At 57.1% G+C, this 57,671-nt stretch carries 51 protein-coding genes, 2 pseudogenes and 1 riboswitch (1 of these 54 only partly in view); of the genes and pseudogenes, 41 read left to right on the forward strand and 12 right to left on the reverse strand.

What is annotated here, in order from left to right; all coding sequences use genetic code 11:
• The first annotated feature begins 228 nt into the window (after positions 1-228).
• The 13 genes from metE (at position 229) to G1C97_RS04275 (ending at position 16,500) form a co-directional block, all read left to right on the forward strand.
• Positions 229-2,529: a 5-methyltetrahydropteroyltriglutamate--homocysteine S-methyltransferase gene (metE, locus tag G1C97_RS04215; RefSeq protein ID WP_169240692.1), complete on the forward strand. Its 2,301-nt coding sequence runs from the start codon at positions 229-231 to the stop codon at positions 2,527-2,529.
• Between the two features lie 210 nt (positions 2,530-2,739).
• Positions 2,740-3,585 carry a methylenetetrahydrofolate reductase [NAD(P)H] gene (gene metF / locus G1C97_RS04220; RefSeq protein WP_169240693.1) on the forward strand — a complete coding sequence of 282 codons (846 nt, stop codon included), beginning with the start codon at positions 2,740-2,742 and terminating at the stop codon, positions 3,583-3,585.
• Positions 3,586-3,623: 38 nt separating this feature from the next.
• A complete protein-coding gene (locus G1C97_RS04225; protein ID WP_169240694.1) occupies positions 3,624-6,860 on the forward strand; it encodes a bifunctional [glutamine synthetase] adenylyltransferase/[glutamine synthetase]-adenylyl-L-tyrosine phosphorylase in 3,237 nt (1,078 codons plus the stop codon).
• Positions 6,861-7,173: 313 nt separating this feature from the next.
• Positions 7,174-8,136 carry an aspartate carbamoyltransferase gene (gene pyrB, locus G1C97_RS04230; protein WP_169240695.1) on the forward strand — a complete coding sequence of 321 codons (963 nt, stop codon included), beginning with the start codon at positions 7,174-7,176 and terminating at the stop codon, positions 8,134-8,136.
• Positions 8,136-8,555 (forward strand): aspartate carbamoyltransferase regulatory subunit, encoded by a 420-nt coding sequence (locus G1C97_RS04235; protein WP_169240696.1) that lies wholly within the window; start codon positions 8,136-8,138, stop codon positions 8,553-8,555. The genes pyrB and G1C97_RS04235 overlap by 1 nt, the downstream gene beginning before the upstream one ends.
• Positions 8,552-10,072 (forward strand): dihydroorotase, encoded by a 1,521-nt coding sequence (locus tag G1C97_RS04240; protein ID WP_169240697.1) that lies wholly within the window; start codon positions 8,552-8,554, stop codon positions 10,070-10,072. The genes G1C97_RS04235 and G1C97_RS04240 overlap by 4 nt, the downstream gene beginning before the upstream one ends.
• A 78-nt stretch (positions 10,073-10,150) precedes the next feature.
• Positions 10,151-11,125 (forward strand): orotidine-5'-phosphate decarboxylase, encoded by a 975-nt coding sequence (gene pyrF / locus G1C97_RS04245; RefSeq protein WP_169240698.1) that lies wholly within the window; start codon positions 10,151-10,153, stop codon positions 11,123-11,125.
• Between the two features lie 69 nt (positions 11,126-11,194).
• Entirely contained in the window at positions 11,195-12,019 is an 825-nt protein-coding gene (locus G1C97_RS04250; RefSeq protein ID WP_169240699.1) for a dihydroorotate dehydrogenase electron transfer subunit, read from the forward strand.
• Positions 12,007-12,999 (forward strand): dihydroorotate dehydrogenase, encoded by a 993-nt coding sequence (locus G1C97_RS04255; protein ID WP_205832521.1) that lies wholly within the window; start codon positions 12,007-12,009, stop codon positions 12,997-12,999. The genes G1C97_RS04250 and G1C97_RS04255 overlap by 13 nt, the downstream gene beginning before the upstream one ends.
• Positions 13,000-13,004: 5 nt before the next feature.
• Positions 13,005-13,700 (forward strand): orotate phosphoribosyltransferase, encoded by a 696-nt coding sequence (pyrE, locus tag G1C97_RS04260; protein WP_169240701.1) that lies wholly within the window; start codon positions 13,005-13,007, stop codon positions 13,698-13,700.
• Positions 13,701-13,815: 115 nt separating this feature from the next.
• Positions 13,816-14,958, forward strand: coding sequence for a DUF2974 domain-containing protein (locus G1C97_RS04265; protein WP_169240702.1), 1,143 nt, complete (start codon positions 13,816-13,818; stop codon positions 14,956-14,958).
• Positions 14,959-15,076: 118 nt separating this feature from the next.
• Complete coding sequence (locus tag G1C97_RS04270) at positions 15,077-15,751, forward strand: hypothetical protein (protein WP_169240703.1); 675 nt, start codon at positions 15,077-15,079, stop codon at positions 15,749-15,751.
• The gene (locus G1C97_RS04275) at positions 15,748-16,500 is read left to right on the forward strand and encodes a hypothetical protein (RefSeq protein WP_169240704.1); all 753 of its coding nucleotides are present in this window, start codon (positions 15,748-15,750) and stop codon (positions 16,498-16,500) included. The genes G1C97_RS04270 and G1C97_RS04275 overlap by 4 nt, the downstream gene beginning before the upstream one ends.
• Before the next feature lie 62 nt (positions 16,501-16,562).
• Here the strand turns inward: G1C97_RS04275 and G1C97_RS04280 are convergent, their stop codons facing one another.
• Genes G1C97_RS04280 through G1C97_RS04290 form a run of 3 tightly spaced genes read right to left on the reverse strand, consistent with a single transcriptional unit; the run spans position 16,563 to position 20,121 of the window.
• Positions 16,563-17,486: a LysR family transcriptional regulator gene (locus G1C97_RS04280; RefSeq protein WP_169240705.1), complete on the reverse strand. Its 924-nt coding sequence runs from the start codon at positions 17,484-17,486 to the stop codon at positions 16,563-16,565.
• Between the two features lie 40 nt (positions 17,487-17,526).
• Entirely contained in the window at positions 17,527-18,156 is a 630-nt protein-coding gene (locus G1C97_RS04285) for an HAD family hydrolase (RefSeq protein ID WP_169240706.1), read from the reverse strand.
• 54 nt (positions 18,157-18,210) lie between these two features.
• Complete coding sequence (locus tag G1C97_RS04290) at positions 18,211-20,121, reverse strand: bifunctional ADP-dependent NAD(P)H-hydrate dehydratase/NAD(P)H-hydrate epimerase (RefSeq protein ID WP_169240707.1); 1,911 nt, start codon at positions 20,119-20,121, stop codon at positions 18,211-18,213.
• Between the two features lie 202 nt (positions 20,122-20,323).
• Here G1C97_RS04290 and G1C97_RS04295 point away from each other — a divergent pair, with 202 nt between their 5' ends.
• Together G1C97_RS04295 and G1C97_RS04300 are read left to right on the forward strand one after the other, a co-directional pair.
• The gene (locus tag G1C97_RS04295) at positions 20,324-21,925 is read left to right on the forward strand and encodes an ABC-F family ATP-binding cassette domain-containing protein (protein ID WP_169240708.1); all 1,602 of its coding nucleotides are present in this window, start codon (positions 20,324-20,326) and stop codon (positions 21,923-21,925) included.
• An 11-nt stretch (positions 21,926-21,936) separates the two neighbouring features.
• Positions 21,937-22,644 carry an SDR family NAD(P)-dependent oxidoreductase gene (locus tag G1C97_RS04300; RefSeq protein WP_169240709.1) on the forward strand — a complete coding sequence of 236 codons (708 nt, stop codon included), beginning with the start codon at positions 21,937-21,939 and terminating at the stop codon, positions 22,642-22,644.
• Between the two features lie 73 nt (positions 22,645-22,717).
• Here G1C97_RS04300 and G1C97_RS04305 read toward each other — a convergent pair whose 3' ends face one another.
• The 6 genes from G1C97_RS04305 to G1C97_RS04330 form a co-directional block, all read right to left on the reverse strand.
• Entirely contained in the window at positions 22,718-23,359 is a 642-nt protein-coding gene (locus tag G1C97_RS04305) for a hypothetical protein (RefSeq protein WP_169240710.1), read from the reverse strand.
• Positions 23,360-23,375: 16 nt separating this feature from the next.
• Positions 23,376-24,911 carry an ABC transporter ATP-binding protein gene (locus G1C97_RS04310; RefSeq protein ID WP_169240711.1) on the reverse strand — a complete coding sequence of 512 codons (1,536 nt, stop codon included), beginning with the start codon at positions 24,909-24,911 and terminating at the stop codon, positions 23,376-23,378.
• On the reverse strand, positions 24,911-25,630 hold the full coding sequence (locus tag G1C97_RS04315) for an energy-coupling factor transporter transmembrane component T (RefSeq protein WP_169240893.1): 720 nt from the start codon (positions 25,628-25,630) through the stop codon (positions 24,911-24,913). Before G1C97_RS04315 ends, G1C97_RS04310 begins: the two co-directional genes overlap by 1 nt.
• Positions 25,631-25,704: 74 nt before the next feature.
• Positions 25,705-26,367, reverse strand: a complete 663-nt coding sequence (locus G1C97_RS04320; protein WP_169240712.1) for an MptD family putative ECF transporter S component — start codon at positions 26,365-26,367, stop codon at positions 25,705-25,707.
• 73 nt (positions 26,368-26,440) lie between these two features.
• Positions 26,441-27,886, reverse strand: coding sequence for a sensor histidine kinase (locus G1C97_RS04325; protein WP_169240713.1), 1,446 nt, complete (start codon positions 27,884-27,886; stop codon positions 26,441-26,443).
• Positions 27,883-28,554, reverse strand: a complete 672-nt coding sequence (locus G1C97_RS04330) for a response regulator transcription factor (RefSeq protein ID WP_169240714.1) — start codon at positions 28,552-28,554, stop codon at positions 27,883-27,885. Before G1C97_RS04330 ends, G1C97_RS04325 begins: the two co-directional genes overlap by 4 nt.
• A gap of 159 nt (positions 28,555-28,713) precedes the next feature.
• Between G1C97_RS04330 and G1C97_RS04335 the strand changes: the two genes are divergently transcribed.
• The 17 genes and pseudogenes from G1C97_RS04335 to G1C97_RS04415 all read left to right on the forward strand — a co-directional run bounded on the left by G1C97_RS04335 (position 28,714) and on the right by G1C97_RS04415 (position 45,954).
• Complete coding sequence (locus G1C97_RS04335) at positions 28,714-29,562, forward strand: hypothetical protein (RefSeq protein WP_169240715.1); 849 nt, start codon at positions 28,714-28,716, stop codon at positions 29,560-29,562.
• A gap of 97 nt (positions 29,563-29,659) precedes the next feature.
• A complete protein-coding gene (locus G1C97_RS04340; protein WP_169240716.1) occupies positions 29,660-30,499 on the forward strand; it encodes a hypothetical protein in 840 nt (279 codons plus the stop codon).
• A 13-nt stretch (positions 30,500-30,512) separates the two neighbouring features.
• The gene (locus G1C97_RS04345; protein ID WP_169240717.1) at positions 30,513-31,628 is read left to right on the forward strand and encodes a peptidoglycan-binding protein; all 1,116 of its coding nucleotides are present in this window, start codon (positions 30,513-30,515) and stop codon (positions 31,626-31,628) included.
• On the forward strand, positions 31,625-32,305 hold the full coding sequence (locus tag G1C97_RS04350) for an ABC transporter ATP-binding protein (protein WP_169240718.1): 681 nt from the start codon (positions 31,625-31,627) through the stop codon (positions 32,303-32,305). The genes G1C97_RS04345 and G1C97_RS04350 overlap by 4 nt, the downstream gene beginning before the upstream one ends.
• A gap of 10 nt (positions 32,306-32,315) precedes the next feature.
• Positions 32,316-33,515 carry an ABC transporter permease gene (locus tag G1C97_RS04355; RefSeq protein WP_169240719.1) on the forward strand — a complete coding sequence of 400 codons (1,200 nt, stop codon included), beginning with the start codon at positions 32,316-32,318 and terminating at the stop codon, positions 33,513-33,515.
• 60 nt (positions 33,516-33,575) lie between these two features.
• A complete protein-coding gene (locus G1C97_RS04360; RefSeq protein ID WP_169240720.1) occupies positions 33,576-35,114 on the forward strand; it encodes a DUF3375 domain-containing protein in 1,539 nt (512 codons plus the stop codon).
• Positions 35,111-35,737, forward strand: a pseudogene (locus tag G1C97_RS04365) (DUF4194 domain-containing protein); the annotation flags it as partial. The gene G1C97_RS04360 and the pseudogene G1C97_RS04365, both read left to right, overlap by 4 nt.
• 203 nt (positions 35,738-35,940) lie before the next feature.
• On the forward strand, positions 35,941-39,468 hold the full coding sequence (locus tag G1C97_RS04370; protein ID WP_169240722.1) for an ATP-binding protein: 3,528 nt from the start codon (positions 35,941-35,943) through the stop codon (positions 39,466-39,468).
• A gap of 129 nt (positions 39,469-39,597) precedes the next feature.
• Positions 39,598-39,660: riboswitch (guanidine-III (ykkC-III) riboswitch) on the forward strand.
• 30 nt (positions 39,661-39,690) lie between these two features.
• On the forward strand, positions 39,691-40,005 hold the full coding sequence (locus tag G1C97_RS04375; RefSeq protein ID WP_169240723.1) for a DMT family transporter: 315 nt from the start codon (positions 39,691-39,693) through the stop codon (positions 40,003-40,005).
• Between the two features lie 235 nt (positions 40,006-40,240).
• Complete coding sequence (locus G1C97_RS04380; protein ID WP_169240724.1) at positions 40,241-40,492, forward strand: hypothetical protein; 252 nt, start codon at positions 40,241-40,243, stop codon at positions 40,490-40,492.
• 164 nt (positions 40,493-40,656) lie between these two features.
• A complete protein-coding gene (locus G1C97_RS04385; RefSeq protein ID WP_169240725.1) occupies positions 40,657-41,058 on the forward strand; it encodes a VOC family protein in 402 nt (133 codons plus the stop codon).
• Positions 41,059-41,146: 88 nt separating this feature from the next.
• Positions 41,147-42,484: a response regulator gene (locus G1C97_RS04390; protein ID WP_169240726.1), complete on the forward strand. Its 1,338-nt coding sequence runs from the start codon at positions 41,147-41,149 to the stop codon at positions 42,482-42,484.
• Between the two features lie 410 nt (positions 42,485-42,894).
• Entirely contained in the window at positions 42,895-43,191 is a 297-nt protein-coding gene (locus tag G1C97_RS04395) for an SdpI family protein (RefSeq protein WP_169240727.1), read from the forward strand.
• Positions 43,192-43,215: 24 nt separating this feature from the next.
• Positions 43,216-43,704 (forward strand): annotated as a pseudogene (locus G1C97_RS04400) (GNAT family N-acetyltransferase).
• A 466-nt stretch (positions 43,705-44,170) separates the two neighbouring features.
• Positions 44,171-44,698 (forward strand): GNAT family N-acetyltransferase, encoded by a 528-nt coding sequence (locus tag G1C97_RS04405; RefSeq protein ID WP_169240894.1) that lies wholly within the window; start codon positions 44,171-44,173, stop codon positions 44,696-44,698.
• Entirely contained in the window at positions 44,691-45,167 is a 477-nt protein-coding gene (locus G1C97_RS04410) for an ASCH domain-containing protein (protein ID WP_169240728.1), read from the forward strand. The genes G1C97_RS04405 and G1C97_RS04410 overlap by 8 nt, the downstream gene beginning before the upstream one ends.
• Positions 45,168-45,315: 148 nt before the next feature.
• The gene (locus G1C97_RS04415; RefSeq protein ID WP_169240729.1) at positions 45,316-45,954 is read left to right on the forward strand and encodes a Type 1 glutamine amidotransferase-like domain-containing protein; all 639 of its coding nucleotides are present in this window, start codon (positions 45,316-45,318) and stop codon (positions 45,952-45,954) included.
• Positions 45,955-45,980: 26 nt separating this feature from the next.
• Here G1C97_RS04415 and G1C97_RS04420 read toward each other — a convergent pair whose 3' ends face one another.
• From G1C97_RS04420 to G1C97_RS04425, 3 genes are all read right to left on the reverse strand, one after another.
• Entirely contained in the window at positions 45,981-47,297 is a 1,317-nt protein-coding gene (locus G1C97_RS04420) for an MFS transporter (RefSeq protein WP_169240730.1), read from the reverse strand.
• A gap of 380 nt (positions 47,298-47,677) precedes the next feature.
• Positions 47,678-47,806, reverse strand: coding sequence for a hypothetical protein (locus G1C97_RS12395; protein WP_277348145.1), 129 nt, complete (start codon positions 47,804-47,806; stop codon positions 47,678-47,680).
• Positions 47,807-48,068: 262 nt separating this feature from the next.
• Positions 48,069-49,028 carry an aldo/keto reductase gene (locus tag G1C97_RS04425; protein ID WP_169240731.1) on the reverse strand — a complete coding sequence of 320 codons (960 nt, stop codon included), beginning with the start codon at positions 49,026-49,028 and terminating at the stop codon, positions 48,069-48,071.
• A 278-nt stretch (positions 49,029-49,306) separates the two neighbouring features.
• Here G1C97_RS04425 and G1C97_RS04430 point away from each other — a divergent pair, with 278 nt between their 5' ends.
• From G1C97_RS04430 to G1C97_RS04470, 9 genes are all read left to right on the forward strand, one after another.
• The gene (locus G1C97_RS04430) at positions 49,307-50,002 is read left to right on the forward strand and encodes an SOS response-associated peptidase (RefSeq protein ID WP_169240732.1); all 696 of its coding nucleotides are present in this window, start codon (positions 49,307-49,309) and stop codon (positions 50,000-50,002) included.
• 328 nt (positions 50,003-50,330) lie between these two features.
• Positions 50,331-51,182, forward strand: coding sequence for a deoxyribonuclease IV (locus tag G1C97_RS04435; RefSeq protein WP_169240733.1), 852 nt, complete (start codon positions 50,331-50,333; stop codon positions 51,180-51,182).
• 163 nt (positions 51,183-51,345) lie between these two features.
• Positions 51,346-53,433: a bifunctional indole-3-glycerol phosphate synthase/tryptophan synthase subunit beta gene (locus G1C97_RS04440; RefSeq protein WP_169240734.1), complete on the forward strand. Its 2,088-nt coding sequence runs from the start codon at positions 51,346-51,348 to the stop codon at positions 53,431-53,433.
• Positions 53,434-53,466: 33 nt separating this feature from the next.
• Positions 53,467-54,336, forward strand: a complete 870-nt coding sequence (gene trpA, locus G1C97_RS04445) for a tryptophan synthase subunit alpha (protein ID WP_169240735.1) — start codon at positions 53,467-53,469, stop codon at positions 54,334-54,336.
• An 85-nt stretch (positions 54,337-54,421) separates the two neighbouring features.
• A complete protein-coding gene (gene lgt / locus G1C97_RS04450) occupies positions 54,422-55,354 on the forward strand; it encodes a prolipoprotein diacylglyceryl transferase (protein WP_169240736.1) in 933 nt (310 codons plus the stop codon).
• Between the two features lie 63 nt (positions 55,355-55,417).
• Positions 55,418-56,083 (forward strand): ribulose-phosphate 3-epimerase, encoded by a 666-nt coding sequence (gene rpe / locus G1C97_RS04455; RefSeq protein WP_100495721.1) that lies wholly within the window; start codon positions 55,418-55,420, stop codon positions 56,081-56,083.
• An 89-nt stretch (positions 56,084-56,172) separates the two neighbouring features.
• On the forward strand, positions 56,173-56,436 hold the full coding sequence (locus tag G1C97_RS04460) for a phosphoribosyl-ATP diphosphatase (protein ID WP_100495722.1): 264 nt from the start codon (positions 56,173-56,175) through the stop codon (positions 56,434-56,436).
• Positions 56,437-56,541: 105 nt separating this feature from the next.
• Entirely contained in the window at positions 56,542-57,393 is an 852-nt protein-coding gene (hisG, locus tag G1C97_RS04465; RefSeq protein ID WP_100495723.1) for an ATP phosphoribosyltransferase, read from the forward strand.
• A gap of 15 nt (positions 57,394-57,408) precedes the next feature.
• A protein-coding gene (locus G1C97_RS04470; RefSeq protein WP_169240737.1) for a CDP-alcohol phosphatidyltransferase family protein crosses the window boundary here: on the forward strand, positions 57,409-57,671 show its start. Its footprint extends 358 nt past the window's final position; the window shows 263 of its 621 coding nt (coding positions 1-263); it begins with the start codon at positions 57,409-57,411; its stop codon lies off the right edge, out of view.

Below are 57,671 nucleotides of genomic sequence, written 5' to 3' on the forward strand. Positions count from 1 at the left end.
ATCCCACTGCGAATATGTACCGCTTGAAGACGCTCAGTGTTACATATTCGTGAAGGTGAGGTATGAGAACAGGGCAGAACGCCAGAGAACGCCAGTGTGTAATAACGACAAGGTAATGAGGAGCGATATAAATTTCCCCTATAACGACACTCAAAGCGTTCTTATGGGCCTGAAACGCCGATGTTTTGATACCCTGATCGGGTTACGAACGCATACATTGGAGGATTTATGTCCACTCTGACTTCCGTCTCCGGCTTCCCCCGCATCGGGCAGAACCGCGAACTGAAGAAGATCATCGAAGGCTACTGGAAGGGTGCCAACGATCTCGCTGCTGTTAAGTCCACCGCTGCTGAACTGCGCGCCAAGCATTGGAAGCTGCAGCAGGCCGCCGGCATTGACCTGATTCCCAGCAACGACTTCAGCTACTACGATCAGATGCTGGACACCGCAATTCTCCTGAACGTGATCCCGAAGCGTTACGAGCGTCTTGCCTTCGAGAATCAGGAAGACACGCTTTTCGCCATGGCCCGTGGCTATCAGGGCGAGAAGGGCGACGTGACCGCCTTGCCGATGAAAAAGTGGTTCACCACCAATTATCACTATTTGGTGCCTGAGGTCGAACCCGGCGAGGAGATCAAGCTCAACTCCACCAAACCGTTCGATGAATTCAACGAGGCCAAGGCCCTTGGCATTCTCACCAAGCCGGTACTCATAGGCCCGTACACCTTCCTGAAGCTCGCCCGCACCGATCAGGCTACCGAACTTGAATACGACAAGGGCCTTGTCAACGCCGTTGCCGCAGTCTACGCCGAAGTGCTTACCAAGTTCAACGAGCTCGGTGCCGAATGGCTTCAGCTCGACGAGCCGTACCTTGTGCTCGACAAGGAGCCGGGCGACGTGGAGCTCTTCAAGACCCTCTACACCAAGATTCTGGCCGCCAAGGCCGGTGTCAAGGTACTGCTCAACACTTACTTCGGCCACATCGCCGACGTGTACGAGACCGTGAACCTGCTCGGCTTCGACGGCATCGGTCTGGACCTCAACGAAGGTCGCGAGGAGAACTTTGAAGCCGTGGCCAAGTACGGCGTGGCCTCGAACACCACCATCTTCGCCGGCGTGATCAATGGCCGTAACATCTGGCGCAACAACTACGCCACCTCCCTGGGCCTCGTAGACGCCCTGAAGCAGGTTACGCCGAACGTCGCCATCTCTACCGCATCTTCTCTGCTGCACGTACCGTTTAGCACCGAATGCGAGACCGGCATTCCGGTTGACGACCTCAAGCACTTCGCCTTCGCCGTCGAGAAGCTCGGCGAGCTCAAGGAAGTCGCCGTTCTCGCTGACGCCACTGAGGATGAGAAGAAGGCCTCTGCCGCCCTCGCCGCCAACCAGGCTCTGTTCGACGGCACTCGTGTGGCCACCGACCCGGCCGTCGCCGATCGTGTGAATGGACTGTCCGCTGACGATTACGTACGTCAGCCCGCCCGCGAAGAGCGCCAGAAGTTGCAGCGTGAGGCTCTTGGCCTGCCGTTGCTGCCCACCACCACCATCGGCTCCTTCCCGCAAACCAAGGAGGTGCGCGCCGAGCGTGCCAAGCTGCGTAAGGGCGAAATCACCAAGGAAGCCTATGACGAGTTCATCAAGGCACAGATTGACGCCTGCATCAAGCATCAGGAAGAAATCGGCCTGGACGTGCTGGTTCACGGCGAATTCGAGCGCAACGACATGGTCGAATACTTCGGCCAGAACCTTAATGGCTTCCTGTTCACCAAGAACGCTTGGGTGCAGTCCTACGGCACCCGTTGCGTCAAGCCTCCGATCGTCTGGGGTGACGTTTCTCGCGCCAAGCCGATTACCGTTGAGTGGTCCGCATACGCCCAGTCCCGCACCGACCATGTGATGAAGGGCATGCTCACCGGCCCGGTGACCATTTTGAACTGGTCCTGGCCGCGTGAGGACATCACCCACGAAGAGCAGACCAAGCAGTTGGCCCTCGCCATTCGCGACGAAGTGCTTGACCTCGAAGCCGCCGGTATCAAGGTCATTCAGATTGATGAGGCCGCTCTGCGCGAAAAGCTTCCGCTTCGTAAGTCCGATTGGCATGTGAAGTATCTCGACTGGGCAGTACCGGCCTTCCGTCTGGTGCACTCCGCGGTGAAGCCAACCACCCAGATTCACACCCACATGTGCTACTCCGAGTTCAACGACATCATCCGCGATATCGATGCGATGGATGCGGACGTGATCTCCTTCGAAGCCTCCCGTGGTGATCTGGTCGTGCTCGACGCCATCCACGACGCACACTTCGAAACCGAGGCCGGCCCGGGCGTCTACGATATCCACTCTCCGCGCATCCCCTCCGAGCAGGAGATCGAGGAACGCATCTACGAGATCCTCAAGAAGATGGATGTCGAAAAGGTGTGGATCAATCCGGACTGCGGCCTGAAGACTCGTGGTAACGCCGAGACTTGGCCGAGCTTGGAGCATCTGGTGGCCGCAGCCAAGGCTGTGCGCGCCAAGCTGGGCTGAATCTAAAGGAGAGAGTTCCAGCGTGGGAGGCTGGGCGATATGTATGACATCCGACACGATCAAGGCCGTTCGGCCAAACCTACGGTCGGGAGCCATGCATATTGCCCAGCCTCTATTGCGTGATTCCGCCACGAAAGCGGAACTTGATTTGGAATGATACCGTCGTGCCCACCACCATGCCATGACGGTGATCGAAAAGGGAAAAACAATATGCATACCCCGATGTTTTCGCTGGAGGTGTTCCCTCCGAAGCGCAACGCGCCTGTCGGCACCATTTATGACACGCTTGACGGTCTGGAAGGCTTGAATCCGGATTTCATTTCCGTGACATATGGCCATGGCACGCACACCGATCGTACCGCCACCGCTCGCATCGCCCACACCATACGCAATGAATACGGTATTCCGGCTGTTGCTCACCTGACCGCTCTCTACTCCGACAAAGCGAAAGTCGATGAGGCGCTGGATATGTTCGAGCAGGCTGGAGTCGAAGCCGTGCTCGCCTTGCGCGGTGATTACATCGAGGGGGAGGAGACGGTCGGCGTTTTCGAACATGCCAGCGACCTCGTTGCGTATATCCGCGAACGGAAACCTGAGCTGAAGGTGTTCGGTGCCTGTTATCCGGAAGGACATTATCAGGCGGAATCCTTGGATCAGGACATCGAATATCTCAAGGTTAAGGTGGATGCCGGTGTCACTCATCTGATCTCCCAGCTGTTCTACGACAACGATGATTTCTACAGGTTCATTGACAAGGCGCGTGCCGCAGGAATCGACGTGCCGATTGAAGCGGGCATCATGCCGGTGCGGGGGGCGAAATCCGTGCGACGTATGGCTGAACGAAATGCTTCACGTATTCCGGAGCATCTCGCCGTCATGCTTGACAAATGGGAGGGCGACGGCGAAGCATTGCGGGCGGCCGGAATCGCGTACGCCTCCCAACAGATCGCAGATCTGGTGGCGCATGGAGTGGATGGCATTCACTTGTATTCGATGAATCATCCTGCCAGCACGCGGCGCATCTGGCATAACGTGCAGCCGTTATTCGGAGAATAAGAGCGCAATCCTGCCGCCCGGCGGTATAGTGGAATTCCATGGAACCGAAGACGATGTTCAAACCCAGTGCCATGGACCTCATCCGAGCCGGGCTGCAGGATCTCGACAGGTCCCGCTCTCTATTTGACCAGCTCAAAGTTGACGGCATTCCCGATAACCGTCTTGTGCAACTGCTGAGCGTTCTTGCTCACGCTTGCGATCCGGATGTGGCTCTGAGCAATTTTGTGGACATCGTCAACGCCATGCAGTCCAGCGGCCGTGACCTTGATTCCATTCTGCAGGATGTATCCGCGCTGAAGCGTTTGATTACCGTGCTCGGTGTTTCCGATGCCATGGGCAAATTCATGAGATTCAAACCCGAGCTGGTGGAAGCCGCGGCAATCGATCATTGCGATAGTCATTTGTTCAATCACGCTCAGCGGCGTTCCCGTCTGTTGCAGGCGGTCGGTGCCGATCCGGATGAAACGGCATGCCCTGTGGCATCCAAACCGCTTGCCGAGGCGGCTACTGCGCTTCGCGCCAGCTACCGCAAACAATTGGCAGCGATCATCGCTCAGGATGCGGTGGCTGATGATCCGGCTGCCATACAGCCGACCATCAGCCACGAGCTTTCGGATTTGGCAGATGCGGCGCTTGAAGGCGCGTTGGCCATTGCCAGGCATGAAGTGGCAGACAGCGAACATGTACGCTTCACTGTCATCGGCATGGGAAAGCTCGGCGCGCAGGAATTGAACTATGTCTCCGATGTGGATCTCATTTATGTGGTCGAACCGGCAGACAAGGAGATCGATCATCAGACGCTTATCCGCGTGGGAACCAAGATGGGCACCATGCTGCAACGCGTTTGTCAGTCCGCCATTATGGGAGTGGCTGAGCAGCCTTTATGGCAGATCGACGGAGGATTACGCCCCGAAGGCAAAGACGGACAACTGGTTCGTGTACTTGACTCGCACAAGACCTACTACGAGCAATGGGCGGAGAACTGGGAATTCCAGGCTTTGCTCAAAGCGCGACCGGTGGCCGGTGATCCCGACCTCGGCAAGGCATACATGGATATGACCCGTCCGTTCGTCTGGTCCGCTTCCAAGCGCAAGAATTTCGTGTACGACTGCCAGAAGATGCGTCAGCGCGTGGAGAATCTCATTCCTGCACCGCTGAAGGATCGTGAGATCAAGCTCGGCCGCGGTGGACTGCGAGACGTGGAGTTCACCGTACAGATGCTGCAGCTGGTCCACGGGCGCACCGATGAGACGTTGCGTACCAGTAACACGCTCGACTCCCTGCAGCGGCTTTCCGAAGGCGGCTACATTTCCCGCAAGCAAGCTGTACGCATGTCTCAGGATTACCGATTCGAACGTGTACTCGAACATCGTCAGCAGATATGGTCGTTGAAACGTACTCATCTGTTTCCTGATCTCGGCCGTGCCTCTGTGGGCGGACTGGAGAAAAAGCGTGACATCGATGTAGACGAGCTCAATCAGAATCAGGAGCTGCGTCGTCTTGCCCGCACTTTCGGTCTTCACCCGGAGGAACTCGTCGAGAAATATGATGACGTACGCCGTGAGGTACGTCACCTTCATCTCGATATCTATTACCGTCCCATGCTGCCGGTCAACGCCCAGTTGGAAAACGACCAGATTTCGCTCAGCGTAGAAGCCGCACAGGAACGATTCTCCTCAATCGGTTTCGGCGATCCTCAAGCCGCTGTCCGGCATGTTCAGGCACTTACCGCCGGTGTCGGCCGTGCCGCGAAAATCAACCGCATTATCCTGCCTGCAGTACTGCAGTGGCTTGGAGAGGGACAGAACCCAGACATGGGTCTGCTCAACTGGCGCAAACTGGAAGAGAACTTCGGCACCGAATCCGGTTATCTCGGCTTCCTGAGAGATTCCACGTCCGCGGCACAGCGTTTGTGTCATGTGCTGTCCAACTCTCGTTTTCTCGGCGATGCTCTGAACAAATCGGTCGAATCGATCAGTTGGCTGGGCGATGACGACAACCTGAAAGCCCGCACCCGCGAGGCCCTTGATGTGCAAACGCATTCCGCACTGGAACGTTTCTGCGGCAGCATCAATGAATTCGCCACATCCGTGCGCGCCATGCGTCGCCATGAGATCGAACGCATCGGCTTGTCGTGGGTGAGTGGCGTCATCACTGATGATGCAAGCCTTAAAGCCATGACCGACGTATACGATGCCATTATTGACGCATCGCTGATCTGGTCCATTCGTCATCAGCTCGCTCAATTCGGAGTGGAACAGGCGCCGGCGAGCATTGCCGTCATTGCCATGGGACGATACGGCGGACGAGAAGTCAACTTCAGTTCCGATGCGGATGCCATTCTTATTTATCGGCCAGCTGATGGCGCTGATGATGGTGAGGCCAACGCTTTTGCCAAGAAAGTTGTCGAAGATTTGCGCAACATTCTTCAGGGGCCCACCACTATTGAACCAAAAATCGAACTCGATCTGGACCTTCGGCCGGAAGGCAAGAACGGTCCGATTATCCGCTCATACGCCTCATGCGAGGAATACTACGGTTCATGGGCGTCGACGTGGGAGCATCAGGCCCTGTTGCGCGCCCGATACGCGGCCGGCGACGCCGAGCTGGGCCGTGATTTCCTCATCAACATCGCTGACCCGTTGCGTTACCCAACCCAGGAGCTGAGCGACGCCGAGCTGCAAAGCATTCGCAAGCTCAAAGCTCGTATGGAAGCTGAACGACTGCCGCGAGGCGTACGCCGAGAACGTCATCTCAAGCTCGGCAAGGGTGGACTTTCCGACGTGGAATGGACCGTGCAGCTGCTGCAACTTCAGCACGCCGGCAACATCAAGGATCTGCGTGTCAACGGCACGTTGGAAGCATTGCAGGTACTGGAAGACAAGAAGCTCATCAGCGTCATCGACGCTATTCAGCTGCGTAAAGCGTGGACCACCTGCACGGCTGCCCGCAACGGCAACTACCTGTGGTCCGGTCGCGCCAATCAGGCGGATATTCTGCCCGATGACATGTATTCGCTCGGCGGCATCGCCGTCTACCTCGGGTATGGTGCACACCGTGGCCAGCATTTCGAAAACGATCTGCTTGGTGTGATGCGTAAATGCCGTGACGTATGCCAGCGGCTGTTCTACGGTCTGACTGAAGAAGACAATTCTGTTGCTTCAACGGTTGCCGGTCGCCCGGGAACATCTGGTGTGCCGCAAAAGTCCGCAAAGCCGCGCATGCATGTTATCGCTCCGCGTCTGACCGCCAACCGACGTCGCGCCCAACGCTGAAACCTGATGGCGTACGTTTTCCCAGACTAATTTGGACATCATCTGGAGAAACGTACGCTAAGAAAGTGTCAGTGTACGTTTCTCCAGATGACGGTAAATAAAGTCTGGATTACCGTACGTTGAGCAAGCAGCAGTAAGCATTATTGCGGAATGAGTCATCGGTATAGTCAGCGATGAGTAAAGACGCGTTTTTTAGGGTGAACACTCGGTGAACACGGCTGTCCGAAAAATGGCGTAAGTTAGATAAGGTCACATAAAGGGTGGCCACCTGTAACCACGAGCGAAAAGGTGAGCCTTGTCTAAAGAAACACCCATGGTCGGCAAAAGCGTTGTGACGCTTGACGACTTGTCTACCAATCAGATTCTCGAAATGTTGCATAAGGCCGAGTACATCGATGCCCATCGCAAGGAAGTTTCCCATACCTGCGAAGGCCGCGTGCTCGCCACCTTGTTCTACGAGCCTTCCACCCGCACCCGTCTGAGCTTCGAAACCGCAATGCTGCGTCTCGGCGGCAAGGTCATCGGTTTCGCCGGCGCACAGCTGGCTTCCGTGACCAAGGGTGAAACGATTTCCGACACCCTGAAAACCGTGTCGAACTACGTGGACGTGGTTGCCATCCGCCACCCGAAGGAAGGTGCCGCTCTAGTGGCCTCCCGTGCCGCATCCGTGCCGGTGATCAACGCCGGCGACGGTGGTCACATGCACCCTACGCAGACGCTGGCCGATCTCGCCACGCTGCAGTCCCGCTTCGGCCGCATCACCGACCTGACCGTGGGCCTGTGTGGTGACTTGACGTTCGGCCGTACCGTGCACTCCCTGATCGAAACCCTCTGCCGTTTCGGCAACGTGCGTTTCATCTTGATCAGCCCGGACGAGCTCAAGACCCCGCAATACGTCATCGACCGCATCAATGCCACGCCAACCTGCTCTTACGTGGAGGTGCGCGATCTGGCCTCCGTGATCGGCGATCTCGACGTACTGTATATGACCCGCGTGCAGAAAGAGCGCTTCTTCAACGAAGACGACTACCTGCGCTTGCGTGACACCTACATCCTCGACGAGGAGAAGCTTTCCCTCGCCAAGCCGCATATGGCCGTGTTGCACCCGCTGCCGCGCGTCAACGAAATCGCCGTGGAAGTAGACGACGATCCGCGTGCAGCCTACTTCGAGCAGGTCAAGAACGGCATGCTCATGCGCATGGCTCTCGAAAGCTCCGTGGTGGGCGATGACCTGCCCGGCTATGAACCGCTCAACCCCAAGGAGGTGCAAGCCTGATGGAAGTCACCAGCATCGTCAACGGCATCATCATCGATCACGTGCCGGCCGGCACCTCGCTGAAGGTACTGGAATACCTGAAGATCGACCCATCCAAAACCAAGCTCGCGCTGATCATGAACACCACATCCAAGCGCTTCGGTTCCAAGGACATCATCAAAATCGAAGACGACAAGGACATTGATCTTGACGTGCTCGGTTTCGTAGCGCGTCAGGCTACTGTAGATGTGGTACGTGGCGGGCGAATCGTGGAAAAGAAGCAGCCGCACCTACCCGAGCACGTTGTCGGCGTGATCAAATGCGTGAACCCGCGTTGCGTCACCACCAGCGAGCATGACATCAAGCAGATGTTCCATTTGGTGCATTCCGATCGCCTTGAATACCGCTGCGATTACTGTGACGAGGAAGCCAAACTGTGAGCATCACCCTACGCAACATCAAGGTCTGGAACACCGGTGAGATCATCGATTTGGTAGTTCCAGGCCTTGCCGACGCCTACTTCGCTGATACCGACACCGTGCACGATGGTGCCGATATCGATGCCACGGGACTGACCGTGGCCCCCGGCTTCGCAGACCCGCATGTGCACTTCCGCGATCCCGGCCAGACTTATAAGGAATCGATGGTTTCCGGTTGCCGTGCCTCCGCTTCCGGAGGCTACACGAACGTGCTCATCATGCCGAATACGCTGCCCGCACTCGATGGTCAGCTGGTGACCGATGCCGATGCTGCCGCCGATAAGCCAGGCGCACGCGAAGTGCGCGAAGCCGGCTTCAGCAACGTCATCGATTTCCTTCAGAACTACGACACCGCCCACGGCGTGAAGCTCCCGGTTCGCTACGACCTCTGCGTCTGCGCATCCAAGGATCGCGCCGGCAAGGAAGCAACCGACACCGCTGATTGGCTCAAATACGTGCCCGGATTCGATGATGATGCCAAGACTCCGGCCATGAACGAACATCCGGTCACTGCCATCAGCGATGACGGTGCCGCGGTGCCTGAGCCGATTCTGGATCAGGTGTTGGCCAACGCCAAGGCTTCCGATCTGTATCTGATTGAGCACTGCGAGCATCACGATACCGGTGCCGTCAATGAAGGTCCGGTTTCTCATCAGCTTGGCGTTCCCGGCATCCCGGAAGATACCGAATTGAAGATCGTGGCTCGCGATATCGAGGCCGCACGCCGAACCGGTATCCATGTGCATTTCCAGCATGTGAGCACCGCGATTTCGTTCGAGGCGATTCGCAAGGCCAAGGCCGAAGGACTGCCGATCACCTGCGAAACCGCACCGCATTATCTGGCACTGAGCGATGAAGCGCTGCTCGAATACGGCACGTTGGCCAAGATGAACCCGCCGCTGCGTTCCGAAGCCGATCGCAAGGCCACCATCGCAGCCATCGCCGATGGCACAGTCGACTTGCTGGCCACCGATCACGCACCGCACACGATGGACGAGAAGGCGTTGGGCTTCCTCGAAGCACCCAACGGCATCATCGGTTTGGAATGCGCGTATGGCGTATGTCACAAGGTATTGGTGGATGGTGGTCACATCTCGGATGAGCGACTGATCGAGCTCATGTCCGTAGCGCCGGAAGCGCTGATGGGCCATGAGGCCACGGATATCGCCGCACTCGTGGAGGACTGGGCCGAGCCGGCACCCACTGGTGACGATCCGGAAGGTGTGATCGCTGAGGAACGTGAGGCAGGGGAGGCCGTCACGGCTCAGCGCGAAGGCGTGAACCGTCTGCTGGACTTGAGCCGCGTGGATGATGCCGGGCACGTCGATCTTGCCATCTTGAACACCGACGAGGAATGGACCGTGGATCCGGATCAGTTCCACTCCGCAGCACGCAACACCCCATTCGGCGGATGGAAAGTCACCGGACGCCCGCTCGCCACCATCATTGGCTCCCAATTCATGTTCAGCCGATTGTAAAGAACAGGCCCCCTCTGATGACGAGGGGGCTGTCATGCGAAGCATGACTGGAGGAGAGACTCAACAGAAAGGACTTCGATGGATCGTCTGATCGAAGCAATCAACAACGTGCAGAACCCGTCCGTCGTGGGCCTGGATCCCACCGAAGCGTTGGTGCCGCCGCAAGTGGTGGCCAGCTTCGCCGATGAAGTGCGTGACTCGGTGGATTCCCCGGAGGAGCTGCCTGCTGCTCAGCTGGCGGTCGCCTACTTCGAATTCAACCGCACCATCATCGATGCGGTGGCCGATATCGTGCCGGCAGTCAAGCCGCAGATCGCCATGTACGAGGCACTCGGCCCGGCCGGCGTCGATGTCTACACGATGACCTGCGAATACGCGGCCCAGCAGGGTCTGTATGTGCTTGGTGACGTGAAGCGTGGCGACATCGGTTCCACGGCCGCCGCCTATGCCCATCACCTGAACGGTGTGGCAGCCGCTTCGGCCGATGGCGCGGCTTTCGACCCATGGCATGAGGATGCCGTGACCGTGAACCCGTATCTCGGCACGGATGGCATCACGCCGTTTGTTCAGGCCGCCACCGAAGCCGACAAGGACATCTTCGTGCTGGTGCGCACCTCCAACCCGTCCTCCAGCGAGCTGCAGATGCTTGATCTGGCGGACGGCAAGAAGGTCTATGAGCACGTGGCCGATCTTGTAGAAGGCTGGGGCTCCGAAACCATCGGCGAACACGGTTATTCCCGTGTCGGCGCCGTGGTCGGTGCCACGCATCCGGAGGAGGGGCGCGCATTGCGCGCCCGTATGCCGCACACGTTCTTCCTGGTGCCGGGCTACGGCGCTCAGGGCGGTACCGCACAGGATGTCGCCGGTATGTTTGACGCCGATGGCAGTGGCGCACTGGTCAATTCTTCCCGTGGCATTATCGGTGCATGGAAGAAGAGCGGCAAGTATTCCGAATCCATGAGCGCCGATGAAGCGCTGGATTTGGTTGCCGAAAGTGCCCGCCAAGCCGCGCTCGATATGCGCGACGCTCTGCGCATCGCCGTCTACCGTTAGTGAAAGATCCCCTCGCTCAGTTCCGCTGGCAGCTTCCCTCAACGGGGAAACCAAAAAACAAGGAATCTCATGACTACCTTCACTCCAACGCATGATGTGGTGGCTGAAGCCACCGCAGCGGGATTCTTCCCACCGCGTCACACCGTGGAAGTCACGGCTGTGCGCGAACTGACCGACCATGTGGTGCGCTTGACCTTCCATGACGCGTTCATCGCATCCCATGCCAAACCAGCCCAGTTCGTGAACCTGTTCACGCACGACGATTTCATGCTGATGCCTCGCCCATTTGGCGTCAGCGAAGTCGAAGGCGATGAGGTCAGTGTGATCTTCGCCGTCATCGGTCACGGCACCGAGCAACTCGCGCAGCTCGAAGTCGGCGACACGGTGGACGTCCTTGGTCCGCTTGGCCGAGGCTTCAATCTGAAACAGGACGCCAACTATATTCTCGTTGGTGGCGGCCTCGGTGTACCGCCGTTGCTATACGCGGCACAGAAGATCGCTGACATGGCCGGTTCCGTGGCGACCTCCGTAATTGGTTACCGTGACGCCCACTTCGGTGAGGAATTCGTGTCCCGTTACACCGACCGTTCCTTCAGCATCGACAATGCCCAGGGCAACGTGGTGGACCTGTTGGACCAGCTGGAGCAGTCCGGCGACCTCTATGTTACCGATCATGCGCCGATCATTCTCTCCTGTGGTCCGCTACCGATGATGAAGGCGGTTGCCCAGTGGGCAGCTGAGCGCGATATGCCGGCACAGCTCAGCATGGAACAGCGCATGGGCTGCGGCTACGGCACTTGTGTGCTCTGCACTGTGGACACCGTGGACGGACGTCTCAAGGTGTGCTCTGATGGCCCGGTATTCACCCGCGAACAACTCGGATGGGGGAAGTGACGATGAGCACCATCACAGCAACGACTGCCGCACGTCCAACCGACAATCACATCAACATCTACGAGCCGCACGAGTGGAAGCACTCGACCCAGGTGGCAGGTGTCACATGGAAGAACCCGGTCGGCACCGCTTCCGGAACCTTCCAATATGCTGCCGTCCGCTGGTTCTATGATGTCAGCCAGCTTGGCGCAGTGTCCACCAAAGGATGCTCGCCGATTCCGTGGGAAGGCAATCCGTCCCCGCGCACCGCGGAAGGTCCGGCATCGAACCTTAACGCCGTTGGTCTGCAGAATCCCGGCGTGGACCACTATCTTGAGGATGACCTGCCCAAGTTGAAGAAGGCCGGCGCACTGGTGGTAGCCAATGTGGCGGGCCATTGCGATGACGATTACATGCAGGTGGTCGCCAAACTCGCCGACTCCGCAGCGGATATGCTCGAAATCAACGTCAGCTGTCCGAACGTGACCCACGGCGGCATGAGCGTCGGCACCGATCCGGTAGCTCTGGCCGCCCTGATGGACAAGCTGCGTCCGATGACCGACAAGCCGATGATCGTCAAGCTCACGCCGAACGTCACCAACATCACCGTGCCGGCTCGCGCAGCCGCGGAACATGGTGCCGATGCGCTGAGCATGATCAACACCGTGCTCGGCATGAGGCTCAATATTCGCACTGGTGAACCGATCATCGCCAACAAAACCGGCGGTGTATCCGGTCCGGCCGTGCTGCCCATCGGCATTGCTGCCGTGTACCGCGTACGTACCGCATTGCCGGAGATTCCGATCATCGGCATTGGCGGCATCGACTCCGGTGAAAAGGCGTTGGAATACCTGTATGCCGGCGCGAACGCCGTGGAAGTGGGAGCGGCGGCGCTCTTCGACCCGGTGGCACCATTGCGCATCGCCCGCGAATTGGATGACCTGTTGGACGAGCGTCCCGAGCTCGCTGCTAAACTGGCCGCAGGCAAAACTTGGAGGTAAATGCTATGGCAGAAACGCTTGCACATCGTTTTACGGAATTCCTGCTGGAATCCAACGCATTGAAGTTCGGCGACTTCACGCTGAAGTCCGGCCGCCAGAGCCCGTACTTCATCAACGCCGGTGCCTTCGATAACGGCAAGAAGATCGCTACTCTGGGTGCTTTTTACGCTGAGAAGATCAGCCAGGCCATCGTGCACAACACGATTCCGCGCGACATCGACACCGTGTTCGGCCCGGCATACAAGGGTATTCCGCTGGCCGTCTCCACCGCCATCGCACTGACCGCAGGCCACAACATGACCGTCGGCTACACCTTCGACCGCAAGGAGAAAAAGGATCACGGCGACGGCGGTTGGATGGTAGGCACCCCGCTTACCGACGGCATGAAGGTGCTGCTTGTGGACGATGTGATGACCGCCGGTACCGCAGTGCGCGAGGTCATTCCGAAGCTCAAGGCCGAAGCCGACGTCGAAGTCGTGGGTCTGGTGCTTTCCGTGGATCGCATGGAGAAGACCAAGGATTCTGATCTGTCCGCCGTCAAGGCTGTGGAGCAGGAGTTCGGCTTCCCGGTGCTTGCCATCGCCAACGTGCGCGAGATCTTTGACGCCGCCGCCAAGATGAAGAAGGCCGACGGCACTCCGTTGCTTGACCACGACATCAAGCAGCGCGCCGAAGCCTACCTCGAACAGTACGGCGCGTGATCGCGCAGTACGGCAGTATTCATCAAAGTACTCATCAAAGCGGGCGATATGCCCGCTTTTTTGTTAGCCATTGCCCTTACTACAATCGAAAATGAGCGGGTTTCAAGGAGTTGACATGGGCAACATCACGGACGATTTACGGAAGTATTTTGATACGTTTGCCGCTTTGCCGTTCAACGAGACGGACAGTTTGTCGTTGTCACAGCTGGCGTATGCGCGTATGCCGGACAACGTGCCGCGATATCAGATGAGTTCACGGATATCAGCCGAAGCAACGGAGCGATCATCTATGCTGATGGTTTCCATCCGCGATTTGCTTCGCGCCGAATGCTACGACGCCATGTTCGGCAAAGTATGGTCGCCGCAGATGAACGTGGATCTGCTGCGCACGATGTGCGAAAACCCACGCTGGCGAAATTTGCGCGTCGGCGAATATGTGGATGAATTCGACCCGGAAACCACCAAGCAATTCTCAGCATGCGCATTCGCTCTCGGTGATGCAGCCAATACTCTGTATGTGGCGTTCCGTGGAACCGACAGCTCCATCATCGGGTGGAAAGAGGATTTCACCATGGCCTTCCGCAGGCCGGTCGCGTCCCAAAAAGCCGCAACGGAATACATCACCAATGTGGCGCAGCGCTGGAATGGTCCGATCATGGTTGGCGGCCATTCCAAAGGCGGCAATCTCGCGGTATATGCAGCCGCCTGCGTACCAGTTGAAATCCAAGATCGTATTGTCGCGGTCTTCTCCCACGATGGCCCTGGTTTTGATGATGATTTCTTTGTCTTATCCGGTTTCAAACGCATCGAATCCAAGGTGCACAAGTCAGTGCCTGGTTCCTCGATCATCGGTATGTTGTTCGAGTCCCGCGAGCAATTGAGCGATGGATACACGGTAGTCAATAGCGACGGCATCGGCATCATGCAACACTTCGCCTTACACTGGCAAGTCGATCATGGTCAGTTCGTCCAAGCGGAAGGACTCACGTCTAGTGCGCAATACTTGTCGCGCACAATCAACGGTTGGATGGCAAAGTTTGATGATGATCATCGCCGTAAGTTTATCGAAAACCTGTTTGCCATATTCGAAGCCGGTGGATACCGGACGTTCGGTGAATTGACTTCGCACTTGACGCAATCATTGCCACTTATGTTGGCTGCCGCCCGCAATATTGATGCGCAAGATCGTGATGTGATGATCGAAGTGATCCGGGGATTCGCGGCGACCGCTGCCAGCGCGGTTCTGCCCGCACAGTAGCGGTTCGTCATCGGTGCAGACTATGAGTACCGAAAATGAATTTTCGTTGACTTTCCCTTAGTGAAAACCAATATTTCAGTACAGTGGAAGCATGAAGGAAGGTTCACGATTTCGGCGGATGCTTGGGCTGGTTATCGCAGCTCTGGTGGTTGCAGCAACCACGTTTGCCGTGACATTCGCAGTGGGGCGCGTCACCAAAGATCCCACCACCGATCAGACCTACTTGGCGTTGGCGGCGAAAACCAAGGAAGTCGAAGCAAATACTGCTGAGAATCGCAAGGAAACCAAGCGTTTGACCGAGCAGCGCGACGATTTGCGCGAACAGGTTGCCGAGCAGCGAAAACATGCCGCTGAAGACAAGAAGCTATACCGACAGTATGTCGGCGATGCTGCTGCCGGCAAAACCGCGATTACGGTGGAGTCCATTAGCCCTGACGTCGATCCGTTTTATACGTATATCGGGGGAGAAGGACTCGATAAGTACTACTATCCCAAATTCACCGTCAAGAACACTTCCGGGCATGTGATTTTCAATGCCAACGTGGATTACAACGTGATCGGTACAGATGGCAAGATACTTGTCTCCGATGAAAACGCATATGTTTCCAATGTGGTCGTATATCCAGGCAAAACCGTGGTGCTTGAAGGCATGCTGAAGGATGCGGGGTTTTCCGGGGCAACCATACGGCCGACATCTTTTTCGGCAACAGTTCCCGATCCGAAATACGACGACGCCACCACTACCGACAAAGGACAGTTTGGAAATGATGTGAAGACGGTGGTGATTCCATGAGCCGCGGTTCGGATGAAAAGAAGCCATTTGTCGATACCTTGTTTGATCGACTTGATAAATCAGTGACTGAGTTGAAACATGTGTCGCATAACGGAACAATTGCGTTGTTATGGGAAACATGGCGAAAACCTGTGATCGCAGTGCTGTGTCTTGTGTTTTTAGCCGCTATAGGGGCTGCCGGCTGGTATGCAGGCGGTCATTCGGTGGTGGTGCAGGAGAGCCCGCGGTATCTCAATGAAGCCGAAAACCTGAAATGGGCGAATAGTGATTTTGAAGAGTCGAAGCAAGACATTGCCAATAGGCAGTCGCAAATGAAGCAGGCTTCAACGCAGCTTGACCAAATCAAGACGGAGCGTGCGCAAATGAGCCAACTGCTCAAGGAGATACGGCAGGTTGCACAGCCCCAAGATAGCCCATCCATAACCGTCAATGCCATTGGCGACGTATCTTCATCCATCACATATTCTACGATTCCGTTTACCGTGCACAACAATACGCAAAATGTACTGACGAATTATCAGGTGTATTACGAAGCGTTGGATTCCAACGGAAACATATTGGACGCAGGATATGCATTGCCGGAGAGCGGGGCCACATGCGAGCCGAACTCGGACTGTGCCATCAGCTCTTTGAACATGTTCAATCCTGCCGGTTCAACAATAGTGCCGATATACTGGACTGCGAATACCGCCAATAATGATTGGCATGACGGCTACTACGGTACCGATGTAATCCGTAAACAGTTCTAAAAACAATTGTGGCTCCCGCCGGGGAGCCACAAACAGTTACCGGTTATACGGTTATGTGATGCTTACTCAATGAGCTTGTAGCCGTGATCGGCCACAACGGACTTGAGTTTAGTCAAGTAGGTTTCAGCGGCCTTGGAAAGCTTCGCGCGCTCGTTGGTGATCCAGCCGACCAACATCGTCTCATCGGAATCCAACGGGACCGTGACGATTTTCTCGTTATTGAGGTCGCCGTTGTCAATGCCGGTGCACACCGTGTAGCCGTTGAGACCGATGATGAAGTTCAGGATCGTGGCGCGGTCGGTCACATTGATCTGCTTGGGGGAGTATTCCGGCCAGACCGCCTCCTCGTAGAAGTAGAACGAGCCTTCCTCGCCCTGCTCGTACTGGATGAACGGGTAAGGCTTCAGATCTTCCATCGTAATGAGCTTCTTGGCGGCCAGCGGGTTGTTGCGCGAGATGAACACGTGCAACGGAGCGCGGAATAACGGGTGGAATTCCAGATGCTTTTCGCGCAGCAGCTTGCCGATGACGTCCTTGTTGAAATCGGACAAATACAGGATACCGATTTCGGACTGCATGTTGGCAACCTGGTTGATGATGTCGCGCGTACGGGTTTCACGGATGGTGAACTCGTATTCGTCGGACTTGATGGAGTTGATCATCTCGACGAATGCTTCGACGGCGAACATGTAGTGCTGGGTGGAGACCTGGCACAGCTGCTTGCGTGGCTTGGCGTGCTTGTAACGCTCTTCCAGAAGATCGGCCTGATCGAGCACCTGACGTGCGTAGGTCAGGAATTCGGCGCCGTCCACGGTCAGGGCGATGCCCTGGGAGGAGCGGGTGAAGATTTCAATGCCGAGCTCGTTCTCCAGTTCCTTCACGGAGGAGCTCAGGGCGGGCTGAGAGACATAGAGGGCGTGGGACGCCTCGTTCATCGAACCGCATTCGACGATTTTGACAATGTATTTGAGCTGCAGCAGAGTCATAAGCGGTATTTATACCATTAGGGATGGTCGGGAATTGAGGTTATAGCCGCACGCCAAGTTGGGCAAGTGAATCGCGGGCAGCGATAGCACCTTCAAACAGTATGCCGTGGATGCCGACCTCACTGGCACCGACCACATTCTTCGCGGTATCGTCAAAGAAGACGCACTGTTCGGCTTTCAGACCGAAACGCTTCAGTGCAAGCTCATAGATATCCGCGTTAGGCTTGTGCATTTTCTCTACGCCGGATACCACAGTGTCTTCCAGCAATTGTTCCAGACGGGGGAACTTCGCAAACGCCAAGTGGAAGGTCTCGTGGGACCAGTTCGTCAGGCCCCATACACCATAACCATGGACCTTCAGATCGGCGAGCAACTCGACCATGCCCGGCAGTGTGCGGGGCAAAGCATCCGCATAATGGTCGATGTAATACTTGAATATCTGTGCGATGTCCTCACCTTGCTCGCGTACCACGTCTGGATAGATGTCGGCGAAATCCTCGCCTGCATCCATACGGTCCTCATAGCGGAAGAAACCACATGGGTCGTCATCGGCACAGATACGGGCGACCACGTCGTCTGGGAATCTGCCTTCCAGACAGGCGCGGGTGTTCCAATCCAGCAATACGCCGCAGAAGTCGAAAATAACATCGGTGATGGGGGAGTTGGCCATAGTGCTCCTCGATATAAACAATCTATTCGAGTTTAGTGTACTTCGTACTGTCGGCTAAGCAACTATGTCCGCAATGGCGTCAGGGATCGCACGAATCACGTCACTGGCCACAATGGGGTGTCCCGGCGTCAGGAAACGTTGCCGCCGGCTGTGCCCAACCAGCTCCGGCGTCTGCCAACCTTGTTGTTCGGATTCCGATGCGATCGCCGCCGCCGCGCCATGCAAGTATGCGGCCGAAGCCACGGTTTCCGCTGTGGTGATCTCGTCATTCTGCTGGGCAATCAGCGCACCGATGATGCCGGCCAGCACATCTCCCGCCCCTGCCGTGGCAAGCCATGCGGGAGCACTGCCGGAAACGTAAATATGGTCCTCGTCCACCACGATGGTTACCGCGCCTTTGAGCAGTATGGTTGCGCCGGTTAACTCATGTGCGCGTTGAGCACATGCCAATGGATTCGACTGCACGTCCTGCGCGGTCAGCAGCAGAGGCTCGTTGCCTGACGCATGTTGTGGGTGCCGTTCATGATCGGCGACAAGATCGTCTGCTTCTTTGGCCACGACACTGTTGGAAGCAGTCGAGGAGCTGTCGAATGACGAAACGACATCGTCGGATGAAATGCTTACGGAATCCTCAATTGCGTCACCGGCGTTTTCCGATCGTCCATCGCTCTCGTAACGGTTCAGCAGTGCAGCCATTTCTCCGGCATGCGGTGTGATTACCACCTGACCCGGGACATGGGGCGGTAGCAGATCCAAGGCGCCCGCATCCACCACAATCGGGGGCATGTCATAGACGGCGGAATCTGTCTCGTCTCCGTGCAACGCATAATGCTTCAGCAACGCAGCGATCGTCTCGCGTTGTGCATCGGCGTCCGAGCCGGCGGTGCCGGCAGAGGGCACGCCAGAGCCTACTACCCAAGACTGCACGCGTCCTTTGCCGATCACCGCTTCAGGCAATGCAGTCAGTACCATGTTCTGTGCGCGCTCAGGACCGAGATACCGGACCATACCGGTGTTCGTGCGGGCGGCAGAGCGTGCGGTGAGCACCGCCGCGCCAGGATAACGCTGAGATCCGGTTATAAGTCCTACGACGCCTCGTGAATATTTGCTGTCCTCGATATGTGGCAGACGCACCACATCCGACGCGAAGGCGTTGTCCACTACCTCTATAGATGGCTCCACATCATCGATGCTGAAGCCAAAATCGACCAGTTCGATGCGTCCGCATACGAATGTCGCCGGCGGCAATACGGCACATGGCTTCATCGCACCGAAAGTCACCGTCAGCGTAGCCGGCAGATATGGGCCAGGCAACGAACCATCGTTCACTCCTACGCCTGAAGGTGTGTCTACCGCAACCACCAATGGGAAGTCCCTGGGCGACTCACGTCCTGGAAGCGCCGGCTCATCCGGCACCTCACCATCGAGCCCTAATGCCGCCGCCAAAGCGGCCGGAATACCGCGCAGCGCCCCTTGAATGCCGATACCGGTCATCGCATCAATGATGAGATGCGACTTTGAAGCCAACGTGACGGCAGCCTGCAATCGCTCACCGGCTTCGCCAGCAGAGAAACCTGTCGCACAGCCAGGGATTTCGGCGGCCGGATCGAGCACCAGCACCTTACCTCCGGCGCGGACGAATTCGGCAAACCCAGCCTCATGCAATGACTTGCCCACTGCCACGGCTGTGACAGCGGCACCCTCCTGGGCCAGTGCGGCCGCGGCGAACAGTCCGTCGCCGCCGTTGTCTCCGGCACCGGCAAGCAACACGATCGATGAATCTTCCAACGCCAAATCTTCGTCGTCGAGAAGGCCGGCGGCGCTATGAGCCACGGCTTGGGCGGCCATACGCATCAATGGCACGCCTTTGTCCAACAGTGGACGTTCCATGGCTCTTACGGCTTCAGCATCATAGGCGCTGTGCAACAGTAGTTCGCGACGATCGGCGTCATCGGCGTATTCCATAGCAGTCCCCCTCGCATAACAGCATTTTCCATCACTGATTTTAGTGGCTTGTCGGCCGTGAACCGCCAATGTCGTACGCGATGGGCATGAGACCTACCTCATATGTTCAGGGAATATCCTTAAGTTCTTCACGCCTTCCGCTACCATGGTCTGTTGGTTTATCGCAAGTTCAACGGATCACAAGGAAAGCGACGGGTGAGGTATGGCGATTGATGCACAGGGTCTGGAGATTCAGATCGGCGCGCGGACGTTGCTGCATCCCACCGATTTTCATGTGGCCAAAGGCGACAAGATTGGTCTGGTGGGCCGTAACGGTGCCGGCAAGACCACGCTCACGCGCGTGATCACCGGTGACATGTTACCCACGGCCGGCAAGGTTCGCGTATCCGGCAAACTCGGCTACCTGCCGCAGGACACACATGCCTCCGACCCGACGCAGACTGCGCTTGACCGCATGATGAGCGCGCGTGACATCGCCACCATCATCAACCGCATCCGCAAGGCCGAGAAGGAGATGACCGACCCTGATCCGGACGTGATGAGCAAAGCTATGACCCGCTACGACAAGGCCATGCAGGACTTCGAGAAAGCCGGAGGCTACGCGGCCCAGTCCGAGGCGACCGCGATGGCGGCCTCGTTGGGCCTTCCCCAGGAGGTCATGGAACAGCAGCTTGGCACGCTGTCCGGCGGCCAGCGCCGACGCATCGAATTGGCACGTATCCTCTTCTCCGACGCTGACACGCTCATCCTCGACGAGCCCACCAACCACTTGGATGCCGACTCCATCGAATGGCTGCGTGGATACCTGAAGAAGTACGAGGGCGGCTTCCTGGTAATCTCCCACTCCACCGAACTGCTTGACGAAACCGTGAACAAGGTCTGGCATCTGGACGCGCAGCTTGGCCAGATCGACATGTACTCGCTGAGCTGGAAAGGCTACCTGCATCAGCGCGTGGTAGACGAGGAGCGCCGGCGCCGCGAGCGCGAAGTGGCTGAAAAGAAAGCCGAACGCCTGATGAAGCAAGGCATTCGCCTACATGCAAAGGCCACCAAGGCCGTGGCTGCTCAGAACATGATGCGTCGCGCCGAAAAGCTGCTGTCCGAAACTTCGGAGGCACAGAAGAAGGAGAAGGTGGCGGATATTCGCTTCCCGGAGCCTGCGCCCTGCGGCAAGACGCCGATCATGGCCAAGGACATCTCCAAGGCATACGGCTCCAACATCGTGTTCGCTGGAGTGAATCTGGCCATCGACAAAGGCTCGCGCGTGGTGATTCTGGGATACAACGGTGCCGGTAAGACCACGACGCTGCGTCTGCTGGCACATATCGAGGAGCCGGACACCGGTTCCGTGGACTACGGTCACGGTTGCAAGATCGGCTACTTCGCCCAGGAGCACGATACGCTGGACCTGAATGCCACTGTTCTGGAGAATCTGCAGCATGTGGCTCCCGAACTGGACGATACGCATGCTCGTTCGATTCTTGGTTCGTTCCTGTTCTCCGGCGATGACGCGATGAAGCCGGCCCGTGTACTCTCCGGCGGTGAGAAGACCCGTCTTGCCTTGGCCACGTTGGTGACTTCGCGCGCCAACGTGCTGTTGCTCGACGAGCCCACCAACAACCTCGACCCTGCTTCGCGCGAGGAGATCTTGAAGGCCATCGCCAAGTATGAGGGTGCCATCGTGCTCGTCACCCACGATGAGGGCGCAGTTGAAGCCCTGAACCCGGAGCGCGTGCTGCTCATGCCGGATGGTGACGAGGATTTGTGGAACGACTCCTACCTAGAATTGGTTGCTGAGGAGTAAAGGAGATAATCATGGCCACTGCAACAGGACAGAAAATCGCCATTGTTACCGGTAGCGCGCTGGGACTCGGCTATGAGTTCGCCAGCCAGTTGATCGAAGCCGGTTGGCTGGTGGCCGGCGTTGATTTCAATGCTGAGCGTCAGGCCGAATTGACCGCACAATGGCCGGCGGAATCATACCGCGCTTACGTGGGCGACATCACCGACGAGGACTTTGTGCGCAAGTCCGTTGCCGAGATCGCTTCTTTCGGCCATATCGACCTGCTCATCAACAACGCAGGCCAGCCGTCCTTCAAGGTGCCCACCGCCTACGAGGCGGCCGACGTAGACAAGTGCCTCAAGGGTCTGAAAGGTATGATCCTGTGGACTGTCGAAACTTTGAAGGCTTGCGATGAACAGAATGTCAAAATCGCGCAGATCATGAGCACTGCCGCCACCCGAGGCAACGCGAACGAAAGCGTGTACTGCGCCACCAAGTGGGGCGAGAAGGGCTACACCAAGAGTCTGCAGGCCGCGTACAAGGGCACGAGCGTTAAGGTGGTTGCCGTCTACCCGGGTGGCATCGATACCGCGTTCTATCGCGACAGCCATGATTATGTGTCCGAAGAAAAGCAGCACACGTTCATGCAGCCTGGTCCTCTGGCCGAGGTGATTCTGTTCAACCTCATCAACGAGGCAAACCTCACCGTCACCGACATCGAAATCAACCGCAACAGCTGAGATTTTGTGACTGAGACGCGCAGTTACTGCCTATTCTGACGGTCAGAGAGGCAGTAACTGCGCGTACGATGACTCAATCCAGATGATGTAGCGCACGAATAATCCGGCAGCGGTCTTCCGCCGTGCCTTCATCCGCGCACATCGTCGCATACCAGCGCGGATTGCGCAGGGCCTCTGTACCGGAACCGTCAGCCTCAACGAGTGTATGCAGGTCATTGGCATACTGGAAGTGCAGATGACTGAGCAGCCCGTCCTTTGAGAATGCAGTACGCGAAGGCAACGGAGTAATGGCCAACAGCCAACGGAATGGGCTATCTTCCGCGTGTGGATCATCGGTCATGAACACGTAAGTTGGCGAACCTTCCAAGCCATGTGCAATCACATGGTCGATGCGATAATCATAGGCGTCGAGATTGGTGTTGTCTTCCGCATACCAAGTGATGCGCACATTGGTATTCGTGTTTTCCGGCTCGCCGACAGTCCAATACCCAATATGAATGATGTTCTCCGGACTAGTGGTAGTGCAGGCCATCGCCCAGAACTTACGAATACCGTTAGCTGCCATCGGTGCCATCTTCGGATTGGCGAGCACAGCCTGCTCGGCCTCATCCCATGTGTTGCGAATAGTTTCATCCTCAGCATCAATGTAGTGCTCAAAGCTTTCCCAATCGCCTAGCCAATCGGTTAGATTGAATTCTGCAGATTGATTACTCATAGTGCGTCTCTTTCGCTCATTGTTTGGTTTTCGAATAATGATGTTCCAAGTTGATGATGGTGGTGCACCAGCCGGCGGCGAGCTCTTCGTCGTGGGTGACTACGAGCACGGTTTTGCCTTGTTCGGCGAGCTGGCGGAGGAGTTCGCCCACCTGTTCCATGTGGTAGCGGTCGAGGCCGCTGGTCGGTTCGTCCAGAATGATGAGGTCTTTGCCACACATCAATGCAGAACCGATGGCCACGCGCTGTTTCTGTCCGCCGGACAGGCTCATCGGATGACGGTCTGCGAACTTGGTAAGGTCAAGGTCTTCAAGCACTTGGCTGCAACGCTTAGTAATTGCCGGGTCGGTCTCGTCAAGGCCAAGCAGTAGTTCCTCGCGTACACTGTCGGAGAACAGTTGATAGTTCACGTCCTGCATGACCAAGAATCCGGCATGCGTAAGGTCGCGTGGCTTGGCTGGTTTGCCGTTCAGCAGCACGGTGCCGGACGTTGGTTTGACTAGGCCGGTGAGCGTGCGTACCAGTGTGGTTTTGCCGCAACCGTTATGACCCATCAGGCCGATGATCTGACCGGGGTACAGGTCAAGGTCTGGAATGGCTCGTGAGAATCCATCGCGTCCGCGGTAGCCAATGTTGAGATGGCGTGTGGATAGTAGCGGTGTCGAGTTCGAGCTGGATTGCTGCGCGTAGTTGTGTTGCTCGCGTTGTGTGGATGTCGATTCTGAGCCGCCGTCCATATCAGAAGCCGAAAGTTCGCACTCGTTCGTTTGTGATTCCAGCGTTGCGATACATTGCCTGTACGGCTGCAAATCAAGAGCACGCAATCCCATCGCAGCGATGCAGCTAGGGGAAAGCGCAAGGAATTCCTCGGCTTCGTATTCATGTGCTATACGTCCGTTGCCGAAAATGATGTATCGGTCGGCGATGCCGTTAAGCCAAGCAAGACGGTGCTCGGCTATGACGATGGTCATACCAGAAGCCTTCAATTGCGCGATGAGCTCACGCATTTCGGTAATGGCCGCCGCATCCAAATTGCTGGTGGGCTCGTCCAGCACGAGCAGCTTTGGACTCAGCATGGTGGCCGTAGCCAAGGCGATGCGCTGTTTTTGGCCTCCGGAGAGATGGAAAATGCTGCGCTGCAGCAATGGTTCGATATCGAATCGTTGTGCGATTTCCGTGATTCGATGGTTGATTGCTTCCGGCGACAATCCCATGTTTTCCGCGGGGAATGCCAGTTCGTCAATAACTTTGGCGTTGAAGTATTGCGTTTTGGGATTTTGGAATACGCTGCCGACCAGGGGAGTGAGCTTGTCGATGGGCTCGGCAGCTGTATCGATGCCGCAGGTATGCTGCTCTCCACTGAATTCGCCGTGGAAGAACTGTGGAATCAAGCCGTTGACGATACGCGAATACGTGGTCTTACCGCATCCGCTGGCACCGCACAGCACAATGCACTGCCCGCTCGGAATGCTCAACATGGTGTTGATTACGGCAGGTTCGTCGGCATGCTCGTAAGTAAACGACACGTTGTTGGAATAGGCTTGTGCGGTCATTATCGAATCACCCCGGCAACATCAAGCACCAGCGGGACCATCATGGCAATCATCATGAGCCAATCCACAATCCGCATGCGAATTACAGTACGCGAGGTGTGCTCTCCTTTACGCCCAAGTCCTTTGGTCAGTGCTGCTACGGACAGATCCTGGGCCACATTGGTGGCGTTCATCAACAGTGGGATAAGAATATATTCCAATAATTGCGCAGGGTGCCGGACCAGCCCCCATCCACCTGCGGCAATGCCTCGTAGGGCCATCGCATTGCGAATCTGTCGATAGTCCTCGGCGATTGTGGGGAAGAATCGAATCACGACCACGCAGGGAATCACCACGGATTCAGACGCATGCATGCGACGCATTGCGCAAATGAATGCGCTGGGGGAAGTGGTGGTGAACGCGTATGCGCCGGTGATGAAACAGGGCAGCATCATCGTGCAGCCCACCGCCAAAGCAGAAACGACATGAAGCCATGGCAATCCCATAGCTTCAGGATCCAGGAAACCCAATCCGGTGAGTATTGCGTAGGTCAGAGCGAAATTTAAGGTCATCTTCCAACGGCCCGCAACCGCAAGCGGCATCAAAAACAGCACGACCATGATGAGCTGCGTAATGACGCTCACATGGAAAAACAGCATGAGGTTGGCGGCTAAGAGCAGGAACAGTTTGGTTCGAGGGTCTAGCGTGCGTTGATTTGATGTGTTGTGGCTGAAGGTCATGTCAACGCCCCCAACGCGCAAAGGCGTACCTGTATCAGACAGGTACGCCTTTGTTGAAGTATTGGCGGAATGCATCAGACGATGCCGGCCTTGATGAAGTGCTTCTTCATCATCTTCTGACCAAACCAGCCGCCGATAATGGCACACACCAAGATCGCGGCCATAGAGATGAAGAACGTGCCGGTGTTGACATTGGCGAATACACCATCAATGTAAGCCGCATCCTTGCCACGAGCCTGAAGGCTGGCGATGTAGGCGTCCTTCATGAACCAGAGCGGCAGGATCGGGCCCGTGAGTCCGTAGGAGAAGACCACGTAACTGGCCAGCAGCAATACCTTGCTCTTGTATTTGCCGGCGCGGGCGATCAAATCGGCGGCCACCGGGAACACGATGCTGGCGATGAATGAAAGCACGAAATGTCCGGAGATGAACAGGAACAGGCCGATGACCATGCCCATCACGGTGATGCCGCCGAACTTGCCGAGTCGGGCGGCAAGCAGCATGTAGACACAACCGGAAATCAGGGCGGCGATGGCGGGAAGGAAGATGGAACCGAAGCCACCGGTGAACAGGGTGCTCATCAGCGTGGCCACGCACACCATCACGAAGTAGAGCGCAGCGAATACGCCGATGGTGATCAGGTCGGCGACTTCGAGTTTGCCGGATTTGGCTGGCTTGCCGGGGTTGTGATTGGAAGTCTGAGTGGTGTTGTCTACGGGTGAATTCGAAGCGGTCACAATACTTTCCGTTTCATACGAGGGAACAAATACCTCTCGCCAATGTATCGGGGATTTAAGGGAAAGACAATACCTAATTTTGGAATCGGATGGTGGTTTGGAACTTATTCGGAGCGGGCTGGGTGAGTTCCAGGGCGGCATGCATGGCCTGGCAGGCGGCATCCACGATGGAAAGACCGAGGCCAACGCCGGGCATGGCACTGATACGTGAATTCTGGCTGCGATGGAACGGCTGGATGAGCTCGGTCAAATCGTCAGGCAATGTTTCGTCGGTGGAATTGGTCACGGTCAGCGATACCTGAGCCGTGGAATTGTCGTCATCGATGCGGTCATTAGCATCGAGTGTGGTACTGATTGCCACGTCAATGGACCCGTTCTTCACGTTATGCATTGCGGCATTGCGCAGTAGATTGCCTACAGCGAGTTTCAGCAATGCCGGGTTAGCGGCCACAGTGGCATCGCCTTCCACATTGACGGTAATCGTATTATCGGCAATCACCGTATCGACATCCGTGAGTGCTTGGTTCACGCATTCTCGCAAGTCGATATCGCCTGAGGTTCCGGGAGTTGCATCGCCGCCAATCGTGCCGCTTTGAATGCGGGACAACGTGAGTAACGCCTGCACGAGTTCGGCTCCGCGTCTATTGGCGGCGAGCGCGCGACGCACCGACGGTTCCACATCGGCTGGGAAACGGCCTTGGGCTAGCGGCGCGTCAAGATTGATTTCCACTGCGGCGATGGGCGTGCGCAATTCGTGGGAGGCATTGGATACGAATCGTCGTTCGGCAGTCGCACTGGCCTCCACGCGGTCAAGCATGCCGTTGATGGAATCAACTAGTCGGTCGATGTCGTCATTGCCGGGTTTCACGTCTATTCGCGCGCTTAAATCGTTCGGTTGCAAAGCTGCCACTTGGTGGTCCACTGCGGTGAGTCGTCGGGAAAGCATCGTGCCGATGAACCATGCCGCAAACACTGCGATAAGGCCGAAAACCGTCAGCGCAATGACGGAAACCGTGCGCATGGTGGTGGTCAGTGTGTTGGTGACGGCGTTCGCCGTGCTGATCATCACGCCGTTGTATTCGTCGAGGATCCATGGGCCGTTTTCGGTCTTGTCCCGCGCTGTGCTCCATTCTTGGGAGGTGTTTGGCACGTAGAATTCCATGCCGTCGAGGTTTCGTTTCGCGCCCGTGTAACAGACCACTGCCTGATTTCCGGTGCCGTTGGCGGCGGGCCCGTTTTCGGTGTCCATGCCAGTGGTGACGGAAACCGTGCCGTCACTATTCGCACACATGGTCATCGTCTGGTTTGCTTCGGCGGTGGTATGCGCCACGACGATGTTCTGTGTGACGATGAGCGCCGTCATCATTGCAATGATGATGAGTGCGATAGCCAGCGTGATTTTCGCACGAAATGATTTCGGCATGAGTCTGCCGGCGATGATGACGAAATGGTTCCGCATGGATTGGAATACGTGCCATTTTCCGGCGGCAAGGGGCACGGGGAACAGGTGATGTTTCATGCGAGTCGATATCCTTCCCCACGCGTGGATTCGATGGCATCGCGGTCGCCCAGCTTGCGGCGTAGCGAGTATACGGTGGTCTTGATCACATCGGCTGGTTCCACGGCGGCAGCCTCATCCCAGACGGTTTCGTACAGTTCGGCGACGGTCACATACCCACCATCCGCACGCATGAGTTCAAGCAGCACGCCATACTCCTTGGGCGTGAGTTTGACGAGTGTTCGACCATGGTCGCGGAATACAAGGCGACGCGTGGTATCAAGCGTCAGATCACCGTGCATAAGCACTGACGCTGTAGTTTGCCCCTTTCCTGCGCGGCGTTGCAACGCGCGAATACGAGCCAACAGCTCCGGATAGGCGAACGGTTTGGTCAGATAGTCGTCGGCTCCGAGATCGAGACCGCTGACTCGGTCGCTTACCTCGGCGGCGGCCGTGAGCATGATCACGGCAACTGGAATACGGTTCGCAGCGATCGTAGCCATCACCGCGTCCCCTGAAAGCACCGGCAGGTCACGGTCCAGAAGCACGATATCCACGTTCTGCTCGGCGAGAATACGCAACGCCTCCACGCCGGTCATAGCCAATGATGTGGCGTACCCCTCGTACCGCAACGCGTCGTCCAACGCGGCCGACAGCTCCTGGTCGTCCTCCACGATGAGAATCCTCATGCCATTCCCCTCCTGATGTCGGTTACACCCATTATCCGTCCATATTGGCGTTTCCAAGGTAAGGCGAAGGTAAGCACATTCATCACCCTGCCGCCACCGCTGGGGAGGTTGGATGAGGCTATCAACCGAAATATGAACCGTTCAATGAAAGGGACTGCCATGGCCACCAACCTCGATTTCAGCCACACTGTCAAACAATCACTTAGCCGTACGCTGGCCATCGGTATTGCCACAGGCCTATGTCTCGCGGCGCTCACCGGATGCTCCATGCCGTTCACCAACCAGTCGGCCGGCGCGAGCGACTCCGATACCGCTGCAGGTTCCGGCTCCAACACCACCGACAATCTCACGATCGACGCCAATGCCAAGAAGTTCGTCTCCTGCCTGACCGGAAAGGGCTTCGAGGCACAGGCCACGGCTTCCCCTGGCGTACCCGATAAGAACGGCAAGATGAAGACGCCAACCGCCAAGAACATGGTCATGCTGCGCATGCTCGACGCGAACGGTCAACCGGTTGAAGCCGCCGATAACGGCATGAGCGTGAACACCGATTCCACCACCCAGCAGATGTACGCCAATTCTATGTTCACTTCCATCGACTACGGCACGGTGTGGGTGGCGTTTAAAGATTCCACCGCACTAGCTGGCAGTCCTTACGAATCGAAGCGGCAGGATTATGCAGACTGCGAGGCCAAGAATCCGAACTTCGCCCAACCTGCACAGGACTTGAGCCAGACGCCAACCTATTCCGAAGCGGATAAGCAGGCCACACTCGACTTCGCCAAGAATGCCCGTGAAAAAGGCTTCAGCTGGGTGGCCGATCCGACCGGTAATGAGCCGACCACCATTCTCATTCCCAAAACCGTAAGCGAAGACGAATTACGTCGGTTCTTCAAGGAATGTCCTGTCGGCGACGCGCATATCACCTACGGCTTTGATGGAACGCCAGATGATTTCGGTTACGACTACACCAAAGTTATGGATGAAGCCATGGGAGTGGTCTCCTGAACGCGCATCCATCCGGCAATGAAGCACGGAATGCTTTCACATTAGTATCTCTTTGTATCCGATCGTTGATGATTGGAATGAGAAATTGGGGGACGCCATGAAACCGCATCAGGATATCGAGGGGCGGAACATTTGCCATAGATTCGAGCAGGTCATAGTCGGCACTACTGCGTCTGCACTGTGTCTGATCATGTTGGCGGCATGCTCATCGCCATTCACAGTGAACAGTGCAACCGATGCGGCTGCTGCTGACAAAACCGACACTTCCATCAGCACTTCGAACTCAAAGGATAGTGATGGGCCGAAAGAACCCAGTATCGAGGTCAAACGATTTGTATCCTGCCTTACCAGCAAAGGCTTCGATGCGCGATCGGTCGGATGGGACAATAATCAAGTAGGCGTGGTGGAACTCGATGCGGCCGGCAATCCCGCGCAATCCGAAATCAGATACCTTGAGGACGGCACAGAAGAGCATTACCATACAACGCCGCCTGAGCTCTATCCAAATGTTAAATCGTCAGGTGGCATCGGCAACAGCATCACCAAAGAGGACTGGAACTACGTGATCTTCCGGACCTCGACAGACATGGCCGGATCACCATACGCATCCAAACAAGCCGACTACGCTGCTTGTGAGACGGCAGTTCCTGACTTTTCGCAGTCAACGTTCAGTGCCACGGACCAAGATGCCAATGCATCGGAGGAAGATAAAGCCGCCGTATTGAAATACGCACAGGATGCCCGTACCAAAGGGTTCAGCTGGATTGCCGATCCGAGCGGCGAACACCCATTGACCATCGTGATCCCGAACACTGTGCCGGAAGAGGATGTACGGCGCTTCTTCCAAGAATGCCCGGCAAACGATACGCCCGTAATCTTCGGCTGGATAGGCGACTACCCATACGACACCTTCGCCGTACAACAGGCGGCACCTTGATAGGAGCATCATCATGACGCGAACGGAAGCACGACGATTCTCCAAACGCCGCAGAATCATCACCATCATCATGGTGCTCATCGCAGTGATAGGCCTCACCGCTACCTGCGTGATCACACGCCCGTGGACTCTTATCGGTCACATGACTGCTGGTAGTCAATCGTCTTCGCAGAACATAGATGTGACTACCTTGCGCGCGCAGCCGGTCACGAAAGGCGTGCTCAATGCCGAAACACGGTTAGGCGCGACTCTCCAATACGATGATGCCTCCGATTTCGCCGCCGCTACCGGCATCATCACCCAACTGCCGGTAGCCGGCAAGCAAATCAACACCGGTGAACAGGTGTATGAGATGGATGGCGTGCCGGTACCGCTCTTCCACGGCGAGCGCCCCTTCTGGCGCACTATCGAAGTGGGTATTGCGGATGGCCCGGATGTGACACAGTTGGAGCAGAATCTTAAGGAACTCGGTTTCTACAACGGTGAAGTCGGGCCGCATTACAATTGGTTGACCCGAGAAGCTATCAAACAATGGCAGCGGTCCCTCGGGCTCACCGGCGACGCGGTTAATGGGGTGTTCAATCCCGGATCGGTTGCTTTGGCATCTTCGGCTCCCATTCGTATCAAAACCGTGAACGCCAAACTTGGGGACACCAATGTAAGCCCTGCCAGTTACACGGGCGTGACCTTGCACGCGCAATCCACCATCACCGCGACCCAGGCTGCCACATTCAAAGCCGGAGACAAGGCGCAAGTGATTCTGCCGGATAATACCACAGTCGATACCACGCTCGCCGCCGTCGACCAAGGTGGCCAATCCACTGGCAAGGATGGGCAGGTCACCTCGCCATCCGTTCGCATCGATTTTCCCGACCAGACGAAGGTGGCGCAATTCGGCCCCGCAGCCATCCAAGTCGTCGTGCCAAACGCTGCAGCGGCAAACACGGAAACGCTGATCGTACCGGTCACCGCACTGATTGCCGGTGCAGGCAATTCGTATGCGGTTGAAGTAATTCGTGGTGACGAGATCAAACGCATCAGCGTTGAGATCGGATTGGTGGCGGGTGCCCAGGCACAAATCACCAAAGCCAACGGGCTGAAGGAAGGCGACAAGGTGGTGGTCTCATGATTGCACTACTGATGCTCGATGGTGTTACCAAAGCGTTTACTGGCAGGGACGGCAATCCGCTGGAGATTCTGCACAGCACGTCGTTGACCATTGGTCACGGCGAACGCATCGCCATCGTGGGCCCATCCGGTTCCGGCAAATCCACCTTGCTGTCTTTGCTGGGTACTTTGGATATGCCCACCTCCGGCACGTTGTCTTATGATGGCGCGGACGTGGCCGCAATGGGGGAGAAGCGTCGCAGCGAGCTCAGAGCCGCGCGCATCGGATTCGTGTTCCAACAGTTCCATCTCATTGCCACCGTCTCGGCTCTGGAGAATGTAATGACCGGACTGCAATACACTGCGTTGCCTCATGGCGCTCGTCGAGAACGGGCCACGGAAGCGCTGGAACAGGTCGGTCTTGGCGAACGCATATTCCACAAACCTTCCCAACTGTCCGGCGGAGAGCAGCAGCGAGTCGCCATAGCCCGTGCATTGGCCAAGCAGCCCGACATCATCTTCGCTGACGAGCCCACTGGCGCACTCGATACCGATACCGGCCGCGCCATCATCGAACTGCTCATGGGTGCTGCCGATCAAGGCGCAAGCCTTGTAGTCGTCACCCATGATCCCAGCATCGCCGCACGCTTCCCACGCCGTCTACATATCCAGGACGGTGTGGTTACGGAACTCGGATAAGGAGATAACCATGCGTAAGCCCTTCGTCACGCGTCTGGCCGATCTCCTGCACACGGCATGGATTGGCGCCACGGGCCGCATCTCACGTACCATTCTCGCCTCACTGGGCATCGCACTGGGCGTGGCCGCCTATGTGGCGCTCTCCGGCATCGCCGCATCCAACCAGGCCGCACTACTGGCTCAGCTTGATGCGCTCGGCGCGAACCTGCAGATTGTCTCTCCCGGCCAAGATGCCTCAGGCCAACCCGTACCCTTGCCGGAATACGCGCCCCAAACCATCGCCCGCCAACCCGATGTCGAACACGTCGGCGTATTCCTCACCCCGCCCAAAGATGCGCAAGTCTTCAAAAACGAGCTTGTCCCCAAGACGAACGGCAACGCGCTGGCCGTATCCGTCATGAAGCCGGGCGCTCTCCAAGCAGTCGACGCCGCGCTTGCCCAAGGCCATGGAATCAACACGCACAATGAAAACCTGCCGGTCGCGGTCCTTGGCTCCGAGGCGGCCTATCGGCTCGGCGTCAACCAGCCGGGCGACCGTATTCTCATCGACAACGAATGGTACGGCGTCATCGGCATTCTTGAAGCCACCCCGCAGGCGCAATCCATCAACTCATCCGTCATCATCGGAGCAGACTGGGCGATCAACCACTATCCCGACCAAAAGGAATCGATACAACAGATCAGCCAAATCTACGTGCGCACCAAACCGGGCAACGCCGAATCCCTGCGCCGCATCATCGCTCATGCGGCGAACCTTTCCGGAGGCAACGTATCCGTTGCGGCTTCGGCGAACCTGTCTCAGGCCCGCAATGCCACCAATGATTCACTTACCACGTTAGGACTTATGATCGGCGCCATCGCGTTCGCCGTGGGCGGCATGAGCATCGCGAACATGATGATCGTCACCGTGATGGAACGACGCGGAGAAATCGGATTGCGACGTGCGCTCGGTGCCACGCCCGGCAATATCCGTATGCAATTCGTTACGGAGGCGGCCTTATTGTCAGCTATCGGTGGATTGGCAGGCGTTGTAATCGGAGCAGTTACTGCCATGGGTGTTGCCATGAACGCCGGCCAGCCATTGACCTTGGATTGGGTCGGATTGCCTGCCGCATGGAGTGCCGCGGTGTTGGTCGGCATCATCGCCGGTCTCTACCCTGCTTCGCGCGCCGCTCGTCTGACACCCACGGAGGCGTTGCGCGGAGAGTAGTTCTTTCCTCCCAGTGTGCTAGCGTCGATACATTGTTCTGGCACGACGCAAAGGAGACGCATGGGCGATATCAGACGGGAAATGGAACGTCTGCGGCCGATTTACGAAACTGGTGTGCTCCGCTTGCTCTTGCGTCAGCATGCCATGCTGTATGTGGCGTTGCTGCGTTCAGCCTTCAACCCGTTGACCGGCGAGTTGCCGCGCGAAACCGTGGAGGAACGGTTCGCAAACAGTCTGGAACTGCTGGCCTCCAGCGGCGAATACATGCTGAAAGACCAGTCTTATGGAGAAGCTGCCCATCGTATTCTCGCCGATCTGACCCGTGAAGGTGAAGGCGACTACGCATGGCTCGCCAATTCGCATGATGCCGCCTCCCACCGATTCCTCTACAGGCTCACCGCTCGCGCGCATCGCGCCATCGAAGCGTTAAGCCGCTTGGAAGACGAATCCCGCGCATTGTCCGGCGCGCAGGCGAACAGCATCATCATGGAGATCGAACATGCACGCATGCAGTTGACGGCCGATCCGGGCGAACGAGTCAAACTGCTCAACAGCGAGATCAAGGAACGCAAACACGAGATCAAGCGCATCCAACAGGGCCAGCAGCATGCCACGTTGAGCCAGGCTCAGGTGGAGGATGTGATCGCCGTAATCCATAACACGTTGCGCGGCGTACCGATTGATTTGCGTGAACTGGTGCTCACCGAACGCGACAACGGCGATGCGTTGCGCCGCCGCATGCAGGCCGGAGACATGAGCGTGGACGAGACCCTGAACCGGTATCACGAGGAATATCGCCGCTCCTTCAGCGAATCCGATTCCGGCCGACGATTCGAAGACGCCTTCCAAGTGATCATCACCGACGAAGGCCGCCAACAGATCGACTCCGCGCTACGAGACATCGCCAAAACCCCGTACCTGGCAGGGGAGTCCGCAGCGCTATTGGGGCAGATTCGAGACGAACTCTCCCGCATCTATGACGGTATCGAAGCGGTACGCCATCAGATGCGCGTCTCCGACGAGGCAATCAGCCGACTGGTCCGCCAGCAGACCGATACGCGTTACCGTACGATGATGAGCCGCTTGAACCGACTCTATGTGAACCTCAACGCAGACGCGAAAGCCCATGCCGGCGACAATGCGCGACCGTATGGCACCGATACGGCGAGCGCCTTGTTCGCCCCACTGCCGATGCGTCCGGCACGTTCGATGACCTATACCGAAACCCCGGGCTTGGAATCCTCGATGGTAGCTGACCGCGAGGTTCCACAGGTCAATCTCAAGGATATGGTCGAAGGCGGAGGCCCACGGTTGCGACACATGGTGGAGCTCATTCGCCGCAATCCCGCCATCGAGCACGGCACAGTGAACGTGGCCGCCAGCTTCAATCGTCTATCTGAGCGGGAACGACGCGAAAGCGAAATCGTTGGATTCCTCGGAAGCCTGCCATCGGCATCAGCGGCAGACGAAGCTTCGGACGCCAATGCAGCCAACACGGTTTGGCATTGCGTCGCCTTGGATGGGATGTCCAGGGATTGGATCACCAGCCCGGTATGGGCAACATTGGAAGAACTTGACAGCATCGTGGAGGAAGGATGAGCATGAGCGAACCAGTCGCCAACCCATACGCCCTGTTTGAAGACGACCACGGCGATATGACCGCGGACGCGCGCATGGCCGCCATCGCCTTGAAACGCGAACGCTATATTTCCGGGCAACTCTATGATCTGGTCAACGACAATCGTGAGGCAGTGGAACGCTCGCTCAACAATGATCTGCTTGCTCTCGTGGTCAACGAACGCTACCGTATCATGTACGCCACTCCAGTGGCCAACGATAACGTGGCGTTGCGTGCTCTCAAAACCCGAGCCAGTCTGAAACGCGAGGAGGCGGCATTGCTCGCCTTCCTCCGTATCCGCGTGCTCGAATATGAGAACACGCGCACCGACCAGTCAGAATGGCTGGTGAGCTTCGAGGAGATTCGTGCCGCGCTCGCCTCGGGTGCCGGATATCTCGCCTCGCGCAACGATGAGGAAGGTGTATTGAAGCAGGTGGGCGCCATCGTTTCCGCGATGATCACCTACGGGTATCTGAATCGATTGGATGATGAGGCCATGTATCTCATCACCCCGTTGGTGCCTGTGGTGCTTGACCGCGAACTGGCCGATACTTGGCTGGATACTGCAGCGAGGAATCTGGGTGATACGACTGATTCGAGCGAATCGAATGCCATGGATGCCGGATCGGCGGAATCATCAGATGCCGATTCGAATGAACCAACTGACGATATCCCAGACGAAAGTCTCTTTACCGAACCATTGTTCGATGCCTCGGACGGTGACGCTCAAACGATGATTGGCAATGTCGACAATGAGCATGACGCCGCGAACGATACCGACAGCATTATGAAGGAAGGGGAGTGACGATGGCAGCCGCAGAACTGCAGATGATCGCCGACCGTTGGATGATGGTCAGCCGCAGACTCGTCAACTGGGGTTCCTACGAGGGCTACCATGAGTTCCGCCCCTCTACGGACTCCACCCTCCCCGTGACCCTGCTCGCCGGTGCCAGCGAATCCGGTAAATCCACGCTGGTGGATGCGCAGATCTCTCTGCTGTATCCGACCGGCACCCCGTTCAACAAGGCATCGAACTCCGGGCGCTCCGAGCGCAGCGACTATACGTATTTGCGGGGCATGATCGGCGTGGGCAGCACCGAGCACGGTGACGAACCCATCTACCTACGTGGCAAGGACAAGACGACTGGCGCGCCACAGGCGGTATGGGGCGCCATCGTGGACACCTATCGGAACCAGACTTCCGGGCAAATCCTGTCCTGCGCCAAATTCCTCTACCTGCAGCCCGGCGACGGCCGAGCCGATGTTCGCCGTCAATACGCGGTCTGGGGCAAGCCCATCGATCCCAGGCTCATGGACCCATACCGCGAATCCCCGTTCACGCCCGGCCAGTTGCGCGACACCTACCCCGACTGCCTGACCTTCCCCAGCGCTGAAGCTTTCCACAGTCACATCTGGTCGATCATGGGTTTGAGCGAGGAGGCCTGCCGGCTGCTGCATAAGATCCAGTCCGCAGACACACCATCCAAGCTCGACGACATCTTCAAACAAGGTGTACTTGGTGTGCCGGAGGCATTGGAACTCGCACGCACCGCGGTCGAGGATTACGAACGCTACGACGCGAACTTCCATGCGATGGAAGAGAAGACCAAGCGCATGGACGCGTTGCATGGCATCCAGGACGCCTACGGCGAGTATGCCAAAGCCAATAAGCGCGTACGTATGTTCGATATTGTGAAGTCGAACGATGATTCCACTGTGGAAGTGCCGGAAACGCTGCGTGATTGGGCCATGTCGCGTATGCGTGCGGAGGTCAGCATGCAGCTACCCATCGATCGCAGCGAAGCACAGGCCTACGAATCCGAAGCGCGCAATGCACGACGCAATGCGGAAAGCATGCGTGGCCGTATCGACATGATCCGCGGTCAGATGCAAGGATTGGACGGCGGCAACCTCACCCGCCTTGAAATGGAACTGAACCAAGCCAAGCGAGTGTTGGAGGAGTCCGAATCCACCCGCAAACGCATCGAACAAACGTTCGTATCCATAGATGAGCAGCTACCTGCCAGCGAACAGGCATGGACCGAACGACGTATCAACGCCGTGGACTTCAAACGAACCTACGACGAACGCGTCGGCGGATGCGAGGAACAGCTCGCCGCCGCCATGAACGCACGAGCAGCCGCCCGAGACACACTCGAAAAGCTGCAGCGTGACTACGATCGCCAGAAATCGCAACGCACCCGCATCACCCAGCACATGGACGAAACCCGAGCGATGCTGGCCCGCGCCACCGGACTTACCCCAGCGGATCTGCCCTATGTGGCCGAGCTCATGGATGTCAAGGAAACCGACGAACAATGGCGCATCGCCATGAACGTGGCCTACGGATCCATCGCACAAACCATTCTGGTAGACGAACGCCATGAACAAGGCTTCGCCGCCAAAGTCAGCACCATCGACCCGCACGCGATGAGCCGAAGCACCTGGCAATTCGTGGACACCACACGCGACTACGGGAACGCCGATAAAACCGACGTCGACGCGTCTGACGAAGACGAATGGCTTTCCGGCAAACTGCGTTACCGTGAGGATTCGCCATTCTCCGGATGGTTGCGCTCGCAGACCCAATCCGAACGTTACGATGCACTGTGCGTGACCATCGATGACAGCGACCATTCCACGCGCCAAGTGCAGACGGACGGTCAGATCAAATCCGGTGCACGCGGCCAACATGGCATCAAAGATCGCGCACAGGTCATCGGCTTCGTCAATGAAGCTTATCTGAAGAGTCTTGAGCAGCAGATCAGCCAGTCTCAGGAGGCATTGGAACAGGCGAACGACGATTACACGGCAGCCAAGCAGCAGTCGGATAAGCTGCACCGCGAACTCGAACTCGCCAACCAGCTTGCCTACACGTCCTGGGAGCGCATCGACATCGATGGAGCGCGCAAGACCATCGCGGATATCGAAGCTTCCATTGCCTCCATCAAGAACGATCCCAAGCTCGCCGAACTTGCCGCGCGCAAGGATGAGCTGACCGCTGAATTGGAGCAATTGGACGAACGCCACATGCAAGCCGAACAATCCGCGACCTCGGCCTCACAGGCTGTCGAAGCGGCACTCCTGTGGCTGAATCATCATGCGAATACAACGCAAGAGCAGACCGGCGTAGAAACTACGACTGTACCGGCTGTGCCAAACGAGGTGGCTGCAGCGCTCGCTGAAGCCTATGAGAATCGCTTCGCAGGCTTGGAAGACGCGGCGATGCGTGCGCATATGATTATTGGCGCTGGTGCTGCTTCGTCTGATTTCGCCGAACGCGTGCTCGACGGCATGGTCAAGGATATTGATGCGCGCATCGCCATGTTGAAGGCGCAAGCCGATGCTGCACGTACGACCGTCGAATCGAAGATGAGCGCCTACATCGGCATCTGGGCGGCGGATGACGATGCGCTCACCGCCAGCGTGGAAGATTACCGCTATTACCTTGATGAGCTCGAAAGCCTCACGCAACTGGCTGCGACCACAGCCACAGAAACCGAATACCATCGTTGCCTCGAACAGTTGCTGATGAGCTTCCTGACCATCAAACGCGCCATCGATACGGATGCCACCGACATCCATGACCAGCTCGATCGCATCAATGCCATGCTCAAAGGCCAACAATTCGGCCCCAAGCACGGCAGCCTGTCCCTGCAGGCGGATGTGCGGCGGCCGGAGCGCGTGTTCTCCAGCCAACTCACGCGGGCCATCGGCGTCTTGAACGATTGGAAGAGCACTGTAGGAGAATCGGATGATTCGGCAAGGCGCACCGAGTCCCGCCGTGCCTTCGCCGCCTGCGCTCCGATGATCGCGTTGCTGAAGGACGAGCTTGCTCAAGTCAAGGATGCGAATGGCATCAAACAGTATGGCGCCCGCAATTTGGACCCGCGTTGCCGCTCCTCGTTCTATGCCATCGTGCATCATGCTGATGGCCCGGACGAGCGCATCACCTCGACCGGTGGTCGATCGGGCGGTGCCTTGCAGGAGCTCACTTCGTTCGTATATGGTGCCGCGCTGATCTACCTGCTGGGCGGCGGTATGGAGAATCGATTGAAACCGAGCTACACCACATTGTTCCTCGACGAGGCATTGATCAAGGCCGACGGCCGCTATACGCAGCGTGCCCTGAGCGTGTTGCCACGTCTCGGATTCCAGGTCATCGTTTCCGCTCCGGAAAGCAAGACCGGCGAAATTCTGGAAGTCTCCACCAAGGCCTACGTCACCTACAAAGATTCGGCCACCGGACTCACCTCGCTTCGTGAGGCCACCTGGAGCAGGTATGTGGATGCGTTCGACGAAGCCGGGGACGAAACCACAAAAGGTGAAGCCTGATTATAGGCGGCTTACATACGACCGCAGCCGTCTATGCGTGGCCGACTACCCGTGTGGAATGAGGCTTCATGCAGCGAACAGGATGCCAGATTCTGACGCTCAACATGAGAACATGTGCTATGCTCGCATGTTGAGCTTGTTTGCCAGCTCCCGGACGATGGACAAGTACCCGGTTTGACAAGACTTGCCGTAGACCACCGAAACCAAGGAGTATGGCAAGTCATGGCATGGATCATTCTCATCCTCTCCGGCATCTGCGAATCCGTGTGGGCGATTGCGCTTGATCGTTCGGAAGGATTCACCCGTATCGTTCCCGTTATCGTGTTCGTGCTCGGCCTGACCGCCAGCATGGGAGGGCTTGCCTACGCGATGAGGCATATTCCCATCGGCACATCGTATGCGATCTGGGTTGGTATCGGTGTGGCGGCCACTGCAGTCTATGGCATGATCAGCGGCGAACAGAGTGCTTCCTTGCCTCGAATCGTACTGCTTTCCGGATTGGTCGCCTGCGTTATCGGGCTTAAGTTCGTCGACTAACCGGTCGGGAGCGAAACCTACGTTCGTATAACACGCAACGGAGTGTAGGACCTTCACTATCCATACCGGATTCCGATAAAGCCACCGTTTCCTGCCAATAATTCATTTTTGCCAGCATCCGCATTTCATGCATTCCGCGCCGGAATGATTGATAAAAGTGCGTATTGGCAGAGTCGCTCCTGAATGTCTCCGACAACGCGTTAACCACCGCATATCTCATCATGAAAGGTTTCTTATGCAATTCATCAAAGACAATTCTCATCCCTTCGATTACGTGGAGCGTCTGGCCGGATGCCCGTCCGGTTTCGAGGCACGTATCGTGCGCTTCACCAAGGATCTTCCCTTCAACGCGACGGTCATCATGCCACCTAATCAGGTGCCAGCAGACGCCGACTTCGAACTCGTCGGCGATCACGCCGTCCTCCACCACATAACCCCCGACCTTGCCGACGCCGAAGATTGGATCATGGCTTGGATCTGCCGCTGACGAATGGCGGCCTCGCACATGGCCTCCACATCGTGAATACGGTCGCAGCCTGAGGACGAGCATCAGCCGTGCGGCTTGGAGGCTACCAATACATTCCCGTACGTCAACCAGTCGCAAACACGCCGTAAATGAGTCTTTGAACACTGCCGCGTACAGTGACAGTCATGTTGGATCACATCACGCTACACGTACGGGACATAAATCGCAGTATCGAGTTTTATCAGGCCGCGCTCGCTCCGCTGGGATACATTGCCAAAGCGCATCACGAACCGACAATCGGATTCGGCATGGACGATGGAACGCCCCACTCCGATTTCTATGTTTCGCCGAAGGATAATGCGGAAGACTCACCGGTCACTCATATCGCGTTTCTTGCACCTGATCGTGCGGCCGTGCAGGCGTTCTATCGGGCCGCGCTCGCAGCCGGCGGACGAGACAATGGGGCTCCTGGTCCACGGCTTTACCATCCCGGCTACTATTCGGCGTTCGTACTGGATCCGGACGGCAATAACATCGAGGCCGTGGTCGACTGGTCCGGTTGGTTCAAGGACCATCAAGAACACTGATGTGTCTCGCGAAAAGTAATGCGAGACAATTCATCAAGGAACAACCACGATATGCCGTGACATGGAAGTATGGAGAAGTAGACGACATATGTACAACGGTGAGCGGTTTAGCCTCGCGATAGTGGATAACGATCAGCTAACGTTGAAGATGCTGACGGTGCTGATTCGACGGAAACTTCCCAATGCAGACTTGACATGGGTGTGCCGGACTGGCCGGGATGCGGTTACCCGTTGCCTGTCTGCTGACTCCCAGCTGGATGTGCTGCTGGTGGACATGTCGCTGGAGGGGTTGAGCGGCGTTGAGGTGTGCCGGCAGATTCGTGCGGCGACGGCCGATGTCGTACTGATTGGAGTCACGTCGTTTTCTCTGGAGCATTATGCCGCCGACGCGTTGGCGGCGGTCGGCCGGTACGGCAGATCGCGATGGTGGTGTCTGATGCCGCCGGCAATCGCCGCAGTGCGTTGGGTGGTCGCGGCTCGCGCCGGGATTCCGTTCGGTGATTACGCGATATTACTGGTGTCGTTCTTCGTCGTGTACATGTTCGGCCGTGCGATGTCATGGAGGGCTACGGCAGTGCAGGCGGAACAGGATCGACTGCGTTACGAGCGGGAGCGCGATCGGGTGGAGGCCATGCGTCGTGACGCGCGGGCCGCGAGCCGGATCCACGACGCGGTGACAAACGACCTCGCGTATGTGGCCATGCGATTGGACTACGAACGATCACGCTCAGGGAACGATGAGCAACATGCGGCGTTGTTCGACGACCTGTACCAACGCACGATCGACACGCTCGGCGAAGTGCGCACGGTCATCAACATGCTCGACGGCAACGGTGACGGCTCTGATAGCGAATCAGTCCGCGATCACGTTGGGAATGGTCATGGCGACGGCGTTGTTTTCCGACGAAGTGATGCCAACATCGGTAATAGTGAGGTCGACGCCAGCGGTATTGGTGTAATAGACAATATGGCTACGACATCTTCGTCTTGCACGGCATTTCCCGAGTGCGTCCGTGACGTGCTGGAACACGGTGACCAATACCTTGCCCAGCTCGGCTTCACCGGCGACTCAACGCTGATTGACAACTCGACCGCGGACGAGCCAGCGGATATGGACAACGTCACTCGCGAGCGAGGGTCCGCAGTGATCGACATGCTGCGCGAGTTGTACACCAACATCGCCGTGCACGGCGACCTGTCCGGCGAATACCGTGTGGTCGTGCACCGCAACCGTGACGGTCTATCCGTCGATCAGGTCAACGACATCGCCGCACAATCATTGTTGCCCGACAAACCCCACTCCGGCAAAGGACTGTCCCTGCACCGCTCGCGGTTCGCCGCTCTCGGCGGTTCGATCAGCGCCTCCGCCGAAGACGGCACGTGGATTCTGCACGCGACTTTGCCGTCCGATTCGTCTCAGCAGTAAGCCGCCCACGGTTCCCGGTTCCCTAATCCGTTGTCATGCGATTGCTTGACAACACGTTGTATGCGCACACGATGCATGTCACTATGGAACTTGTATCACAGGCGGCTTCAAACGTCACCGTTGTCGTCTTTGGTTGACAGGGATTCCTATAAGTGGCGCGATTCCCTTTCCACGGCCATCATGGTCGTATGGGAAAGTGTCGGGCCTTGAAGAGGAGGCTGGGTCATGGCCGATAATACCGTGCAGCTGATGGCGGTCTTCGAACCAAACAAATGATGGTTACCACTGTCTACCTCTGAAATGGAGCAGTACCGGAAAGGACTCGAATCATGCTCATCATATTGACTGCTTTGTTTGCATGGTCAGCACAGTTGTGCTTTTCCGCCTATCGGGATGCAAGGAATGGCCGGTTGGAGCGGAATTACCAGATTGGTATCAAGACGCGTTGGACCAACGCATCAGATGAAACCTGGAAATACGTCCATCGCAAGTATGCGTTCGTGTTCCTCGACTGTGGCGTATTGGTCTCTCTGATGCCGGTGGACGTGCTGATCGGCATGATCGCGACCCGTGACATCAATACCATGAGCATGATCTGGTGGTGGATTCTTCTTGCTCTTGCCGTCATGCTCGTCACTTGGCTTGCCGTATGCGGGATCATCGCGAATCTCGACGCAAAAAGGCATTATCTGGAATCGAACATATGAAGATATTCGGAAGGAAGGATAGACATGACGATTAGTATTGCCCCGATCGAACCTCAATGGTTCGAGGAGAAGGCGCAGGTGCAGTCCCAGACATGGCGGGAGCTCAACCAGGGCAAGATTTCGCAGGAGATCGTGGACGCCATCACCCCGCAGTTCGCGTTGAAACTCACCGAAGCCCACGCCAAGGACCCCGATCAGGTTGTTCTGGTGGCGCTTGACGACGATCACGTGATCGGGTTCGCGGAACTATTGCGCACTCCACGCCCTCCGGCCGATCGTCCCGAGGCGGCGGAACTGGCCTCGCTATAGGTGTTGGCTGACCGGCATAGGCGGGGCGTCGGATACATGCTCGTCGAGGTTGGCAAACAGGCCATCGGCAACGACAGGCTTGTCCTATGGGTCGCCGGGTTCAACGCCAACGCACAGGGCTTCTACCGGCACATTGGTTTCCGCGAGACCGGCCGCACTCAAACCGAGGACATGGGACCGGAATTCGAAATGACCAACTACTGAGCTACCATCGATTGCCGGCGAGCGCTAGATATCCCGCATGTCTCTGACCACTCTGGCACGACTGCCAGGGACATTTCGGACGCGCATGATCAGGGACCATACAGGTATGTTTCATATACGGTGAACGCACACTGAAGTCGTATGGAGACTCACGTCCTGTGGCGAGTCACAAAGTGGTGAATAGTTAGAGGGAAACAGAGATCATGACTGGTCAGCGACGGCGATCAAGGTGGGAAGTATCGGCTGTTGATGCCGATAACGCCGGCCTGTCCGTTCAGTGTGAAACTGCCCGTATCACCGCGTACACCAACGCCACGCAGCCTAGGGTGAACAGGAAGCGGTGATTCACGCCAATTGAAGCGGAATCCGTCAACCAAAGACGACAGCGGACAACAGGAACGCGATAACCCGGATGGCCGAGTGTAATGTAATCCGCATCCGGGAAAGGGGAGTAAGAGAGATGACTATGCGGCTGATCGAGACCTGGCTGGCGGACCAGGAGCGGGCGTTCGACCTGTTCGCAAAGTTTCCGGCGGAGGAGACAGGCTTTGAGAACCCGGCGGCCGGCATGAACCGTAAGCAGTTCGCCTCATACGTGCAGGGCTTGCGCGATGAGTCGATGGGCGTTGGCCTGCCAGACGGCTGGGTGCCGGCCACCAAATACATCCTCGTCAACGACGAAGGCGAGTACGTGGGTATCTTCAACCTGCGTCACCGTCTCGCCGACTTCCTGCGCAACGGTCCGGGACATATTGGCTACGGTATTGCCTGCGAATACCGGGGTCGCGGCTACGCGACCTCCGGACTGAAGCTCACGCTTGCCAAGGCGCGCGCACTCGGCATCAAGGAAGCATACTTGTGCGTGCATAAGACCAATCCGGCGAGCCTCGCCGTGCAGCGACATTGCGGCGCACGCATCGACCATGAGGACGAACGGGAATACTATACGCGCATCGACACGAGTGCGCGGACGGAAACGATGGCCGATGAGTGACGACACGACGAGAACGCGTCTACCGTTGCCGCCGGAATATGCGGATCTGCCGAAGGCCGAGTTCATGGCACCAGGACTCGAACGCGACCGGCTGGTTGGACTGATCCTTGACGGCACGAAGACCGCCACAGTCGCACTGTTGCGCGATTACACAGAATGCGGCGATCCTTTACCACGCGTCGGCGACCGCTCCGTTCTGGTCGATTCCAACGAACAAGGCGTGGCGATACTGGTCGTCACCGGCGTCACCGTGGCCCGGCTGGGCGATGTCACCGATCAGCACGCGTCGGCGGAAGGCGAAGGCGACACGACCGCGACGCAATGGAGACGCACGCATGAAGCATATTGGAACTCCTCGGAATACCGTTCCTGCTTTGCCGATCCAGCGTTCGCGATCGACGACGATACGCTCGTCGTACTCGAATATTTCAAGGTCGAGAATATGTCATGCCGGTCGTGCTGTTCTTGACGTGGCTACCGGAATAATTGTGCACGGTGTGCGCGGCAATCACCTACCGCCGATAACCGATGCTCTCGGAACGAAGCATCCTATGGCGCATCTCTCAGAAAGTATGTGTTACAGAAAACGGTCGAATCGCCTATTACGGTCGGGAAATATGAGCAAGCTGCTGTTGACATCATTGTTCGCGAATGTGGCCTCGCTTCTGCCCGAATGCATGCCCGAGGTTGTGGGTTCTGGCACCACCGTCGCCTTCATTCCCACGGCAAGCCGAGCATCATGGCTGCGATTCCATGTACGTGCGGCCGAACGGGCATTCGAACGCTTGGGAGTCAAAGTCGATGTGTTGGATGTGACGACCGAAACCCCTGACGAAATCCGACGCCGTATCGACCGTGACGACCTGATCTACATATCCGGCGGCAATACGTTCTACCTGCTGCAGGAATTGCGGCGGCATGATGCCGATACCGCGATCCGCGAAGCGGTGATCTCGGGAAAGCCGTATGTGGGGGAGTCCGCCGGCTCGGTCATCGCCGCGCCGAACATCGCCTACATCCATTGGATGGACAGCACGGCGAAAGCCCCCGACTTGCACGGCTACGCGGATTGCACCGCGCTCGGATTGGTCGGCTTCCGCCCGGTACCGCATTGGGGAAGCCTGCCGTTCATGGCATCCACTCGCACCATCATGAGCAAATACGACGGGCGGTACGCGATGAAACCGATGCGCAACGATGAGGCGATTCTGGTAGGAGAGGGCACACCGCGATTACTGCGAGGTATCCTCGCGTGATTGCCGTACACAGTCGGCCGTCACCCTTACAGTTCGGCCTGCTCCCATTGTGCCGGCAGTGGGATGCCCCTCGTCGGGGTGATGCAGGCAAGTAGCAGGCCGAAACCCGCGCATGCGACGACCAGTATCATGACCGCTCGGAAACCGAACCCTGATGCTTGCAACAACCAGCCGACCAGTGCCGGCGTCACAGCTCCGGGAATACCTATCGTGGTTTCGAACACGGTGGACACCCTGCCCTGCATACGGTCCGGCGTGCGTCCATAGATGAACCCGAGTTCGCCGGCGTTCAACGCGGGGAACAACAGGGAGGCCGCCGTCGTGCACGCCACGATTACCCCGTACGAGTCGGTGAACAGCAGGGGAGTCATCGCGAGCGCGAACATGGCGAAGGTGAGCATGATGAGCCTGCCGGTCGGGATGTGATCGACCAGCCAGCCGGCGGCCAACGAGCCGACCAATGCCGCGATTCCGGTGGACGTGCCGACCAGTCCGATGAGCGCCGCGTCCGTGCCGCGGGCGGCGAGCATGATCTGCACGCCGATGATGCTCCCGTAGCAGGCGATGTTGATGATCATGCCCTGCGCGATGGCCGCGAGAATCGTCCGTCTGGTCAGCGTCCATTTCCAGCCTTCAACGAACTGGGTGAGGAATGACGGGTGGTCCGTCTGTCTATCGGTGTCCGTCTGATTCGATGTTCTGCTCTCGACTGGAACTGCCGTCCTTTTCGGCAATGCCAGAGCGGTGAGGGCCGCCGTCAGATACAGCAGAGCGGACGCGATGAACGGGAACCATCCGGCGATCCGGTACAGCAGTCCGCCGATCGCGCCGCCGGATAGTTCGACGCAGGATTCACGCGCCTCGCGTATCGCCTGCGCCTTGGCGAACCGTTCCATCGGCACGATCGACTTGAGCATCGCATCATTGGATGGCCCTAACAGTCCGTTCATCACGGCGAACAACACGACAAACAGAGCGAACAGAATCGTGGTCATCATGTCGGCGGCAAGCAGGACGGTCGTCGCAAGGGACAGACCCATGCCGACGAATCCGAGCAGGATCATCAACAGTCTGCGGTCGTGACGGTCGGCGATCGCGCCGCCGATGGACATCAATACCAGTCTCATGGTCGATTCGATGGTGACCAACAGACCCGATACAAACGTCGAGCCGGACAGGGCAAGACCAATTAATGGTATGGCGAACGTACGCAGACTGACCGCGAACACGTCGGCCGTGTCGGCGATGAACCAGTTGCGGTATGCGGCCAGGCTCCACAACGAACGGGAGCCGTGTGCAACGTTGGCAGGGGAGTGAGCAGACGAGTGAATATCGGTGTTCATGGTGAAACTCGTTTCATGACTGCCATGAACGGCATGCGACGGCCAATCGGTTACGGCCGATTATGACGATCGCGGATACGCGTTCATGGGATGCGTTCTGAAATCAGGCATAACGACCTATCGCGCGAGTCCGAACCGGCACGCGGCGATAGGGAAGAGACGGGAAAACGAAACCGTCAATCCGTCTAGTCGTATGCGAAGGATTGCAGAACGACGTACATGCAAATCTCCCTTGAACAATGACAACGCTGTCCCGTTGCGGAAACTCTTCCAAACAATTGCTGCCGCAACGCTATTGATACGTATTCATGATAAACCGCTGAAACCTAGTAAAACGCCGTTTCTCAAGTCCCTGATCCAAAGTTGACCGCGGAATGGCATCAGTTCATGCCGGCCTTATACCAGAGAACGGCGATGTTGACGCGGGGCGTGAGAATGTCATCATCGCCGGCCGCAACCGAGCGAATGGCCTTATACAAGTTCGCGGTGTGCACATCCTTGCGCGGCATGAGCGTAAAACCCATACGTGTGGCAAGCTGATCATTCTGAACGGGACCGTCGTTTCTTGCGGTTACGGTCAGTGTCCCGCCGCCTGTATGGTCCCATGAAATGACGATACAATGCAGCCCGCTGCCATAACGGATGGCGTTGGTAGCGATCTCGCGGGTCACTATGAAGCAATGGTCAATGGTTATGCGAGTCTTGCTTGCACATACAAGATGGAAGGCGCAACATTGATGCGCCTTCCATCGTTAACTTGGATGTCAACCGTCACTTGGTGAACGGTTCGGACGCTTGGTCGAGCGCGGCGATCTCGTCATCGGATAGGTCAAGCGACACCGACTGGATCAGCGCCGGCAACTGTTCAGGTGTGCGCGCCGAAGCGATCGGGCCGGCGACCTGCGGACGATGACGCAACCATGCAAGTGCGATTGTCGCAATCGCCACGCCATGCGCCTTGGCCACCTCGGCAAGGGCATCGACCACGGCGAAACCATCGTCGGTCAGATAATCGGCGACCATGCCTTGCCGCGCCTTGCCCTCTGCATCGGCGGCAGAACGATACTTACCGGTCAGGAATCCTGCGGCCAGCGAGAAATATGGGAACACCGCGAGGTTCTCGCGCGCGGCGACCGGCGCGAGTGTGCGCTCATAATTGCCGCGAGTCACGAGATTGTAATGCGGCTCCAATGCGACCGGCAGCGCATATCCATTCTCGTGGGCGATACGGAACCATTCCTCGATACGATCGGCCGTGTAGTTCGACAGACCAATCGCGCGGATCTTGCCAGCCTTGACGAGTTCGTCGAACGCGGCTGCAGTCTCTTCGAGCGGCGTGCTTTTATCATCGAAATGCGCGTAGTACAGGTCGATCACATCGGTGCCCAGTCGCAGTAACGATTCGTTCGCAGCGGCAATCACATTATCGTGTGACAATCCCTTGTATTGCGGGTGCTCACTCACCTTCGTAGCGATGACCACTTTGTCTCGGTTGCCGCGCACAGCCAGCCAGCGGCCGAGCAGAATCTCGGATTCGCCGCCCGCATTGCCCGGTACCCATGCTGAATACACGTCAGCAGTGTCGATGAAGTTACCGCCCGCCTCGACATATGCATCCAGCACTTTACGGCTGGTCTCTTCGTCGCTCGTCCAGCCAAACGTGTTACCACCCAAAACCAGTGGGAACACCTCCAGGTCGCTGTTGCCCACCTTCACACGCTGATCTGTCATGATGCCTTCCTTTCATACCATCTCGTTGCCGCGAATAAGACAACGAGACAATGCACGGTCATACGTAGTATTCGCCCACAGACCGAGCATGGATAGTTCGGCCATGAACCTCATCCATTGTCCCTCGAACAAGAAACAGCGAGCAGAAAGACGTGCCCGATTTCCGCTCCCAGCTGAGAGCCATGATCAAGAGAGAGATGACGCAAACCCTTCGCCGGTCATCCACATCGCATTCCTTGTCCTGACCGTTATGGATCGCCGAATGATATCCTGACGACATGTGCAGATGTTTTGCGGCCGACTTGGACTGGGATGCGATTGCGAATCAGTTCGACGTGGATGAAGATAACACGGATCCAGTCACGCTTCCGCAGCCGTCGTACAACTTTCAGCCCAAACAGACCATAGGCGTCATGGCGCAGGGGAGGGACGGGCGGCGTCATTTGACCGGCGCCTATTGGTCGTTGATTCCACCGTGGAGCGATAGTAAGGATCTGTCATATCCCACATATAATGCACGTATCGAATCAGCATGCACCAAACCTACGTTTGCCGACGCAGCTCAATCCATGCGCGCGATTATCCCCGTTTCTGGATATTACGAATTCCATGGCCATCGTCCGTACTACTTCCACTCGCCGAACGATGCGCCACTGTTCTTGGCTGGCCTGTTCTCTTGGTGGCGGGCGGGCCGTTCCCCATGGTTATTGACTGCGACAATACTCACTTGTCAGGCGGTGGATGGTCCGGCCACGGTTCATAACCGTATGCCTCTGCTGGTGTCTCACGGCATGACCGATGTCTGGCTCGATCGTTCGGTTGATGGCGCGACTCTGATTGCAGACGCGCACAATGACGGTGTCAAGTTGTCCCGACAGCTCGACTTCCATGAAGTCGCCTCATTCGGGCCGACGGATGACGGCCGCACGCTGATCCGACCGCTACCTCGCCTTCAACAAGTGCTCCCATTCTGATACGCCAATCGTCACATGCATATTCGGTTGTGCAGAGTCAAAGAAACAATCACCGTCGGTTACGTTGGTTGTACTGATGCCGTTCCCAGAGAAAGTCAGCTACATCCAGAAGAATCGCAATCACAGCCAGAACAACAAGAAGCAAACTTTTGCCTACGGAAGCGATAAGAAGAAGAACGCAACAAACCAAACTAGCGACTCGCCACCAATTCACAGACATAACTTCATAATACAGCTTCTTTGGCTGCTCAAAGCGGATTCAAATTCCGGTAATGTACGGTTACCGTAGGTATCGATAACCGAATAACTGGGCGAAAGGCGGAACGACATGACAAGGCTACTCATCGGATCTCATTTATCAACATCCGGCGGATGGAAAGCGCTGCTGAAACGATCACACGATGAAGGCGGTTCCGCATTCGCGTTCTTTCCCCGTTCTCCGTATGGCAAACGTTCAAAGGCTCTGGAACCGTCCAAGGCAGCGGAGTTCGGCGCACAGCTCAAGGCCGAAGGATACGGGCCGTTGGTAGTCCATGCGCCCTATGTATACAACCTTGCGAGCAAGGACGAAGCCAAACGCCAGTTCGCTATAGAAGCGCTTGCTGAGGATATAGAACTGCTGACACCGATTCGTGAAGCGGGACAGGAGGCCTACATCAATATTCATCCAGGAGCGCACGTAGGACAAGGCTCCGAAACCGGATGCCGGTTGATCAGTGAGGGACTGAATCAGGTACTGGAGCGAGCGCACGGCATCCCCGTGTTGCTGGAGACTATGGCCGGCAAAGGTACTGAGTGCGGACGCAGTTTCGAAGAGCTTGCCATGATCATGGATGATGTTGACAATACGACAAACGTTGGCGTTACGTTCGATACTTGCCATGTACTGGATGCTGGATACGATATCGTGAACGATTATGACGGAGTAATGCGTCAGTTGGATGAGATTATTGGTTTAAGCAATGTCAAAGCCGTCCATGTCAACGATTCTCAATTCGGACTCGGATCACACAAGGACCGTCACGCCAATATCGGTGAAGGCCACCTCGGCATCCCATTCTTTACTCGGCTGGTCAACGACCCGTATATGGCGCAATTGCCGATGATTCTGGAAACCAAGGAACAGGCGCCTGATACTCATTGTAATGAAATCACGTTGCTGCGATCGCTGGTGGCATAGGAAACAGAACATATTGCCTCGGACGAAGCTCCCATCACCTGCCAAAACCAGTATCTGCATTCGTTCCATTACGGGCAATAGCCCAAAATGTAGGACAGGGCAGACCGGCCGGGCGGACCATGGCTAGAGTGTCGCATGATCGATCACCAACAAAGGGAGGATCATGTCGGTTTTGGACGAACTGGTAGCGGGTGCGCTGGAAGATCAGCAGACCCGCGAGCGTACCGTGTCACTGGAGGAAGTGAGGAAGGCCGCGCTGACGGCCCCGGCTCCCATCGATGCGACGCGATGGCTTAAGCGCACGGACGGCATTCCGGTGATTGCCGAGATCAAGCGCGCCTCCCCGTCCAAGGGCCATCTGTCCGACATTCCGGATCCTGCCGGTTTGGCCCGCGAATACGAGAAGGGCGGCGCAAGCGCTATTTCTGTGCTGACTGAAGGCCGCCGTTTTCTTGGCTCGCTTGACGATTTGGACAAGGTACGCGCAGCCGTGCATATCCCGGTATTGCGCAAGGACTTCATCGTCACCGATTACCAGATCTACGAGGCTCGTGCGCATGGTGCCGATCTGGTGCTGTTGATTGTGGCGGCACTCGATGATGCCGAGCTCAAGCGTCTACTTGATCTTGCGCATGAACTGGGCATGACCGTACTCGTGGAGACCCATACCCGTGAGGAAATCGAACGTGCGCGCAAGGCCGGTGCCCGCGTGATCGGCATCAACGCGCGCAACCTGAAGAACCTGCGCGTGGATGTCAACAAATACAACGAGTTGGCTGCGGACCTGCCCGAGGATGTCATCAAGGTAGCAGAATCCGGTGTGTTCGGCGCAGTTGAAGTTGAGGATTACGCCCGCGCAGGAGCGGACGCGGTGTTGGTCGGCGAAGGCGTGGCCACCGCCGACAATCATGAACTTGCAGTGGAACGACTAGTAAAGGCAGGAGCACAAGTGAAAGCATCCGAAACCACCCCATTGAGCGAGCATCAGGGACCGTACTGGGGACAGTTCGGCGGCCGCTACGTGCCTGAAGCGCTGATTACCGCGCTTGACGAACTGGAACGCGTCTACAACGAAGCCAAGGCCGATCCGGAATTCCATAAGGAATTCATGACCCTGCAGCAGCGTTATGTGGGCCGTCCGAGCCCGCTGACCGAAGCTCCGCGCTTTGCCGAGCTCGTCAAAGACAAGACCGGCCTTGACGCGCGCATCTTCCTGAAGCGCGAGGACCTGAACCATACGGGCGCCCACAAGATCAACAACGCGCTCGGCCAGGCACTGCTCGTTAAGCGCATGGGCAAGACCCGCGTCATCGCCGAAACCGGTGCCGGACAGCACGGCGTGGCCACCGCCACCGTATGCGCCATGCTCGGTCTCAAATGCCGTATCTACATGGGGCAGATCGATGCCCGCCGCCAAGCTCTGAACGTAGCTCGCATGCGTATGCTCGGTGCCGAAGTGGTCGAGGTCACGCTTGGCGACCGCATTCTGAAGGATGCCATCAACGAAGCCCTGCGAGACTGGGTGACCAACGTCAAGGACACCCATTATCTGCTCGGTACGGTCGCCGGCCCGCACCCGTTCCCGGCCATGGTGCGCGACTTCCAGAAGATCATCGGCGAAGAAGCCAAAGAACAGCTCAAGGACTGGTATGGCATTGACCATCCGGACGCGATCTGCGCCTGCGTGGGCGGCGGCTCCAACGCCATCGGCGTGATGAACGCCTTCCTGGACGATGACCGTGTGAACCTGTACGGCTACGAGGCCGGCGGCAAGGGCCCTGAATCCGGCAAGCACGCCATCCGCTTCGCACCAGGCACCGGTCAGCTCGGCATGTTCCAAGGTGCCAAGAGCTACCTGCTGGAAACCGACGAAGGCCAGACCCTCGACACCTACTCCATCTCCGCCGGCCTCGATTACGCATCTGTTGGCCCTGAGCACGCATGGCTCAAGGACATCGGCCGCGTGAACTATTCCTGGGCCACCGACGAGGAGGCCATGAACGCCTTCCGCGACCTGAGCCAGACCGAGGGCATCATTCCCGCCATCGAAAGCTCTCATGCCGTCGCCGGCGCGTACAAGGCCGCCGCAGACCTCAAAGCCAAGGGCTATGACAAGGCCGTGATGATCATCAACATTTCCGGCCGAGGCGACAAGGACATGGCCACCGCCGGCAAGTGGTTCGGCTACCTGACCGACGATCAGGCCAAGGCATTGGAAGTCACCGGAGCACACGGCAACACCGTGGCATGATTCCAAAGAATGCGTAAGTAGGAGAACAACATTATGACCAATACAGCAACCACGCCATCAGGCCAGCCGCTGGGCATCAGCCACAAGCCCAGCCAGACCGAGGCGATGTTCACCAAGTTCAAGGCGCAGAACAAGCCAGCATTTATCGGATACTTGCCATACGGTTTCCCGAATCCCGAAGTAAGCCTTGATGCATTGCGTACCATGGTCGAACATGGTGTTGATGCAGTCGAAATCGGATTGCCGTACTCCGACCCGGTGATGGACGGTCCGGTGATTCAAGCAGCGTCTTCCATCGCTCTTCAGAACGGCGAGACCATCAAGCGTGTGTTTGAAGCTGTCGAGACTGTGGCCAACGCCGGCGGCGTACCGCTGATCATGAGTTACTGGAATCTTATCTACCATTACGGTGTTGAACGCTTCGCTACCGATTTCGAAAATGCCGGAGGCGCAGGCCTTATCACTCCGGACCTCATTCCGGATGAAGCCGGTGAATGGATTGAAGCGTCCGACCGGCATGGACTGGACCGCATTTTCTTGGTCTCGCCGGATTCCGCCGACGAACGCCTTGAAACCGTGGCACGCAATGCGCGCGGTTTCGTCTACGCGGCCGCTCGCATGGGTGTGACCGGTGAGCGTTCAACCATTGATACATCCCCGGAAATGCTTGTGGAACGCACTCGGAAGGCCGGTGCCAAGAATGTATGCGTCGGCATCGGTGTATCCACCGCAGCGCAAGGCGCTCAAGTCGGTTCCTATGCGGACGGTGTGATCGTAGGCTCCGCGCTCGTGCACACTTTGCTTGCAGACGACAATAAGACCGCTCGTGACGCCGCTGAAGGACTCAAGCTATTGGCTGCCAAGGCCGAGGAACTTGCGGAGGGCATCCATAACGCCCGTTAACGGTGCGCCTGCTCCCGTTTCGTGTATGACGCGGTAGGGTAGTGGCGTACATCAACGAGTATGACCACCAGCAATACGAGGCATTATGAATCTGGCTTATATTCCTTCGCCGACCTTCTCCAAATTCCAGGTCGGTCCGTTCACCATCCACATGTACGCCATCTGCATCTTGATCGGCATATGCGTAGCTGTATGGATTCTTACTACACGGTGGAAGCGGTACGGCGGCAATTTCGACCAGATTCTTGACACTACGCTGGTGACCGTGCCCTGTGCGTTAGTAGGCGCACGCCTCTACCACTGCATCACCACGCCGAGTGCCTACTTTCCGCCTACCGGTGAACTGGTGAACATCCTCAAGGTGTGGGAAGGCGGCATGGCCATCTTCGGAGGCATTTCCGTGGGTGCGCTGACCGCCTTCCTATGGTGCCGGCATAGGCATTATCCGTTCGGCATCTTCGCTGATTCCATCGCTCCCGCTTTGCTGGTTGCTCAGGCCATCGGGCGTCTAGGCAACTGGTTCAACCAAGAGCTTTACGGATGGCCTACCAACTTGCCGTGGGGTCTGAAACTCAACGATGCGGACGCTATCGGCAAATCCGAGATCTGTTACAACGGCTCCCAGTGCCCGGACTACACCACCACTTTGTTCCACCCCACTTTCCTGTACGAGATGATCTGGAACCTCATCGGCGCCGCATTGATCGTCTTCCTCGGGCGTAAGCTGGCCGACCGTCTCAAGGCCGGACAACAGTTTGCCATGTACATGATGTGGTACGGACTAGGTCGTACTTGGATAGAAAACGTGCGCATCAACTACTCCACGGTGATTCTGGGTCTGCGAACAAACGTTTGGACAGCCATCATCGTGTTTGTCGCCGGTTGCATCCTCTTCGTGGTGCTCTACCAGTATGGACCGGATGTGGAAGCCCAGACACGCAGACTGCAGGAGGTCACCGCGGACGAACTCGAACGCCAACGCGTCGAAGAAGAAAAGAACAAGCAAAAGAACCGTTAACAATAATGCACAAACCGGGCGGCATACAGTGCAAGTCCGATTTGAAAGATAAGGTAGTAAACCATGAGTATTGCAATTGCCCCCAGCATCCTGTCCGCCGATTTCTGCAACCTTGAGCGTGACCTCAAGGCCATCTCCAATGCTGATCTGGTCCACGTCGATGTGATGGATCATCATTTCGTACCGAACCTGACCCTCGGTGAACCGATCGTGGGTCGAATCTGCCAGGTCACCGACCTGCCCGTGGATGTGCACCTCATGATTGAGGATCCGGACCGTTGGGCTCCCGAATACGCTAAGCTCGGTGCTGCCTCCGTCTCCTTCCACATGGGTGCCACTCATGCCCCAGTGCGTCTCGCCCGCCAGTTGCGTGACATGGGCTGCAAGGCTTGCTTTGCGGTGCGTCCGGCTGAGCCGGTCGAGCCGATTTTCGACATTCTCGACGAATTCGACATGGTTCTTGTCATGACCGTAGAACCCGGCTTCGGTGGTCAGAAGTTCCTCGACAACCAGATGGCCAAGGTCCGTCGCCTGCGTGACGAGATCACCCGCCGCGGCCTCAAGACCCGCATCCAGGTCGATGGCGGCGTGAGTCCCAAGACCGCGCACATCGTGGCCGAGGCAGGTGCCGACGTGCTCGTGGCCGGTTCCGCTGTCTATGGTGCCGAAAGCCCTGCTCAGGCCATCGATGACATTCGTGCCAAGGCCGAGGCCGCTTACAAGGACTGAGTCGTTGCGGCATAAGCGTGGTCATCGTTTAACCGGCCACGCACTTATACAAGTGCAAACCCATATACGATCCCAAGGAAACATAAACAATGAAGACGTTTGAATCCCTGTTTGCTGAACTGAGCGAGAAAGCCCAGACCCGTCCCGAAGGCTCTCTGACTGTTGACGAACTCGACAAGGGGACCCACTTCATCGGCAAGAAGATCGTTGAAGAAGCCTCCGAAACTTGGATGGCCGCCGAATATGAAGGCGCTGATCGCACCGCAGAGGAAATGAGCCAGCTTATCTACCACGTGCAGGTCATGATGATCAAGCATGGCTTGACCCTTGAGGACGTATACAAGCACCTGTGAGCACTGTCAGTGGGCGAGGTCTGAGGCACTCTGTTCTCGCCCGCTATAATCATCACACCAATCAATCGCGCTGAACCAGACTCCCGTCAGGGGAGAGGAGCACTCATGCTGAGAATCGCTGTACCAAACAAGGGCATGCTTTCCGAGCCCGCATGGAACATGCTGGCTGAAGCCGGTTACCGCTTGCGCACCAATCCGCGCCAGCTCGTCGTCCAGGATCCGGACAACGACATCGAGCTGTTCTATTTGCGTCCGCTTGATATTGCCGTATATGTGGGACGCGGAGCCATTGACGTTGGCATCACTGGCGAGGATTTGCTGAAGAACTCCGGTACGGAAGCCATCGAGCACCTGCCGTTGGGCTTTGGTGCCTCCACCTTCCGCTTCGCCGCCCCGAACGAATCCCCGATCTCCAAGCTTGAGGATATTCAAGGCAAGCGCGTGGCTACCACATTCGACAAACTCGTCCACGACTACCTCGTAGAGCACGGCGTCGAAGCCGAGACCATCCATTTGGACGGCGCGGTTGAATCCTCCGTGCAGCTCGGTGTAGCCGATCTCATCGCCGACGTGGTCTCCACTGGAACCACCCTGCGCAACGCCGGCCTGCGAGTGTTCGGCGAACCGCTCATGCACTCTGAGGCATGCCTGATTCGTTCGCCTCGTATTGATGAACACGATCCTCGTCTTGCGGTACTGTCTCGTCGCTTGCGTGGCGTGCTTACCGCTCATCAGTATGTGCTCATGGATTACGATATTCCGGTGAGTAAGGTGGCAGCTGCCGTGGCGGTGACTCCTGGTTTTGAGAGTCCAACCATCTCTCCGTTGCATGACAAGCAGTGGAATGCGGTACGCGTCATGGTGCCGAAGGCGAAAGTCAATCAGCTTATGGATGACTTGTACGAAGTTGGCGCTCGGGGCATCATCGTCACTGCCCTTCAGGCATCACGTATGTAGGCAGCGGCTCTGCGCATGACCAATCAGCAGAATATGAACACGCGCTATAGTCCGGAAGCACGTGACATCTATTTCACCGTGCCGAATCTCATCAGTGCGTTTCGCATTATTTCGATACCATTCATTACGGTGTTGATCTCACGGCATGAGATGCTTGCTTCCCTGATTCTGATTGCTGTTTCTTCGGCTTCGGACGGGTTGGACGGCATTATCGCGCGTAAGTTCAATCAGGTGAGCAAGATTGGTCAGATTCTTGATCCAATCGCTGACCGCTTACT

The organism is Bifidobacterium olomucense (assembly GCF_012932375.1).
Taxonomy (GTDB): Bacteria; Actinomycetota; Actinomycetes; order Actinomycetales; family Bifidobacteriaceae; genus Bifidobacterium; species Bifidobacterium olomucense.

Coding starts and splice junctions, on each gene's coding strand:
- metE (WP_169240692.1), top strand. CDS start 229: ATGTCCACTCTGACTTCCGTCTCCGGCTTCCCCCGCATCGGGCAGAAC.
- metF (WP_169240693.1), top strand. CDS start 2,740: ATGCATACCCCGATGTTTTCGCTGGAGGTGTTCCCTCCGAAGCGCAAC.
- G1C97_RS04225 (WP_169240694.1), top strand. CDS start 3,624: ATGGAACCGAAGACGATGTTCAAACCCAGTGCCATGGACCTCATCCGA.
- pyrB (WP_169240695.1), top strand. CDS start 7,174: ATGGTCGGCAAAAGCGTTGTGACGCTTGACGACTTGTCTACCAATCAG.
- G1C97_RS04235 (WP_169240696.1), top strand. CDS start 8,136: ATGGAAGTCACCAGCATCGTCAACGGCATCATCATCGATCACGTGCCG.
- pyrF (WP_169240698.1), top strand. CDS start 10,151: ATGGATCGTCTGATCGAAGCAATCAACAACGTGCAGAACCCGTCCGTC.
- G1C97_RS04250 (WP_169240699.1), top strand. CDS start 11,195: ATGACTACCTTCACTCCAACGCATGATGTGGTGGCTGAAGCCACCGCA.
- G1C97_RS04255 (WP_205832521.1), top strand. CDS start 12,007: ATGGGGGAAGTGACGATGAGCACCATCACAGCAACGACTGCCGCACGT.
- pyrE (WP_169240701.1), top strand. CDS start 13,005: ATGGCAGAAACGCTTGCACATCGTTTTACGGAATTCCTGCTGGAATCC.
- G1C97_RS04265 (WP_169240702.1), top strand. CDS start 13,816: ATGGGCAACATCACGGACGATTTACGGAAGTATTTTGATACGTTTGCC.
- G1C97_RS04270 (WP_169240703.1), top strand. CDS start 15,077: ATGCTTGGGCTGGTTATCGCAGCTCTGGTGGTTGCAGCAACCACGTTT.
- G1C97_RS04275 (WP_169240704.1), top strand. CDS start 15,748: ATGAGCCGCGGTTCGGATGAAAAGAAGCCATTTGTCGATACCTTGTTT.
- G1C97_RS04280 (WP_169240705.1), bottom strand. CDS start 17,486: ATGACTCTGCTGCAGCTCAAATACATTGTCAAAATCGTCGAATGCGGT.
- G1C97_RS04285 (WP_169240706.1), bottom strand. CDS start 18,156: ATGGCCAACTCCCCCATCACCGATGTTATTTTCGACTTCTGCGGCGTA.
- G1C97_RS04290 (WP_169240707.1), bottom strand. CDS start 20,121: ATGGAATACGCCGATGACGCCGATCGTCGCGAACTACTGTTGCACAGC.
- G1C97_RS04295 (WP_169240708.1), top strand. CDS start 20,324: ATGGCGATTGATGCACAGGGTCTGGAGATTCAGATCGGCGCGCGGACG.
- G1C97_RS04300 (WP_169240709.1), top strand. CDS start 21,937: ATGGCCACTGCAACAGGACAGAAAATCGCCATTGTTACCGGTAGCGCG.
- G1C97_RS04305 (WP_169240710.1), bottom strand. CDS start 23,359: ATGAGTAATCAATCTGCAGAATTCAATCTAACCGATTGGCTAGGCGAT.
- G1C97_RS04310 (WP_169240711.1), bottom strand. CDS start 24,911: ATGACCGCACAAGCCTATTCCAACAACGTGTCGTTTACTTACGAGCAT.
- G1C97_RS04315 (WP_169240893.1), bottom strand. CDS start 25,630: ATGACCTTCAGCCACAACACATCAAATCAACGCACGCTAGACCCTCGA.
- G1C97_RS04325 (WP_169240713.1), bottom strand. CDS start 27,886: ATGAAACATCACCTGTTCCCCGTGCCCCTTGCCGCCGGAAAATGGCAC.
- G1C97_RS04330 (WP_169240714.1), bottom strand. CDS start 28,554: ATGAGGATTCTCATCGTGGAGGACGACCAGGAGCTGTCGGCCGCGTTG.
- G1C97_RS04335 (WP_169240715.1), top strand. CDS start 28,714: ATGGCCACCAACCTCGATTTCAGCCACACTGTCAAACAATCACTTAGC.
- G1C97_RS04340 (WP_169240716.1), top strand. CDS start 29,660: ATGAAACCGCATCAGGATATCGAGGGGCGGAACATTTGCCATAGATTC.
- G1C97_RS04345 (WP_169240717.1), top strand. CDS start 30,513: ATGACGCGAACGGAAGCACGACGATTCTCCAAACGCCGCAGAATCATC.
- G1C97_RS04350 (WP_169240718.1), top strand. CDS start 31,625: ATGATTGCACTACTGATGCTCGATGGTGTTACCAAAGCGTTTACTGGC.
- G1C97_RS04355 (WP_169240719.1), top strand. CDS start 32,316: ATGCGTAAGCCCTTCGTCACGCGTCTGGCCGATCTCCTGCACACGGCA.
- G1C97_RS04360 (WP_169240720.1), top strand. CDS start 33,576: ATGGGCGATATCAGACGGGAAATGGAACGTCTGCGGCCGATTTACGAA.
- G1C97_RS04370 (WP_169240722.1), top strand. CDS start 35,941: ATGGCAGCCGCAGAACTGCAGATGATCGCCGACCGTTGGATGATGGTC.
- G1C97_RS04375 (WP_169240723.1), top strand. CDS start 39,691: ATGGCATGGATCATTCTCATCCTCTCCGGCATCTGCGAATCCGTGTGG.
- G1C97_RS04380 (WP_169240724.1), top strand. CDS start 40,241: ATGCAATTCATCAAAGACAATTCTCATCCCTTCGATTACGTGGAGCGT.
- G1C97_RS04385 (WP_169240725.1), top strand. CDS start 40,657: ATGTTGGATCACATCACGCTACACGTACGGGACATAAATCGCAGTATC.
- G1C97_RS04390 (WP_169240726.1), top strand. CDS start 41,147: ATGTACAACGGTGAGCGGTTTAGCCTCGCGATAGTGGATAACGATCAG.
- G1C97_RS04405 (WP_169240894.1), top strand. CDS start 44,171: ATGCGGCTGATCGAGACCTGGCTGGCGGACCAGGAGCGGGCGTTCGAC.
- G1C97_RS04410 (WP_169240728.1), top strand. CDS start 44,691: ATGAGTGACGACACGACGAGAACGCGTCTACCGTTGCCGCCGGAATAT.
- G1C97_RS04415 (WP_169240729.1), top strand. CDS start 45,316: ATGAGCAAGCTGCTGTTGACATCATTGTTCGCGAATGTGGCCTCGCTT.
- G1C97_RS04420 (WP_169240730.1), bottom strand. CDS start 47,297: ATGAACACCGATATTCACTCGTCTGCTCACTCCCCTGCCAACGTTGCA.
- G1C97_RS12395 (WP_277348145.1), bottom strand. CDS start 47,806: ATGCCGCGCAAGGATGTGCACACCGCGAACTTGTATAAGGCCATTCGC.
- G1C97_RS04425 (WP_169240731.1), bottom strand. CDS start 49,028: ATGACAGATCAGCGTGTGAAGGTGGGCAACAGCGACCTGGAGGTGTTC.
- G1C97_RS04430 (WP_169240732.1), top strand. CDS start 49,307: ATGTGCAGATGTTTTGCGGCCGACTTGGACTGGGATGCGATTGCGAAT.
- G1C97_RS04435 (WP_169240733.1), top strand. CDS start 50,331: ATGACAAGGCTACTCATCGGATCTCATTTATCAACATCCGGCGGATGG.
- G1C97_RS04440 (WP_169240734.1), top strand. CDS start 51,346: ATGTCGGTTTTGGACGAACTGGTAGCGGGTGCGCTGGAAGATCAGCAG.
- trpA (WP_169240735.1), top strand. CDS start 53,467: ATGACCAATACAGCAACCACGCCATCAGGCCAGCCGCTGGGCATCAGC.
- lgt (WP_169240736.1), top strand. CDS start 54,422: ATGAATCTGGCTTATATTCCTTCGCCGACCTTCTCCAAATTCCAGGTC.
- rpe (WP_100495721.1), top strand. CDS start 55,418: ATGAGTATTGCAATTGCCCCCAGCATCCTGTCCGCCGATTTCTGCAAC.
- G1C97_RS04460 (WP_100495722.1), top strand. CDS start 56,173: ATGAAGACGTTTGAATCCCTGTTTGCTGAACTGAGCGAGAAAGCCCAG.
- hisG (WP_100495723.1), top strand. CDS start 56,542: ATGCTGAGAATCGCTGTACCAAACAAGGGCATGCTTTCCGAGCCCGCA.